This window comes from Catenulispora pinisilvae (genome assembly GCF_015356865.1).
In the GTDB taxonomy this organism is placed as follows: Bacteria; Actinomycetota; Actinomycetes; order Streptomycetales; family Catenulisporaceae; genus Catenulispora; species Catenulispora pinisilvae.
This window is the reverse complement of the sequence record NZ_JAAFZA010000048.1, coordinates 1-55,600: the sequence shown is the minus strand read 5'-3', so window position 1 is coordinate 55,600 and position 55,600 is coordinate 1. Positions and strand designations below refer to the sequence as shown.

The 55,600-nt window shown below is 70.0% G+C and carries 42 protein-coding genes and 1 pseudogene; 21 read left to right on the top strand and 22 right to left on the bottom strand.

Annotated features, from left to right (window positions below; all coding sequences use genetic code 11):
- Window positions 1-52 precede the first annotated feature (52 nt).
- The 3 genes from IZR01_RS52375 to IZR01_RS15885 form a co-directional block, all read right to left on the bottom strand.
- Entirely contained in the window at window positions 53-1,252 is a 1,200-nt protein-coding gene (locus IZR01_RS52375) for a DUF5667 domain-containing protein (protein WP_194924310.1), read from the bottom strand.
- A gap of 252 nt (window positions 1,253-1,504) precedes the next feature.
- A complete protein-coding gene (locus tag IZR01_RS53270; protein WP_438939699.1) occupies window positions 1,505-2,200 on the bottom strand; it encodes an ECF subfamily RNA polymerase sigma factor, BldN family in 696 nt (231 codons plus the stop codon).
- 481 nt (window positions 2,201-2,681) lie between these two features.
- Window positions 2,682-3,479: an HAD family hydrolase gene (locus tag IZR01_RS15885; RefSeq protein ID WP_194892748.1), complete on the bottom strand. Its 798-nt coding sequence runs from the start codon at window positions 3,477-3,479 to the stop codon at window positions 2,682-2,684.
- 70 nt (window positions 3,480-3,549) lie between these two features.
- On the opposite strand from IZR01_RS15885, the gene IZR01_RS15880 reads away from it, so the two are divergent.
- From IZR01_RS15880 to IZR01_RS15805, 16 genes are all read left to right on the top strand, one after another.
- On the top strand, window positions 3,550-3,837 hold the full coding sequence (locus IZR01_RS15880; RefSeq protein ID WP_194892780.1) for a glutaredoxin family protein: 288 nt from the start codon (window positions 3,550-3,552) through the stop codon (window positions 3,835-3,837).
- A 380-nt stretch (window positions 3,838-4,217) separates the two neighbouring features.
- On the top strand, window positions 4,218-4,988 hold the full coding sequence (locus tag IZR01_RS15875) for a redox-sensing transcriptional repressor Rex (RefSeq protein ID WP_194892781.1): 771 nt from the start codon (window positions 4,218-4,220) through the stop codon (window positions 4,986-4,988).
- Window positions 4,985-6,307: a glutamyl-tRNA reductase gene (locus IZR01_RS15870; RefSeq protein ID WP_194892749.1), complete on the top strand. Its 1,323-nt coding sequence runs from the start codon at window positions 4,985-4,987 to the stop codon at window positions 6,305-6,307. The genes IZR01_RS15875 and IZR01_RS15870 overlap by 4 nt, the downstream gene beginning before the upstream one ends.
- A complete protein-coding gene (hemC, locus tag IZR01_RS15865; RefSeq protein ID WP_194892750.1) occupies window positions 6,304-7,293 on the top strand; it encodes a hydroxymethylbilane synthase in 990 nt (329 codons plus the stop codon). The genes IZR01_RS15870 and hemC overlap by 4 nt, the downstream gene beginning before the upstream one ends.
- Window positions 7,290-9,056 (top strand): uroporphyrinogen-III synthase, encoded by a 1,767-nt coding sequence (locus IZR01_RS15860; protein WP_228554154.1) that lies wholly within the window; start codon window positions 7,290-7,292, stop codon window positions 9,054-9,056. The genes hemC and IZR01_RS15860 overlap by 4 nt, the downstream gene beginning before the upstream one ends.
- Window positions 9,057-9,113: 57 nt before the next feature.
- Window positions 9,114-9,572: a DUF5709 domain-containing protein gene (locus IZR01_RS15855; protein ID WP_194892751.1), complete on the top strand. Its 459-nt coding sequence runs from the start codon at window positions 9,114-9,116 to the stop codon at window positions 9,570-9,572.
- Between the two features lie 214 nt (window positions 9,573-9,786).
- Complete coding sequence (gene hemB / locus IZR01_RS15850) at window positions 9,787-10,758, top strand: porphobilinogen synthase (protein WP_194924309.1); 972 nt, start codon at window positions 9,787-9,789, stop codon at window positions 10,756-10,758.
- A gap of 505 nt (window positions 10,759-11,263) precedes the next feature.
- Entirely contained in the window at window positions 11,264-13,213 is a 1,950-nt protein-coding gene (locus IZR01_RS15845; RefSeq protein ID WP_194924308.1) for an ABC transporter substrate-binding protein, read from the top strand.
- A gap of 43 nt (window positions 13,214-13,256) precedes the next feature.
- Window positions 13,257-14,204 carry an ABC transporter permease gene (locus IZR01_RS15840; protein ID WP_194892754.1) on the top strand — a complete coding sequence of 316 codons (948 nt, stop codon included), beginning with the start codon at window positions 13,257-13,259 and terminating at the stop codon, window positions 14,202-14,204.
- Window positions 14,204-15,139 (top strand): ABC transporter permease, encoded by a 936-nt coding sequence (locus IZR01_RS15835; RefSeq protein ID WP_194892755.1) that lies wholly within the window; start codon window positions 14,204-14,206, stop codon window positions 15,137-15,139. The genes IZR01_RS15840 and IZR01_RS15835 overlap by 1 nt, the downstream gene beginning before the upstream one ends.
- 44 nt (window positions 15,140-15,183) lie before the next feature.
- Complete coding sequence (locus tag IZR01_RS15830) at window positions 15,184-17,172, top strand: ABC transporter ATP-binding protein (RefSeq protein ID WP_323747018.1); 1,989 nt, start codon at window positions 15,184-15,186, stop codon at window positions 17,170-17,172.
- A 344-nt stretch (window positions 17,173-17,516) separates the two neighbouring features.
- Window positions 17,517-18,500, top strand: coding sequence for an ABC transporter permease (locus tag IZR01_RS15825; RefSeq protein ID WP_194892757.1), 984 nt, complete (start codon window positions 17,517-17,519; stop codon window positions 18,498-18,500).
- A 52-nt stretch (window positions 18,501-18,552) separates the two neighbouring features.
- A complete protein-coding gene (locus IZR01_RS15820; RefSeq protein WP_194892758.1) occupies window positions 18,553-19,473 on the top strand; it encodes an ABC transporter permease in 921 nt (306 codons plus the stop codon).
- Window positions 19,470-21,605 (top strand): ABC transporter ATP-binding protein, encoded by a 2,136-nt coding sequence (locus IZR01_RS15815; RefSeq protein ID WP_194924307.1) that lies wholly within the window; start codon window positions 19,470-19,472, stop codon window positions 21,603-21,605. Before IZR01_RS15820 ends, IZR01_RS15815 begins: the two co-directional genes overlap by 4 nt.
- Before the next feature lie 93 nt (window positions 21,606-21,698).
- Window positions 21,699-23,426, top strand: coding sequence for an ABC transporter family substrate-binding protein (locus IZR01_RS15810; RefSeq protein ID WP_194924306.1), 1,728 nt, complete (start codon window positions 21,699-21,701; stop codon window positions 23,424-23,426).
- 206 nt (window positions 23,427-23,632) lie between these two features.
- Window positions 23,633-24,244 carry a hypothetical protein gene (locus IZR01_RS15805; protein WP_228559583.1) on the top strand — a complete coding sequence of 204 codons (612 nt, stop codon included), beginning with the start codon at window positions 23,633-23,635 and terminating at the stop codon, window positions 24,242-24,244.
- 18 nt (window positions 24,245-24,262) lie between these two features.
- Here IZR01_RS15805 and IZR01_RS15800 read toward each other — a convergent pair whose 3' ends face one another.
- The 8 genes from IZR01_RS15800 to IZR01_RS15765 form a co-directional block, all read right to left on the bottom strand.
- Window positions 24,263-24,778 (bottom strand): GrpB family protein, encoded by a 516-nt coding sequence (locus IZR01_RS15800; protein WP_194924305.1) that lies wholly within the window; start codon window positions 24,776-24,778, stop codon window positions 24,263-24,265.
- Window positions 24,779-24,816: 38 nt separating this feature from the next.
- Window positions 24,817-25,218, bottom strand: coding sequence for a hypothetical protein (locus IZR01_RS15795; protein ID WP_194892762.1), 402 nt, complete (start codon window positions 25,216-25,218; stop codon window positions 24,817-24,819).
- A 49-nt stretch (window positions 25,219-25,267) separates the two neighbouring features.
- The gene (locus IZR01_RS15790; protein ID WP_194924304.1) at window positions 25,268-27,070 is read right to left on the bottom strand and encodes a choice-of-anchor P family protein; all 1,803 of its coding nucleotides are present in this window, start codon (window positions 27,068-27,070) and stop codon (window positions 25,268-25,270) included.
- Window positions 27,067-27,777 (bottom strand): ABC transporter ATP-binding protein, encoded by a 711-nt coding sequence (locus IZR01_RS15785; RefSeq protein WP_194892764.1) that lies wholly within the window; start codon window positions 27,775-27,777, stop codon window positions 27,067-27,069. The genes IZR01_RS15790 and IZR01_RS15785 overlap by 4 nt, the downstream gene beginning before the upstream one ends.
- Window positions 27,777-28,697: an ABC transporter ATP-binding protein gene (locus IZR01_RS15780; protein ID WP_323747016.1), complete on the bottom strand. Its 921-nt coding sequence runs from the start codon at window positions 28,695-28,697 to the stop codon at window positions 27,777-27,779. Before IZR01_RS15780 ends, IZR01_RS15785 begins: the two co-directional genes overlap by 1 nt.
- On the bottom strand, window positions 28,694-30,643 hold the full coding sequence (locus IZR01_RS15775) for a branched-chain amino acid ABC transporter permease (RefSeq protein WP_194924303.1): 1,950 nt from the start codon (window positions 30,641-30,643) through the stop codon (window positions 28,694-28,696). The genes IZR01_RS15780 and IZR01_RS15775 overlap by 4 nt, the downstream gene beginning before the upstream one ends.
- 16 nt (window positions 30,644-30,659) lie before the next feature.
- The gene (locus tag IZR01_RS15770) at window positions 30,660-32,327 is read right to left on the bottom strand and encodes an ABC transporter substrate-binding protein (protein ID WP_194924302.1); all 1,668 of its coding nucleotides are present in this window, start codon (window positions 32,325-32,327) and stop codon (window positions 30,660-30,662) included.
- 169 nt (window positions 32,328-32,496) lie between these two features.
- A complete protein-coding gene (locus tag IZR01_RS15765) occupies window positions 32,497-33,030 on the bottom strand; it encodes an RNA polymerase sigma factor (protein WP_194892783.1) in 534 nt (177 codons plus the stop codon).
- Window positions 33,031-33,585: 555 nt separating this feature from the next.
- Here IZR01_RS15765 and IZR01_RS15760 point away from each other — a divergent pair.
- Entirely contained in the window at window positions 33,586-33,903 is a 318-nt protein-coding gene (locus tag IZR01_RS15760) for a helix-turn-helix domain-containing protein (RefSeq protein ID WP_194892767.1), read from the top strand.
- Window positions 33,904-33,927: 24 nt separating this feature from the next.
- On the opposite strand, the gene IZR01_RS15755 is transcribed toward IZR01_RS15760, so the two are convergent.
- The 10 genes and pseudogenes from IZR01_RS15755 to IZR01_RS15710 all read right to left on the bottom strand — a co-directional run bounded on the left by IZR01_RS15755 (window position 33,928) and on the right by IZR01_RS15710 (window position 48,097).
- Entirely contained in the window at window positions 33,928-35,499 is a 1,572-nt protein-coding gene (locus tag IZR01_RS15755) for an ATP-binding SpoIIE family protein phosphatase (protein ID WP_228559581.1), read from the bottom strand.
- 292 nt (window positions 35,500-35,791) lie between these two features.
- Window positions 35,792-39,001, bottom strand: coding sequence for a helix-turn-helix transcriptional regulator (locus IZR01_RS53265; RefSeq protein WP_194924301.1), 3,210 nt, complete (start codon window positions 38,999-39,001; stop codon window positions 35,792-35,794).
- 34 nt (window positions 39,002-39,035) lie between these two features.
- Window positions 39,036-39,209: a hypothetical protein gene (locus tag IZR01_RS15745; protein ID WP_194892770.1), complete on the bottom strand. Its 174-nt coding sequence runs from the start codon at window positions 39,207-39,209 to the stop codon at window positions 39,036-39,038.
- Between the two features lie 279 nt (window positions 39,210-39,488).
- Entirely contained in the window at window positions 39,489-40,490 is a 1,002-nt protein-coding gene (locus IZR01_RS15740) for an aldo/keto reductase (protein WP_194924300.1), read from the bottom strand.
- A gap of 410 nt (window positions 40,491-40,900) precedes the next feature.
- Window positions 40,901-41,806, bottom strand: a complete 906-nt coding sequence (locus IZR01_RS15735) for an arginase family protein (protein WP_194924299.1) — start codon at window positions 41,804-41,806, stop codon at window positions 40,901-40,903.
- A 381-nt stretch (window positions 41,807-42,187) separates the two neighbouring features.
- Window positions 42,188-43,579 (bottom strand): annotated as a pseudogene (locus IZR01_RS15730) (ATP-binding protein); the annotation flags it as partial.
- 15 nt (window positions 43,580-43,594) lie between these two features.
- Window positions 43,595-45,124: an SCO6880 family protein gene (locus tag IZR01_RS15725; RefSeq protein WP_194892773.1), complete on the bottom strand. Its 1,530-nt coding sequence runs from the start codon at window positions 45,122-45,124 to the stop codon at window positions 43,595-43,597.
- A gap of 239 nt (window positions 45,125-45,363) precedes the next feature.
- Window positions 45,364-46,719 carry a hypothetical protein gene (locus IZR01_RS15720; protein ID WP_194924298.1) on the bottom strand — a complete coding sequence of 452 codons (1,356 nt, stop codon included), beginning with the start codon at window positions 46,717-46,719 and terminating at the stop codon, window positions 45,364-45,366.
- A complete protein-coding gene (locus IZR01_RS15715; protein ID WP_194924297.1) occupies window positions 46,709-47,611 on the bottom strand; it encodes a DUF8175 domain-containg protein in 903 nt (300 codons plus the stop codon). Before IZR01_RS15715 ends, IZR01_RS15720 begins: the two co-directional genes overlap by 11 nt.
- Before the next feature lie 147 nt (window positions 47,612-47,758).
- Window positions 47,759-48,097, bottom strand: coding sequence for a DUF8827 family protein (locus IZR01_RS15710; RefSeq protein WP_194892784.1), 339 nt, complete (start codon window positions 48,095-48,097; stop codon window positions 47,759-47,761).
- Between the two features lie 250 nt (window positions 48,098-48,347).
- On the opposite strand from IZR01_RS15710, the gene IZR01_RS15705 reads away from it, so the two are divergent.
- Window positions 48,348-49,475 carry a C40 family peptidase gene (locus tag IZR01_RS15705; RefSeq protein WP_194892776.1) on the top strand — a complete coding sequence of 376 codons (1,128 nt, stop codon included), beginning with the start codon at window positions 48,348-48,350 and terminating at the stop codon, window positions 49,473-49,475.
- Window positions 49,476-49,610: 135 nt separating this feature from the next.
- Here the strand turns inward: IZR01_RS15705 and IZR01_RS15700 are convergent, their stop codons facing one another.
- On the bottom strand, window positions 49,611-49,976 hold the full coding sequence (locus tag IZR01_RS15700; protein ID WP_194924296.1) for a nuclear transport factor 2 family protein: 366 nt from the start codon (window positions 49,974-49,976) through the stop codon (window positions 49,611-49,613).
- A gap of 133 nt (window positions 49,977-50,109) precedes the next feature.
- On the opposite strand from IZR01_RS15700, the gene IZR01_RS15695 reads away from it, so the two are divergent.
- The 3 genes from IZR01_RS15695 to IZR01_RS15685 all read left to right on the top strand — a co-directional run bounded on the left by IZR01_RS15695 (window position 50,110) and on the right by IZR01_RS15685 (window position 55,078).
- Complete coding sequence (locus IZR01_RS15695) at window positions 50,110-51,609, top strand: MFS transporter (protein WP_228559577.1); 1,500 nt, start codon at window positions 50,110-50,112, stop codon at window positions 51,607-51,609.
- Window positions 51,610-51,743: 134 nt separating this feature from the next.
- On the top strand, window positions 51,744-52,505 hold the full coding sequence (locus IZR01_RS15690; protein WP_194924295.1) for an ABC transporter ATP-binding protein: 762 nt from the start codon (window positions 51,744-51,746) through the stop codon (window positions 52,503-52,505).
- Window positions 52,506-52,519: 14 nt separating this feature from the next.
- Window positions 52,520-55,078, top strand: coding sequence for an FtsX-like permease family protein (locus IZR01_RS15685; RefSeq protein WP_228559575.1), 2,559 nt, complete (start codon window positions 52,520-52,522; stop codon window positions 55,076-55,078).
- The last annotated feature ends 522 nt before the right edge of the window (window positions 55,079-55,600 follow it).

Here is a 55,600-nt window from a genome sequence, read left to right as displayed (position 1 = left end):
CCCCTACTCGTGCCCCCGTCCGTGCCCCGTCTCCGTTCCGCCCCCGTCCGCCTCAGTTCGGGTTCGGATCCGTGTTAGGCGGCCCGCCAGTCGTCGGCCCAGTGGCCGGCCCCGTGTTGCCGATGGTGATCCCGATCGGCGGCAGGCCGCTGATCAGTGGCGGCACGTTGAGCGTGGTGTCGGAGGAGCCGATCGGGACCGACACGTGCACGCTCGACGGGTCGCTGCTGGGTGTGCCCGTGGGGGTGGCGGTGGGGCCGACGGAGTCGGTGCCGGTCGGGCCGGCTGAGCTCGGCGGGTGCTGGCCGGGGGTCGGGTGTGCCGACGGTGTGCCGGTGGGCAGCGGGGTGCTCGGTAGGGTGCCGCCGTGGTGGGAGGCGGTGTCTGAGCCGCTGGGTCGTTGCTGGGCGGCCTGCTGGCGGTCGATGGTTGCCTGGGCGACGGCCAGGCGGGAGCTGAATCCGTCCATCAGGGCCACCAGGCGGCGGGCCTGGTCCTGGCTGTCCGGGGCCAGCAGGGTTTCCAGGTCCTGGACTTGTGGTTCGTAGATGTCCAGGAAATTCCGGAGGCTGGTCAGGGCCTCGGTGTTGCCGGACTCGGCCAGGGGGGTCAGTAGCTGACCGGCGCTGTCGACGTCCTTGTAGAGGTTGTCCGTGGTCTCGGCCACGAGTTTGCTGGTGTCCGAGCCGTCGACGTTCGAGTCGTGCCGGCCCAGCAGCTTGTGGATCTCCTCCAGCCGGGTCTTGGCCTGGCCCAGGTACTGCTCGCCGCGCTCCAGGTCGGAGCCGGACACCGAGACCCGCATGTTCTCCAGGCTGCGCTTGACCCCGTAGAGCGGGTCGCCTGGCAGTGCGCTGGATGCCGCCCACGCCACTCCGCCCAGGCCCCCGGAGAGGACCCCGACCGCGACGCCGCCGCCGATCAGTCGCCGCCGCCATGGGGTGCGGCCTCGGACCAGCACGTCGCCGTCGCCCGGGCCGCCGTCCACGTCGGAGTTGAACAAGACCAGGAAGTCGCGGTGCAGACGGGCGCCGAGTTGTTCCCGGAAGTCCGGGCGCACCATCGGGGCGTGGAAGCGCCCCTCGTCGATGACGTTCTCGACCACCCGGAGCATCGCCGCGAGTTCGGGGTCGCCCTTTTGGGGCGGGATGAGCGTCGCGACACCCGAGCCGCCGTCCCGCGAGCCGTCGAGGCCGTCGAGCAGCCTGGCGAACTGCTCGGCCCGCTGGCGCTCGCCGAATGCTGCGGCCATGTGTCATCCTTCCTGTCCCGTACGCAGGGAAGCCCCACCCGTCGCCCACCGCCGCCCGTCAAGGTGACGATGCTCGCCGCAGTGTTAGACACCGACAGACGACAAAGGTTGTGCCCCCGGCTCCCACCGGCATGTCTTTCGGTCCCTTATTCACCCGTCAGAGTGAGTTGTTGGACCGCTACTTGGAAAACGACGGCCCCACTTTCGGGGTTACGGCGTGTCCCGCATACGGGTGGTCCTGGTTTAGGAGTATTAGAGGCTCTCGGCCGGCAGAAGTCGCGCAAGCGTACGAACCGCACGGTACTGAAGCGTCTTGATGGCGCCCTCGTTCTTGCCCATGATGTCGGCGGTCTCGGCCACCGACAGGCCCTGCAGGAAGCGGAGAGTGACACACTCCCGTTGCTGGTCGTTGAGCCGGTGCACGGCGTCCAGCAAGGCCTCGTTGGACAGGTGCTCCAGCACCGAGTCCTCCGGGGACGCCTCCACCTCGTTGGAGTCCAGCATCTCGCCGGTGGAGACCTCCATCCGGTGCCGGCTGGACTTGAAGTGGTCGGCGACCAGGTTGCGGGCGATCGTCACCAGCCAGGCCCCGAAGTCGCGGCCCTGCCAGCTGAACGTGGTGATCCGGCGCAGGGCGCGGACGAAGGTCTCGCTGGTGAGGTCTTCGGCCAGGGCCCGGGTGGAGACCCGGTAGTAGATGTACCGGAAGACGGTGTCGCAGTAGATGCGGTAGAGCTCGCCGAAGGCGTCGGCGCTGCCCTCCTGCGCCTGGCGGACCAGGTGCACCATCGCCTCGGACTCGCCGTCGCCGGCGACCGGGCCGCCCGGACGGTCCGTGGTGCCCGAGTCCCCGGCGTGCCGCGCGCCGCCGCCGGAGCGCGATCCGGCCGCGTGCGTGCCGCGGCCGTTGCCGTCCCCGGCCACGACCCGGATGGCCTCGCGCAGCATCAGCAGGCCGCGGTCCTGGCGGTCCAGCAGCGGTCCCGGCGTCGGCATCGGCACGTGCGTGGACAGTACCTGCGCAGACAGCGCGCCGGTGCGGGCGAACGGGTCGCCCCCCACCTTGGCGCTGTAGCCGTTGAGTCCGAAGTCGTCCCGGTACACGTGTCTCCCGTGGCTCGGTTTCTTTAGCCAGCCTGGTAGCTCATTGAGATGTCTCTAGTAGCAGAGTGTTCCGCCTCGATCACCGATCGTAGGGTTCCCCATCGTACGGAATTCGGGTGGACCCGTGCGGGTGATTCCGGCTATTACACCCACAGGAAACACCCTCCTGTACAGGAAGTCCGGTTTAGGTCCGCTCACTGGACCACGTGTGTCCGCAGGACTTTAGAGGACTTCGAGGGGTCCCGTGCAAGGGTTGCGCAGGGGACCTTCGGGAGGTCGGAGCCCATGCGTACCCTGATAGACGGAGGGTGACAGGCCGTCGCTCTCAGTCGCGCTCGCCAGACCAGTGTGCCGCAGCGGCGGCCGCTCCGGCGGCAACCGCGCCGACAGCCGCGGCGGCGCCGGCGACCGGAACCTTCCGGGTGTGCCGCGTGGTCCGGTAATCGACGATCGCCCAGTCGTGATGCCGCGCGTGTCGGCGCAGCGCCCGATCCGGGTTGACCGCGACTGGATGCCCGACAAGGGACAGCAGCGGCAGGTCGTTCGCGGAGTCGCTGTAGGCGTAGCAGTGGGCCAGGTCCAGGCCGCGCTCCCGGGCCAGCTTGGCGACCTGGCGGGCCTTGTCCGGGCCGTGCAGCAGCGGGCCGGAGATGCGGCCGGTGTAGACGCCGTCCACGGACTCCGGCTGGGTGGCCAGCGCGCCGGTCAGCCCGAGCCGGCGGGCGATCACCTGGGCCAGCTCGATCGGCGCGGCCGTGACCAGCCACACCTCTTTGCCGTTGAGCAGGTGCGCCTCACTGAGCGCCCGGGTGCCGGGCCAGATCTTGTCCGAGAGGTAGTCCTCGAAGACCGCCTCGCAGATCTTCTCCATCCGGGCCACCTCGTGGCCCTTGACGAAGTCCAGCGCGTGCTCCTGCACGTCGTCCAGCAGCCCGGACTGCTCGCCGAAGACCCGGAACCGGACCTGGCGCAGCGCGTGGCCGGCGATCTCACGCTTGGTCACCATGCCGTGCGCGGTCAGGCCGCGTGCCAAGTGGAACAGGGAGGCGCCCTGCACCAGCGTGTTGTCCAGGTCGAAGAACGCCGCGGAGTGCACAATGCGCCCAGCAGTCTCGGTGCCCATGAGCACAAGCCTAAGCCCCCTGCGTGACTGTCAGATGTCGCGTGCGTGTTCTCCGTAGGCTCATCCCGTGATGAGACTCTTCCAGCGCTCCGGCGGCGCCCCCGTGACCGTGACCCTCGTCGGCAAGCCGGGCTGTCACCTGTGTGACGACGCGCGTGCGATCGTCGCGGCGGTGGCCGCCGAGACCGGCGCGACGGTCGAGGAGTTGGACATCACCGCCGAGGATTTCGACCCGGCACTGAAAGCGGAGTACTGGGAACAGATCCCCGTCACATTGGTGAACGGCAGGCGACACGACTTCTGGCGGGTGGACCGGGACCGGCTCCGGAAGGCGATCGCCCAGGCCTCGCGGGGCTGAGAACGGCTCCGCCCCGGCTCTGAGAAAGCTCTGGAGCAGAGTGATCCACAGCACTCGGTGCCCGGTTTGGTAACTATTCGGCGCCCAGTTCTGCTGACAAATAGGGCATCCCGTCATCGGGTGCCCGACGAGACTTTGTGCGCGCGTTCACAAACGCCTATCGTGCTTGGCAGGAGGAACAAGCGCACAAGCGCGCCGGCTCCTTCTCAGTCGGGCTGCCAGGGCACCCCTCATCGGGGCCCGAGACCGCCGGGCTGAACGAGATCCACTGCACGACGGCAACGCCGAGCGCGAGCGCGATGAGGAGCAGCGTGGCCAGCACGAGCAGCAACGCGTCGGGCGGCACCGGTTCGGACTCCCGTTCCGGCAGCGGAGCCTCGCTGCGCTCCAACCGGCAGGGCATCCCGGAAGCCACGGTGGCGCGGCTGCCGGTCTACCTGCGAGCCCTGATCAACATGCAGGAGCGCGGCATCATCACCGTCTCCAGCGAAGAGCTGGCGGCCTCCGCGGGGGTCAACTCCGCCAAACTCCGCAAGGATTTCTCTTACCTCGGCAGCTACGGGACCCGCGGGGTCGGGTACGAGGTCTCGTTCCTCGTCTACCAGATCTCCCGCGAACTGGGTCTGACCCAGGACTGGGCCGTGGCCATCATCGGGATCGGCAACCTCGGCCACGCGCTGGCCAACTACGGGGGGTTCGCCTCCCGAGGCTTCCGCGTGGCGGCGCTGTTCGACGCCGACCCCGCGCTCACCGGCACGGTGGTGGCCGGGGTGCGGGTCCGGCATGTGGACGAACTGGAATCGGCGATCCGCGGCCTAGGAATCTCGATCTTCGTGATCTCCACGCCGCCGGGCGCCGCCCAGGCCGTCGCCGACCGGCTGGTCGCGGCCGGGATCACCTCGATCCTGAACTTCGCGCCGGTGGTCTTGAACGTGGCGGAGGGCGTGGACGTGCGCAAGGTGGACCTGTCCATCGAGCTGCAGATCCTCGCCTTCCACGAGCAGCGCAAGGGCGGGCACGCGCTGCCGCAGGCCGGGAACGGGACGGCGGAGTCCGACGGCGGCGGGGAGACCGCCGCCGGACCGGCCGCCTCCGGTCCCCCCGGCCGAGCCCTCGACCCTTCCTTGATCGATACCGGGATCCCCTCGTGAGCCTTCTAGCCGTAGGACTGTCCCACCGGTCCGCCCCCCACGCGCTCCTGGAGCGCGCGGCCCTGAGTACCGAGCGCACCGGCAAACTGCTGGCCGACCTCGCCGCGTCCCAGAACGTGCACGAGGCCGCGGCCCTGGCCACCTGCAACCGCATCGAGGTCTACGCCGGCGTCGAGAAGTTCCACGCCGCCGTGACCGAGATCACCGAACTGCTGTCGGTGCACACCGGCGTCGAGCCGGCCGAGCTGACCCAGCACTTGTACGTGCACTACGACGGCCGCGCGGTGCAGCACCTGTTCACCGTGGCCTGCGGCCTGGACTCGATGGTGGTCGGCGAGCCGCAGATCCTCGGCCAGATCCGCACCGCCCTGGCCGCCGCGCAGGAGCACGGCACCGCCGGGCGAGCGCTGAACGACGCGATGCAGCAGGCGCTGCGGGTCGGCAAGCGCGCGCACAGCGAGACCGGCCTGGACCGGGCCGGGCAGTCGGTGGTGTCGGTCGCGCTGGACGCGGCCTACCAGGCGCTCGGCGTCCAGGGCCCGAACGATCTCCGGGTGCTGATCATCGGTGCCGGCTCGATGGCCGCGCTGGCCGCCGCGTCACTGAATCGGGCCGGGGTCCGTCATATGGTCGTGGCGAATCGGACCCAGGAACGCGCTGAGCACTTGGCGACCCAGTACGGCGGGGTCGCGGTGCCCATCTCTGAGATCGTTCCGGCGCTGGGGGAGGCCGACCTCGTGGTCGCCTGCACCGGCGCGCCGGGCTACGTGATCACCGGCGAGATGCTGAACCGGGCCGCGCACAGCCACCCGATCGCTCTGGTCGACCTGGCGCTGCCGCGCGACGTCGACCCGGCGGTCCGGGAACTGGCCGGCGTGCACGTCGTGGACCTGGAACGGGTCGCCGAGGACGGCAGCGCGCAGGCCGCCGGCGCCGCACAGGAGATAGCTGCGGTCCGTGACCTGGTGCTCGGCGAGGTCGAGGCCTACGCCGCCGCGCAGCGCGCGGAGGCCGTCGCACCGACCGTCGCCGCGCTGCGGGTGATGGCCGCCGACGTGGTCCGGGCCGAACTGGACCGGCTGCGGGGCAAGACCCCCGGGCTTAGCGACAAGGACCGCGCCGAGGTCGAGCAGACCGTGCGCCGCGTGGTCGACAAGCTTCTTCACGTGCCCACGGTGCGCGTGAAACAACTCGCCGGCGCTCCCGGCGGGTCCTCCTACGCCGAGGCGCTGCGTGAGCTCTTCGGCCTCGATCCGGCCTCGGTGGAGGCCGTCAGCGCGGCCAACGCCGCGGGCACGACGAATGAGGTGTCAGCATGAGCGCTCCTCCGGAGGATTCCGGACCGCCTGCGCCAGGCCCGGAACGGGCTTTACGGCTGGGCACCCGGGCCAGCGCTCTGGCCCTGGCCCAGTCCGGGATGATGGCCAGAGCCCTGACCGCGGCCACCGGCCGGCCCGTGGAACTCGTCCACGTCACCACGTACGGCGACACCTCCCGTGAGTCGCTGTCGGTGATCGGCGGCACCGGGGTGTTCGTCAACGCCCTGCGGGACGCGCTGTACGCCGGTGAGATCGACTTCGCGGTGCACTCGTTGAAGGACCTGCCGACCGCGGCGCCGGAGGGCCTGCACCTGGCGGCGGTGAGCGAGCGCGCGGCGGTGAACGACGCGCTGGTGGCCCGGGACGGCCTGAAACTGGCCGATCTGCCGGCCGGCGCGCGGGTCGGCACCGGTGCGGCGCGCCGGATGGCGTTGCTGAAGATGATCCGGCCGGACCTGGAGGTCGTGCCGATCCGCGGCAACGTCGACACCCGGGTGAACTTCGTGCGCTCGGGCCGGCTGGACGCGGTGCTGGTGGCGTTCGCCGGATTGCAGCGGCTGGGCCGCGACGAGGAGGCGACCGAGGTCCTGGACCCGGAGATCATGCTGCCCTCGCCGGGGCAGGGCGCCCTGGCGGTGGAGTGCCGCGACGCCGACCTGGTCGGCCTGCTGGCCGTCCTGGACCACCGGCTCACCCGGGCCGCGGTGGTCGCCGAGCGCACCATGCTGGCGGTCCTGGAAGCCGGGTGTTCGGCTCCGGTGGGTGGCCACGCGGTCGCCTTGGATGACAACGTTTTGTCGTTGACCGGGGTGGTTGCTACCGTCACGGGGTCCCGCGGCCTGCGGCTTTCCGCGACCGGTACGGTCGGCGACGCCGAAGGGCTCGGACGGCGGGTGGCCGAAGGACTGCTCGCCGAGGGCGCGGCCGAGATTATGGCGTCGGCACAGATTATGGCGTCGGCACAGATCGTGGAGGCCGGGCAATGACGGAGATCTTGACGGGGCTGGAACTGCTGGAGGGCGCCGGAGGCGGCGCCCGGACGACGGACGGTGGGGGTGAGGCAGGCATGGTGACGACTACTCAGCGAGGTTCGGCCTCTGCGCTCGATTCCTGTGCGACGACGGCGTTGCTGGCCTTCGTCGGCGCCGGCCCCGGTGATCCGGAGCTGCTGACCGTGCGCGCGGTCGCCTTGTTGCAGGGTGCTGACGTGGTCGCCGCCGAGGCCGGGCTGCTGGAGCGGCTGGGCCAGCACCTCAACCCGGACGCCACGTTGGTGTCGGTGGTGGAGAGCGAGCGCGGGGAGCTGGGAGAACTGGGCGACGCGACCGTCTCCCTGACCCCGGCCTCGCGGATGAAGAACCTGCTGGCCGAGGTCGCGGCCGGGCGCCGCGTGGTGCGGCTGACCTCCGGCGACCCGGGCCTGTCCGGCGTGGTCGCGGCCGAGGCCGCGCTGTGCGCCAAGGCCGGTGTGGTCTACGAGATCGTCCCCGGCGTCGCGGTCTCGACCGCGGTGCCGCTGTACGCGGGCATCCCGCTGGGCCGCTCGTCGGGGCAGGGCGGGGTGCGCATCCGCTCCCTGGCCGACGTCGCCGACTCCGCCGGCAAGCCCGGCGCCGGCCCGCTCGGCGCGCACGAGACCCTGGTCATGGTCGGCCCCGCGCACCTGCTGGAGTCGGCCGCGGCCGCGCTGGCGGCCACCGGGCTGGCCAAGGCCACCACCCAGGTCGCGGTGACCGCCGACGGCTCGATGACCACCCAGCGCACCGTGGTCTCCACCCTGGCCCGGGTCGCGATCGAGGCCTCCGCGCTGATCGCGGCCGGCGGCGAGGTGGTCGTGGTGGTCGGCGCCGCGGTGTCCGACCGGGCCTCGCTGTCCTGGTATGAGACCAAGCCGCTGTTCGGCTGGAAGGTCCTGGTGCCGCGCACCAAGGAGCAGGCCGAGGGGCTGTCCGACCGGCTGCGCACCTACGGTGCGGTCTCGCACGAGGTGCCGACCATCGCCGTGGAGCCGCCCCGCACCCCGCAGCAGATGGAGCGCGCGGTCAAGGGACTGGTCACCGGCCGCTACGAGTGGGTGGCCTTCACGTCGCAGAACGCTGTGAAGGCGATCCGCGAGAAGTTCGAGGAGTACGGCCTGGACGCCCGGGCGTTCGCCGGGATAAAGGTCGCGGCGGTCGGCGAGCAGACGGCGGCCGCCCTGGTCGCCTTCGGCGTCCAGCCGGACCTGGTGCCCTCCGGCGAGCAGTCGGCGGCCGGGCTGCTGGAGGACTTCCCGGCCTACGACCCGGTCTTCGACCCGATCGAGCGGGTCTTCCTGCCGCGCGCCGACATCGCCACCGACACCCTGATCGCCGGGCTGATCGAGCTGGGCTGGGAGGTCGACGACGTCACCGCCTACCGGACGGTGCGCGCCGCGCCGCCGCCGGCCGAGGTCCGCGAGGCGATCAAGGGCGGCGGCTTCGACGCGGTCCTGTTCACCTCCTCCTCCACGGTCCGCAATCTGGTCGGCATCGCCGGCAAGCCGCACGCGGCCACGGTGATCGCGTGCATCGGCCCGCAGACCGCCAAGACCGCCGAGGAGCACGGCCTGCGCGTGGACGTCATGGCGCCGTCGGCGTCGGTGACCGCGCTGGCCGACGCGCTCGCGGCGTTCGGCGAGACCCGCCGGGTCTCCGCACTGACCGCCGGGGAGCCGTTGTATCGCCCCTCCGAGCGCCGGCCCGGGGGACGCCGCCGCTCGGCGCGCTGAGGCCGCTGCCGGGGCGATGAGTTGCGCCGCTAGGGCAGAAGTGGTCAGGTAGTCGCTATGAGCAGTGGCTTCGCGGACGACGTCTACCTTCCGCAGCCGGATCCGGATGCCCAGGACCCGCTGGAGCAGTTGGACGGCTCCGACACGCTGGTCTCCGGGCCCGACGACCTGGACACCGGCTACTCGCCGCCGGAGCGGCCGATGGCGCTGCGCGATCCGGAGACCATGGACGAGCGGCTGGCCGAGGAGACGCCGGACGACGACGGCCCGCCGGCGGACTGGGACGGTATCGGCGACCACGCCGGAGCCGACGGCGAGCTGATGGGCGATCAGGTCGGCGGCCGGCGGTCCGGCCGGCTGGTGGCGCCGGACGAGGGCGCGCACTCCGGGGGCAACTCCGATCTGTCAGCGCAGGACGTCGGCATCGACGGCGGTGCGGCCTCGGCCGAGGAGGCCGCCATGCACGTGGTCGACGATGAGGAACTGGACGAGGAATACGACGACGCGATCGACTGATCTCTGATGAGCTGAGCTCTGATGAACTGGGTTCTTATGAGCTGTGGCCGAGCCGATTGAGCGGTGGCAGAGTCGATCTGTGCGGTACCCGCGATGGATGTGGCGCGGTGTATGTGACACATTGAACACCAGCGAAGCCGTGGTCCCGTGATCCGGGACCGGGCCCGTACAGGGCACGTCTCACAGCCCAAAAACCGCGAGTACCCTCAAATGTATGAGCTTTCCGCTGGACCGCCCGCGCCGCCTCCGCACCACGCCGGCCATGCGCCGCCTCGCCGCCGAGACCCGTCTGCACCCCGCTGACTTCGTCCTTCCGCTGTTCGTCAAGGAGACGGTGAGCGATCCGACGCCGATCGCGTCGATGCCCGGCGTCCTGCAGCACACCCTGGGCTCGGTGCGGAAGGCCGCCGCCGAGGCGGTCGCCGAGGGGCTGGGCGGCCTGATGCTCTTCGCCATCCCGGCGGAGAAGGACGCGCGCGGCTCGGCCGGCCTCGCCCCCGACGGGATCCTGCAACGGGTCATCGCCGAAGTCCGCGACGAAGTCGGCGACGACATCGTGATCATGTCGGATCTGTGCCTGGACGAATTCACCGATCACGGGCATTGCGGGGTCATTCGTGACGATGGCACCGTGGACAACGACGCCACTTTGGAACTTTATGCGGAAATGGGCATCCGGCAGGCCGAGGCCGGCGCCCATATGGTCGCCCCGAGCGGGATGATGGACGGACAGGTCGCCGTGATCCGGCGCGCACTGGACGAAGCGGGCCGGCAGGACACCTCGATCCTCGCCTATTCCGCGAAATACGCCAGCGCCTTCTTCGGCCCGTTCCGGGACGCCGTGGAGTCCAGCCTGAAGGGTGATCGGAGCGCGTATCAGGAGAATCCCGCCAATACCCGGGAATCCCTACGCGAAGTGCGCCTCGATGTCGAGGAGGGCGCGGATATGATCATGGTCAAGCCCGCACTGTCCTATCTGGACATCGTCCGTCAGGTGGCGGACATGGTCGAGGTGCCGGTCGTCGCCTACCAGGTGTCCGGCGAGTACGCGATGGTCGAGGCCGCGGCCGCCAACGGCTGGCTGGACCGGGAGCGGACCATCATGGAGACGCTGACCTCGGTGCGCCGGGCGGGTGCCACCTCGGTGCTGACCTACTGGGCCGTGGAAGCTGCGCGCATGCTCTAGACGATTGATTCCTGGGGCGTCAGCTGGTTTGAGCGTCAGCTGGTTTAAATGGGGACGTCCTGCGGGACATCCCCTCCAACGAACCCCCGCATCCCCTTGCCGAACCCTTGCCGGGCCCGGTGCGGGGGTTGCGGGGGTTCGTACGATCTTGCGGCCCGGTTCTCCGCATTGGTAATGGGTGGATATCCAGGGTGTGGCTCACACCGCCGGTTTACCTGCGGCGACAGATAAAAGATCTTGAAATGCCAAGATCGGGAACCGCTCAGTGTCGATCTTGTTAATTCTTCCCGGCGGGCGTCCGTAGCAGGTCTGTAGGTCTTTTGACATCGATTTTGTTGCCGATCCGTGATCGCTTTTCCCCCTTTGTTGGGCCACTGTATGCAGGAGTGGTCGTGAGCCACCCTCGGCGCCACTGCCTGTCTTACGTGCCCCTCGGCTGCGCTCACAACCGCGACCGGCCCGGATCCACACACCGAGCCGGCTCCGTCGAAGGGGAGGGCTCTTGATGGCCGTCAGAAATACCCGAAAAATCGTGGCGATGGCGGGGGTACTCGCCGTCCTCGCGTCGGCCGCGGCATGCGGCAGCTCGAAGAAGAGCGGCGGCAACAACAACGCGACCAACCCGGTCTCGACCGCGAGCAGTTCCTCGGCTCCGGCCAAGCAGGGAGGTACCGCGAACGTCGCCGAGTGGCCGCCCGGGTCGAGCCCGACCGCGATCTGGCCGTTCATGACCAGCGACCAGCTGAGCACCCAGAACGCCGGCCAGTTCCAGTACTACTTCTACCGTCCGCTGTACTTCGTCGGTCTGAACGACAAGCTGGCCGTCAACTACGACATGGGTCCGGCCGACCAGCCGACCTGGAGCTCGGACGGCCTGACCATCACCATCCCCATGAAGTCCACCTGGGGCTGGAGCAACGGTGAGAAGGTCACCGGTCAGGACGTGCAGTTCTGGCTGAACATGCTGAAGTCCGAGGAGGGCAAGCCGGGCCAGGCGGGCGCGTCGGGCTACTACAGCCCGCCGAACCAGGCCGCCGGCGTGAACTACCTGCCGGACAACATCAAGTCGACCACGGCCACCGACTCCAGCATCAGCATCACGTTCGACCAGAAGTACAACCAGGAATACATCGTCGGCAACGCGCTGTCGACGGTCACGCCGATGCCGCTGGCCTGGGACGTCACCGACGCCAAGGGCACCAAGGGCAAGTGCTCGACGGACACCTTGACCTCGCCGACGCTGCAGGCCGACTGTGACGCGGTGTTCAAGTACCTGAACACGGCCGGCAAGGACGTCAAGTCCTTCGCCACCAACCCGTTGTGGCAGATCAGCGACGGCCCGTGGTCCCTGAAGGACTTCAACGCCACCTCCGGCGGCTTCTCCATCACGCCGAACACCAAGTTCACCGGTGAGCACAAGCCGTACCTGGACCAGGTCAACTTCGTCCCGTTCCAGAGCCAGGACGCGGAGTGGACGGCCCTGAAGGCCGGCTCCACCGGGGCCAACGCGCTGCAGATCGGGGTGTTCCCGAACGCCGACACCCCGCCCTACAACGGCAGCGACCTGCAGGCCGGCAACCCGCTGGCCTCGGCCGGGTACAACGTGGAGAAGGGCTCGCTGCTCGACTCGATCGACTACTACCAGGTGAACGACGGCTCCAAGGCCCACGGCAACCTGTTCAAGCAGTCGTACTTCACCAAGGCCCTGCAGGACGAGATGGACCAGCAGAGCGCGATCAACGGTCCGTACAAGGGCTGGGGCTACCCGACGACGGGCATCGTGCCGGGCTACCCGGACGGCAACCCGCTGTCCCCGGCGGCCAAGGCCGCCTCGGCCAAGTACGACCCGGCTGAGGCCAAGACCCTGATGCAGCAGCACGGCTGGGACGTCTCGACCACCCCGGCGACCTGCACGAGCCCGGGTACCGGCGCCAACCAGTGCGGTGCGGGCATCAAGGCCGGCGACAAGGCCGAGTTCACCCTGGAGTACCCGTCGGCGCACCCGGCCATGGACACCATGCTGGCCGCCTACAAGCAGGCCGCGGCCGGTGCCGGTATCGCGGTCAACACGGTGACCAAGACCCAGAACACCCTGTCCGGTGAGCTGGTCGGGTGCTCCCCGAGCGCCCCGGCCGGTTGCAACTGGGACGCGATCCTGTACGGCGGTTGGGTCTTCTCCCTGCTGCCGACCACCGACTCGCTCCTGACCACCGGCGCCGGCTCGAACATCTTCGGGTTCTCCGACCCGACGTTCGACTCCAAGGTGGCCGGCACGATCAAGAGCAGCGACCCGCAGGCCTGGTACGACTACGAGTCCTACGCGGCCGGCATCTCGCTGCCGCTGATCTTCATGATGGACCAGATCTGGCCGTGGGCCGTGGCGAGCAACTTCCACGACTCCGGGCAGGACGCGTTCCAGGGCTTCGAGCCTGAGTTCTGGTACTACACCAAGTGATTCAGCGCACTGACGTCACCGCGACCCCCGGCGGGGGGTCGCGGTGACCACTTACTTGATCCGCCGCTTCTTCCAGTCGATCGTGACACTGTTCATCGTGTCGATCGCCACCTTCGGCATGATGCACCTGATGCCGAACGGCGTCGTGCGAGGGATGCTCGGCCAGCGGGCCACCCCCCAGACCATTGCCGAGCTCACCCACCGACTGGGCCTGGACCAGCCCCTGTACGTGCAGTACTGGCGCTGGCTGGACCGGCTGGTCGTCCACTTCGATCTGGGCACCAGCTATCAGAAGAGCCAGACCGTCAATGCGCTGCTGAAGGAGGACATGGGGCAGTCGATGTACATCGTCGGCCTCGCGCTGTTCTTCACCATCGTCATCTCGGTGCCGGTGGGCGTGCTGCAGGCGACCCGCCGCAACTCGGTCACCGACTACACGATCACCACGTTCTCCTTCATCGGCTACGCGATCCCGGTGTTCTTCCTCGGCGTCGTGCTGCGTGACCTGTTCCAGGTGCAGTTCCACCTGATACCGATCGCGAAGCAGATCGACTCCTTCCACGCCGCGTTCTCCCAGCCGGACCAGATGATCCTGCCGGTGGCCACTCTGGTCATCAGCGGTGTGGCCGGATACAGCCGGTACATGCGCTCCTCGATGCTCGACGAGATCACCCAGGACTACGTCCGCACGGCGATCGCCAAGGGCGCGACCAAGCGCCGCGTGCTGTACCGGCACGTGCTGCGCAACGCGATGATCCCGATGATCACCCTGGTCGGGCTGTCCCTGCCGACCCTGGTGGGCGGCGCGCTGCTGGTGGAGCAGATCTTCAACATCCAGGGCATCGGCGTGCTGACCATCAACGCCGCCTTGTCCAGCGACTTCGTGATCGTCCTGGGCACCACGATGCTGACCGCGATCGTCACGATCCTCGGGTCGCTGGTGGCCGACATCTCTTACGCCGCCCTGGACCCACGAGTAAGGCTCACCTGATGGACGAGATCGTCGTCGAATCCCCCGGACAGGGGGACAACATCCCGCCGACCGAGCAGATGCTGGGCCTGGAGCCGACCGAGAGCGCGCGCTCGATGTTCCGCCGCGGCCTGGAGGTCTTCCTGGAGAACCGGCTGGCCGTGGTCGCCTTCGGCGTGCTGGTCTTCTACGTCCTGATGTGCTTCTTCGGGCCGCTGCTCTACCACGGCAACACCTCGCACGTGCAGATGGACGAGATCACCCTGCCGCCGGGCCCCAGCCATCCGCTGGGCACCGACCAGAACGGCGTGGACGAGCTCGGCAAGTTGATGAAGGCCGGCCAGATCTCGTTGGAGATCGGCATCGCCTCCGGCGTGCTGGCCTCGGTGATCGGCATGCTGTACGGCGCCATCGCCGGCTACGTCGGCGGCTGGGTGGACTCGATCATGATGCGGACCATCGACGCGCTGCTGTCGATCCCGCTCATCTTCGCGCTGATCTACCTGGCCTCCACGCTGGGCCGCACCAAGACGGTGTTCATCATGGTGATCGCGCTCACCAGCTGGTTCAGCCTGACCCGCCTGACCCGCGGCGACACGCTGACCATCAAGGTGCGCGACTACGTGGCGGCCTGCCGGATGATGGGCGGGCGCAGCCCGCGGATCATCTTCCGGCACATCCTGCCGAACACCATCGGCACCACCATCGTGAACACCTCGCTGTCGATCGCCAACTCGGTCTTCGCGCTGTCCGTGCTCAGCTACATCGGGCTGGGACTGCAAGCGCCGAACGACGACTGGGGCGGGATGTTCGCGAACGGATCGAGCTACCTGGACCAGAACTACTGGTGGATGATCTATCCCCCGGGCGTGTCCATCGTGCTGATCATCATCTCCTGCAACTTCATCGGAGACGCCCTGCGCGACGCCTTCGAGACCCGGCTCCAGAAGCGGTGAGGCGGCCATGGCACTTCTAGAGGTCGAAAACCCTCCACACCCAGATCAAGCTGAAGAAGTCGACCGTCCAGGCGGTCGACGGCATCAGCTTCACCGTCGAGGCCGGCGAGACCATCGGCATCGTCGGGGAGTCCGGCTCGGGCAAGACCATGACCGCGATGTCGATCATGCGGCTGCTGCCCAACGGCGGCTCCAGTCCGGAGGGCAGCATCTTCCTGGACGGCCGGGACCTGCTGCAGCTGGACGACGAGCAGATGGCCAAGATCCGCGGCAACGACATCGGCATGATCTTCCAGGACCCGATGACGTCGCTGAACCCGACGATGACCATCGGCAAGCAGATCGCCGAGTCGGTGCGGATCCACCGCGGCGCCAGCAAGGCCGAGGGCCTGGAGCGCGCCATCGAGGTGCTCTCCCTGGTCGGGATGCCCAGCCCGCAGCAGCGGGCCCGGGACTACCCGCACCAACTCTCCGGGGGCATGCGCCAGCGCGCGATGATCGCGATAGCGCTGGCCAACGAGCCCAAGCTGCTGATCGCCGACGAGCCGACCACCGCGCTCGACGTGACGGTGCAGAAGCAGATCCTGGAGCTGATCGACGGCCTGCGCGAGCGGCTCGGCATGGCGGTCATCCTGGTGACGCACGACCTCGGCGTGATCGCCGGGCGCGCGGACCGGGTGAACGTGATGTACGCCGGCCGGATCGTGGAGAACACGACCACCGAGATGCTGTACGCGAACCCGCGGCACCCGTACACCGAGGCGCTGTTCGACTCGCTCCCGGAGCGCGGCGCGGACAGCGGCACCCGGTTGTACTCGATCCCCGGGATGCCGCCGGACCTCACCAAGCCGCCGGCCGCCTGCCGGTTCGCGGCCCGGTGCCGGTACGCGCAGGACGACTGCCGGGCCCAGGACCCGCCGTACCGGGTGGACGAGGTGGGCCACGAGTTCGCGTGCTTCCACCCGGTGGGCGCCGCCCTGCGCTCCGGCGAGGAGGTCGAGGTCACCCTCTCGGAGGTCACCTCGACCGAGGAACTGCCGACCCCGGAGTTGGGCGAGGTGCTGCTGGAGGTCACCGACCTGGTCAAGGACTTCCCGATCACCAAGGGTTTCCTGCGCCGGCAGATCGGCTCGGTCAGCGCGGTCGCCGGGGTGTCGTTCAGCATCCGCAAGGGCGAGACCGTGGGCCTGGTCGGCGAGTCCGGCTGCGGCAAGACCACGGTGGCCAAGCTGATCGTCGGGCTGGAGGAGACCACCGCCGGGTCCATGAGCCTGGAGGGGACGGACCTGGCCACGCTGAAGTCCGGTGAGCGGCGCAAGAAGAGCCGCGACGTCCAGCTGATGTTCCAGGACAGCTACGCCGCGATGGACCCGCGTATGCGGGTGCGCACGGTGGTCCGCGAGCCGCTGGACATCCAGAAGGTGGGCGACAAGGAGAGCCGCGAGGCCCGGATCAAGGAGCTGTTCGAGCAGGTCGGCCTGCCGGCCTCGGCGCTGGAGCGGTACCCCCACGAGTTCTCCGGCGGGCAGCGCCAGCGGGTCGGCTTCGCCCGGGCCCTGGCTCCGGCGCCGAAGCTGATCGTGGCCGACGAGCCGGTCTCGGCGCTGGACGTGTCGATCCAGTCGCAGGTCCTGAACCTGATGAAGGACCTGCAGGCCGAGCACGGACTGTCCTACCTGTTCATCTCGCACGACCTGTCGGTGGTCCGTTACGTCTCCGACCGGATCGGCGTGATGTACCTGGGCAAGCTGGTGGAGATCGGCCCGGCCGAGGCGGTGTACTCCAAGCCCATCCACCACTACACCCGGGGCCTGCTGGACACCATCCCGGTGGCCGACCCGGAGGTGGAGAAGGCCAAGGCCAGCAGCGGTATCGTCGGCGAGCTGCCGAGCGCCATCAACCCGCCCTCGGGCTGCCGGTTCCGGACCCGCTGCCCGGCCGCGCAGGACATCTGCGCGCAGACCGAGCCGCCGCTGGTGCCGTACGGGACCGACGGGCACCTGGCCGCCTGCCACTTCCCGATCTGGGAGTAGCGCCGGTCCTGGCCGCGACGGTAAGGAGTCCACGGCGAGGAGGGCCTGACGCCCTCTCAAATTGTGGACACAAACGAAGATCGCTACGGTGAGGACACCGGGTTCGCGTGAGCATCCGCGCACCCGGTGTCTTTTTTTACCCTTATGCGTGTACTGCCCGTTATAGGTCATTCACCGTATGTATCAGGGTTTATAACTAGAGATCACTTCGTGTCCTTTTCGTGATCGATTTCCCGGAGAACATCCGAGAACCTGTTAACCAACGGGCTCGACACGATCTGTACCACCCCCAAGATCTTCGCCCGCTTCAACGGTTGTGGGCTTAGAGCACGGAGGGTCGAGGCATGGGTGCCTTCATAGTTCGCAGGCTTCTGAACTATGTGGTCTTGGTGTTCGTCGCCACGTCCCTGGCTTACCTGGGGGCGGCCACGGCCTTCCACCCCAAGGACATGTACCTGCAGAAGAACCCGCCGACCCCGGCCGTGGTCATGTACCACGAGCTCAACGAGCGCAACGACAACCCGGACAAGCCGGTGTTGGAGCGGTACGCGCACTGGGTGGACGGCGTCGCGCACGGCGACTTCGGCCAGACCTGGCAGCTGGACTCGGTCAGCAAGCACTTCTCGATCAGCGTGTGGGTCACCGTGCGGCTGGTCACCGTTGCCGCCGTGATCTCGGCGGTGGCGGGCATCCTGATCGGCTCGTTCCAAGCCGTCAGACAGTACAAGTTCAGCGATCACGCGATCACGTTCGGCTCCTACATCATCTTCGCGATGCCGGTCTTCGTGCTGGCCCCGCTGCTGAAGCTGGTCGCGGTCCAGGTGAACAAGGCGGTCGGCGGCAACACCCCGCTGTTGCAGTACCAGGGCGAGATCGACCCGGACGCCACCGGCTTCTGGGGCCAGCTGTTCAGCCGCGCCGACCACCTGCTGCTGCCGACCATCTCGCTGTCGCTGGGCCTGATCGCCTTCTACAGCCGCTACCAGCGCGGGCAGATGCTGGACGTGCTGGGCTCGGACTTCCTGCGCACGGCGCGGGCCAAGGGCCTGAGCAAGACCCGGGCGATCCTGAAACACGGCGTGCGCACCGCGGTCATCCCGGTCATGACGCTGGTGACCTACTCCACGATCCTGACCTTCGCCGGCGCGATCATCACCGAGCGGGTCTTCGGCTGGAACGGCCTGGGCTCCTGGTTCACCGACGCGACCAACCACTCCGACGTGAACTCGGTGGCGGTGATCACCCTGTTCTCCGCGGTGCTGGTGCTGATCGCCGGGATGCTCTCGGACATCATCACCGCCGTGCTCGACCCGAGGGTCCGGCTGTGACGGCGCGCCGCGTCCCCGCCAGTTCCCGCACCAGCCACCGAAGGGCCCTGTGATGACCGCCCCGACCGCCGCGGACACCGAGTCCGTCCAGCCGCTCGCCGCCGTTCCGGCCCGCTCCGGCCGCGCCGGTCTGGTCTGGCGCCGGTTCCGCCGCAACAAGTTCGCGATGGTGGGCCTGGTCGGCCTGGTGCTGCTGTTCCTGTTCGCGTTCCTGGGCCCGCTGCTCACGCACTGGTCGCCGACCGACATCGACCTGGTCAACACCCAGTCCGGGCCGACCGGCGACCACTTGTTCGGCACCGACGACGTCGGCCACGACATGTTCGCCCAGACCGTGAACGGCATGCAGAAGTCGCTGATCATCGGGCTGCTGGTGGCCCTGCTGTCCACCGGGTCCGCGGGCCTGCTGGGCACCGCGGCCGCCTACTTCGGCGGCTGGTGGGAGAAGGTCATCGTCTGGCTGACCGACCTGTTCCTGGTCGTGCCCTCGCTGCTGATGCTGATCATCTTGTCCCCGTACTTCCAGGGCACCAGCTGGCTGGTGCTGGTGCCGATGATCGCGCTGTTCAGCTGGATGATCACCTCGCGGGTGGTGCGCGGCATGACGCTGACCATCCGGGAGCGCGAGTTCGTCCGGGCCGCCCGGTACATGGGCGTGCCGGCCTGGACCATCATCGCCCGGCACATCATCCCCAACATCTCCTCGATCCTGATCGTCGACTTCACGCTGAACGTGGGCGCGGCGATCGTCACCGAATCGTTCCTGTCCTTCCTGGGCTTCGGCATCCGCACCCCGAACGTCTCGCTGGGCACCGTGATCAACGACGGGGCGCAGTTCGCCTCCACCGACCAGTGGTACCTGTTCGTGTTCCCGGCCTCGGTCCTGGTGCTGATCATCCTGTGCGTCAACTTCATCGGGGACGGCCTGCGCGACGCCCTCGACCCCAACTCGACGGGAGCCTCGGCCCGATGAGCCAGAACCTGCTGCTGACCGACGCCGCCGGGCGCCCGAAGAACCCGGCGCCCACCGGCACCCCGCTGCTGTCCGTGCAGGACCTGCACGTCACCTTCAGCTCCGAGGCCGGGGACGTGCGCGCGGTGCGCGGCGTCAGCTACGACCTGCACCCCGGCGAAGTGCTGGGCATCGTGGGCGAGTCCGGCTCGGGCAAGTCGGTGTCCGCGATGGCGATCCTGGGCCTGCTGCCGGACAACGCCCGGATCACCGGCTCCATCAAGCTGGAGGGCCGGGAGCTGCTGGGGCTGGGCGACAAGCAGATGTCGAAGATCCGCGGCAAGGACATCGCGATGGTCTTCCAGGACCCGCTGTCCGCGCTGACCCCGGTGTTCACCGTCGGCGACCAGATCGTCGAGGCGCTGAGCGTGCACCAGAAGCTGTCCCGGGACGCCGCGCGCAAGCGGGCGCTGGAACTGCTCGACGTGGTCGGCATCCCGGACCCCGAGCGCCGCTTCAAGAACTTCCCGCACGAGTTCTCCGGCGGTATGCGCCAGCGCGTGATGATCGCCATGGCGATCGCCAACGACCCCAAGGTCATCCTCTGCGACGAGCCGACCACCGCGCTGGACGTGACCATCCAGGCCCAGATCCTGGAGGCGCTGAAGAACGCGCAGGAGCTCACGGGCGCGGCGATCCTGATGATCACCCACGACCTCGGCGTGGTCGCCGGCTTCGCCGACAAGGTCTCGGTGATGTACGCCGGCCGCCCGGTCGAGCAGGGCGCCGTCGACGAGATCTACTACCGGCCGCGCATGCCCTACACCATCGGCCTGCTGGGCTCGATCCCGCGGCTGGACGTCTCCGGCGAGCACGGCCGGCGCCCGCTGACCCCGATCGAGGGCAACCCGCCGTCGATGGTGGACCTGCCGGACGCCTGCCCGTTCGCCGACCGCTGCCCGATCGTCACCGACATCTGCCGGGACGCCGAGCCCGAACTGCTGCCGGCCGGCCCGGACTCGCACCCCTCGGCCTGCCACCGCCGTGCGGACCTGGAGAGCGGGACGATCCCGATCGACCAGGTGTACCCGGTCCCGCAGATCCCCGAGACGCACCTGGACACCGTGCCGCGCGCGCAGCGCAGCCCGGTGCTGGAGATCAAGGGCCTGCAGAAGCACTTCCCGCTGATGCGCGGCGCGGTGTTCAAGCGGCGGGTCGGCACGGTCAAGGCCGTGGACGGCATCGACTTCGAGATCCGCGAGGGCGAGACCCTGGGCCTGGTCGGGGAGTCCGGCTGCGGCAAGACCACCACGCTGCTGGAGATCCTGGAGCTGGTGGCCCCGCAGGCCGGGTCGATCGCGGTGTTCGGCCGCCAGGCGGCGAAGCTGTCCGGCCGCGAGCGCATGGAGATGCGCAAGGACATCCAGATCGTGTTCCAGGACCCGATGGCCTCGCTGGACCCGCGGATGCCGGTCGGTGAGGCCATCGCCGAGCCGCTGCGCACCCACGGCTGGTCCCAGGACAAGGCCTACGAGCGGGTGGCCGAGCTGCTGGAGCTGGTCGGCCTGGAGCCGTACCACGCCTCGCGCTTCCCCCGGGAGTTCTCCGGCGGCCAGCGGCAGCGCATCTGCGTGGCCCGGGCCCTGGCGCTGAACCCGAAGGTCGTCATCCTGGACGAGCCGGTCTCGGCGCTGGACGTGTCGATCCAGGCCGGGGTCATCAACCTGCTCGACGAGCTGCGGGCCAAGCTGGGCCTGAGCTACCTGTTCGTGGCGCACGACCTGTCGGTGGTGCGGCACATCGCCGACCGGGTGGCCGTGATGTACCTCGGCCGGATCGTCGAGATCGGCGACGTGGCCTCGGTGTTCGAGCTGCCTTCGCACCCCTACACCCAGGCCCTGCTCTCGGCGATCCCGCTGCCGGACCCGCGCAAGGAGCGCGAGCGCTCGCGGATCCTGCTGCCCGGCGACCTGCCCTCGCCGGCCAACGTGCCCTCCGGCTGCCGGTTCCGTGACCGCTGTTTCAAGTACGCGTCGCTGAACGCCGCCGAGCAGATGAAGTGTCGTGACGAGGACCCGGTCATCGTCACGCGCCCCGGCAAGGAGGACCACGCGGCCGCGTGCCACTTCGCTGACGCCCTGGAGGTGGTCTGATCACCGTCCGGGCCTTCCGCCCCACACCACCTCCCAGCAGCTGTGCCGGCTGATCCGGCGCCGCTGGTTCCACCTGTCTCAGGAGAATCACCCATGCGTAGCATCACTAAGAAGTCGCCCGCGATCCTCGCGGTCCTGGCGACCGCCGCGCTCGCGGCGTCGGCCTGTTCCTCCAGCAAGAGCTCGTCCTCGAGCTCCTCGTCCGGCGGCGGCAAGTCGATCCCGGTCGCCACCGCCAACGACATCAACGCCAAGGACGCCTCGACCCTCAAGGGCGGCACCCTGACCCTGGCGATCGACCAGTACTCGTCGCAGTGGAACGGCATGACCAACAACGGCAACGAGCTGGACACCCAGCGGGTGCTGTCCACGATGATGCCGCAGCTGTTCCACTTCGACGCCACCGGCAAGGCCACCCCGAACCCGGACTACCTGGTCTCCGCCGACGAGAGCACGGTCAACGGCAAGCAGACCGTCAGCTACAAGCTGAACCCGAAGGCCAAGTGGTCGGACGGCACCCCGATCACCTACAAGGACTTCGTCGCCACCTGGAAGGGCGAGGAGGGTTCGGCCCAGGGCTTCGACGTGGCCAGCTCCACCGGCTACGACCAGATGGCCTCCGTCGAGCGCGGCAGCGACGACTTCAGCGTCGTGGTCACCTACAAGACCCCGTTCTCGGACTGGAAGAGCATGTTCGACCAGTTCGACGGCGCCGGTCTGTACCCGGCCTCGAAGATCTCCACGGCCGACGGCTGGAACAAGTCCTACATGAACGCGATCCCGGTCACCGCCGGTCCGTTCAAGCTCCAGGGCATGGACCCGACCAACAAGACCGTCACCGTGGTCGCCGACCCCAACTGGTGGGGCACCAAGCCGGTCCTGGACAAGATCGTGTTCCGGGCCATCGAGGACACCTCGGCCCAGGCCGACGCCTACAACAACCACGAGATCGACGCCTTCGAGGTCGGCCCGCAGTCGGCGCTGTACGCGAAGATCAAGGACACCACCGACAGCACCGTGCACTACGCCGGCGGTCCGGACTGGCGCCACATCTCGATGAACACCCAGAGCCCGGCGCTGAAGGACGACGCCGTCCGCAAGGCCATCTACCAGGCCGTGGACCGCCAGCAGATCGCGGACGTGGACCTGAAGAACCTGGGCACCTGGAAGCCCACCGTCCTGAACAACCGGTTCTTCGTCAACAACCAGACCGGTTACCAGGACAACGGCGCCGACGTCGCCTTCAACCCGACCGCCGCCAACGCCGCGCTGGACGCGGCCGGCTGGGTCAAGGGCGGCGACGGCATCCGCGCCAAGGGCGGCGTCAAGCTGAACCTGAAGTGGATCGAGCCGCAGGGTGTGAAGACCACCTCCAACGAGGCCCAGATGGTCAAGGCCGACCTGGCCAAGATCGGCATCGGCCTGGTGGAGACCCCGGTCAACAGCGATGACTTCTTCGACAAGTACATCAACACCGGCAACTTCGACATCACGGCCTTCGCCTACACCGGCAACCCGTTCCCGATCAGCAGCGGCGCGCCGCAGATCCAGTCGGTGACCGACCCGAAGAACATCCACAACAACCCGCGTCTGGACAACAACCCGGCGATCGACCAGGCCCTGACCAAGGCCCTGGAGGACACCGACCCGACCCAGGCGATCGCGGACGCCAACGCCGCGGACAAGCTGGCCACCGACCAGGCCAGCCTGATCCCGCTGTACCAGCGCCCGCAGATCTGGGCCACCAAGGCGACGCTGGCCAACTTCGGCGCCTTCGGCTTCCAGGACTACGACTGGACCAAGGTCGGCTTCAGCAGCTGACGCGCACCAGAGGAATCCCCGTGGGGCCCCGTTCTTTGAACGGGGCCCCACGGGCGTTGCGCACCGGTCCCGCCCGAGCGAACTCAGTGCCCTGAATCAAACCGGTGGAGCCCGGCACTCCACCCTGGGGTGCAAGCCCGGACTCCACCGGCGACCCACCTCCGGGTGGAAGCCGCGATACGGCCCTGGCCTGCATAGTCGTACTCATGAACACAACGGACTGGATCGTCGACATCGCCCTCCTGCTGATCGTCTTCCGTCAGCTGCGCGAGGAGCGGATCTCCAAGGCCACGTTCATCATCCCGATCGCGATGATCACCTGGGCCGCGAGCAAGTACCTGCACGGCATCCCGACCGCCGGGAACGACCTGGCGCTGGTGGCGCTGTTCACCGGTATCGGCGCCGTCTTCGGTCTGTTCGGCGGCCTGCTCACCCGGGTGCGGACCCGCGAGGGCCACGTCACCATCAAGGCCAGTGCCGGTGCCGCCGTCCTGTGGGTGATCAGCATGGGCTTCCGGCTCGGCTTCGCCGTCTGGTCCAGCCACGCCTCCGGCGCCGCCCACCTGACCAGCTTCTCCGTCGCCCACGACATCACCAGCGGCCAGGCCTGGGTCACCGCCCTGATCCTGATGGCGCTCGGCGAGGTCGTCGTCCGCCTCGGCACCATCGCCGTCCGTGCCTGGACGCTTTCCTCCCACGGCACTCGGACCCAGAGCCCGACGCTGGCCCAGAGCCGGACGCTGGCCCAGAGCCGGACGCTGGCCCAGCGGCAGGCTGAGGACCGCGAGTTCGCGATGGAGATGGCGAGCCGCGTGTGAAAGACCGGCTCAGCGAAGTCACCGCCCGATGAGGCCCGGCACCGAGGTGCCGGGCCTCGGCCGTTGTCCGGCCTCAGCCATGAGCTCTGCGACGATCGCCGCTTTCAGCTCCGAGTAGGCCGTCAGCATCCCGGTCGCCTCAGCCGCCTGTTGCTTGGCGAGCGCGTAGCGAGCCGCAGCGTCCGGATTCTTCCGCAAGTGGTCGCGGAACATGATGTTGGCCGTCCAGATCCGGCCCTGGCGCTCGACGACCGCGACGTTGGCGGGCACCCCGCTCCGGCGCCGCAAGTACTCTCTTCCGGGTCCGCCGGTCTGCCCCAGGTGCTCGAATCCGAGCTCGCGTAAGCGCTCCACGACTCGGCCGGTGTCACCGGCCGCGCAGCCGGCTTGCACATCGATGACCGGCTTGGCGGCCAATCCCGGCACCGATGTGGAGCCGATGTGCGCGACGTCGGCGGGCAGGCCGCTCAGCGCGCGCTCGACCCGCGCCACGAGCCCGCGCCCCAGATCCAGCCAGGCCGGATCGTGGGGCACGACCTCGATCGGCTCATCTATCCCATCTGTGCCCGGTTTCAGTCTCCGCTCTCCAATGTCAGGATCGCGTCGGCCAGTCGGGCGATCTCCGCGGCCAACAACTCCGTCTGCTGCCGCTGCTGGTGCGCGATCCGGGCCAGCCACGACCCGAAGAACAGGAACCCGCCGAGCGTGGTCAGTGCCAGTCCGCCGATCCCGCCCGAGACCAGGTACGACACCTGCTCGAACGTGTAGGGCGTGTGGGCCGCGCCGTACCAGCCGAGCCCGATCGCCAGCAGGCCCAGCGGCATCAGCAGGCTGCCGGCCAGCGACAGCCCTTGCTGCATCAGCCTTTCGGACTCGCTCGTCCGGGTCTTCGGGCGGGCCGTCACATTCGCCGCGGCGGTGGTGTGCGGCCGGCCGTTGACGGCGCGGCCCGCCCAGGTCTTCGCAGTGCTCATCGATCACCCTCCAGTGCGGTTCGCGCCGTCGCCGGCCGGGCCGTGGCCCTCATTCCTCGAACTCCCGCAGATCCGGCACCCCGGTGGAGTGCCCGGCCTCGCAGCCCGCACCGCCGAACAGCAGGTTGCTGTACTTCTTCAGCCCCCAGGCGGCCAAGCACGCCACCACGGCCGCCCCGAGCATCAGCTGCCCGGGCAGACCGCCGAACGCGGCCGGCGACACCTTCGCCGCGGTGTTCTGCATCGGCGGGCTCGGAGCCATGCTTCCCGTCGTCCCGCCCGCCGATCCGCCGGTCGTGCCGCCTCCGGTGGTCCCGCCGACGGTGCCGCCACCGGTCCCGCCGCCGACGCTCCCGCCGCCCACCGAGCCGCCGCCGGTGCCGCCGCTGAGGTCGGAGCCGCCGGTGGTCGAGCCGCCCGTGGACGATCCGCCGCTGGTGCCGGCGGACGAGGACGAGCTGCTGCCGCCGCTGGACGGCTGGGTGGTCGGCCCGCCGGTGGTTCCGCCGGACAGGTCGATTGCCTGGGAAGCGTCCGCCTGCGACTTGGCCGACCCGATGGTCAGCACGATCTTCGGCGCCAGCTGCGGCAGCGTCGGGATGATGGTGCTCAACGGGGCCGGCAGCTGCGCCAGGAGCTGCGGCGGGATCTGCGCGAACAGCTGGGTCAGCACCGGCGTGAGCGGCAGCATCGCCTTCAGCTTCGCGGTGTCGATCGTCACCTGGAGCCCGTGGCTGAACATCTGGCCGGCGGTGTCCTTCGACACGTCGCTGGCCGCCGGCAGCGCGATCGAGATCCCCAGCGGCGCCAGCAGCTGGTTCACCGTGTCCGGCAGCTGGGGCAGCGCGATCAGCCCGGCCGGGGTCTGGATCCCGTTCGCGGTGATCCCGAACGTCACCCCGGCCACCGACATCGAGCCGTAGTCGACGTTCCCGGTCGAGGTCCCCTTGACGCCGTCCGACGTGCTCTGCGAGGTGACCTTCAGGCCGTCGAACTCGATCAGCCCGCCGAGCAGCAACAGCTTGCCGGCGTCGGACTCCGCGGTGGCGACGGCCTTGCCGTTGGTCACCGTCGCCGAGGTCTGCGACCGCTCGCCCTGGATGTCCACCAGCGCCGACTGCCCGGTGAGGAACTGGATGAGCGTCCCCAGATCCGGCAGCTGGAGCGGCGGCAGCCCGCCGCCGAGCAGCCCGCCGAGCAGGCCGGGCGGGGCCGACGACGGCGCCGCCGACGGGGCGCTGGTCGGCGCGGACCCCGGCAGCGAGGGCCCGGTCCCCGGCAACGGCAGTCCGAAGGTCGACACCGACGTCGATCCGTTGGCGTCGGTGTGCGACTGCATGTAGGAGCCCGGGATCGGCTGCATCGTCGCGTCCGGGGTGGCGCCCGGGAACTGCACGTTCGTCAGGATCGGGTACTTCACGTTGGGGCTGTTGAACAGCTGCCCCAGGCCGAACGCGATCGCGTCCCCGGGCCACAGCCAGCTGGCCGTGGCGGCCCCGGTCGGCCCGGATCCGTAGCTCGCCCGGGTGTAGGAGAGGTCGAATTCGAGGTTCGGCTGCCCGGGCTGGGCCGGGATCGGGATCTTCGGATCGTAGATCTCCATGGTGATCGGCGCGGCCGAGGCCGATATCGTCCAGCCGCCCAGTCCCGGCGCCGCGCCGCCGTCCGCCGGGCTGGGCGCCGGTGTCGTCGGGGACGGTGCCGTGCTCGCCCACACCCCCGGCGTGGCCAGCACCCCGATCGTCATCGCCGCGACGGCCGCCCCGCCGCGCCGGGCCGCTCGCCGTCGCCCCTCGCGCCGCCGCCGGTCCCGTCCGGGATCCCCTGTGCTCTTCGGACTCCCTGCACTCATGCCGCCGCACCTCCCAAATACAGCGCGGCCAGATCGCGCCGGATGACCTCCGGCTCGTCGAAGGCCACGATCCTGCCGTGCGTCATCACGGCCGCGAAGTCCGCGACCCGCAACGCCATGTCAGCGAACTGCTCCACCGCGACCACGGTCACGCCCTGGTCCGCGATCTGTCCGAGCACGTCGTACAACTGCCGCACGATCAGCGGCGCCAGGCCCATCGACAGCTCGTCGACCAGCAGCACCGCCGGGTTGGTGACCAGGGCCCGGGCCATGGCGAGCATCTGCTGCTCGCCGCCGGACATCGAGCCGGCCAACTGGTCGTAGCGCTCGGCCAGGCGGGGGAACCGGGTGAACGCCGTCTCGTAGATCTGCGCCGCCGACGCCTGCCCGACCAGCCCCGACAGCCGCAGGTTCTCCGCGACGGTGAGGTTCGGGAAGATGCCGCGGCCTTCGGGGATCGTGCACAGCCCGGCCCGGGCCAGCGCGTCCGGCGCGGCCCCGTTCACGTGCGACCCGCCGAGGTGGACGTGTCCGGACGTGGCCCGCAGCCGGCCCGAGCACACCTTCATCAGGGTCGTCTTCCCGGCGCCGTTCGGGCCGAGCAGGGCCACGACCGCGCCGCGCGGCACCGCCAGATCGACGCCGTGCAGCACTTCGATCCGGCCGTAGGCCGCGTGCACGCCTTCCAGTTCGAGGATCGGGGCCATCAGAACCAGCCTCCTGACGCCGGTTCGCCGCTTTGCGGACCGGGGCCTTTCGGCAGCGGCGGTATCGGCGATGCCGGCGGTGTCGGCTGCGTTGGCCGTGTCGGCCTTGTCGGCGGCACGGCCGCGGTGTCGTCGTCGGGATCGGCGGCCGACAGGACGAGCGTGTGACCGTCGTCGTCCTCGGGCCCTTCGTCGTCCTCCGGCTCGTCCTCTTCGCCGAGATACGCCTTGCGCACCAACGGATCCGCCTGCACCTCGGCCGGCGTTCCGGAGGCGATCAGCCGGCCCCGGTCCAGCACGTGGATGACGTCCGAGACCCGCATGATGAGCCCCATGTCGTGCTCCACGATCAGCACGGCCCGGCCCTGCGAGGCCAGATCCCGCAACAGCTCGCCGAAGGATTCGGTCTCCGCCTCCGACAGTCCCGAGGACGGTTCGTCCAGCAGCAGCAGCTCCGGATCGATCGCCAGCGCCCGGGCCAGTTCCACGAGTCGCGCGACGCCGGTCGGCACCGCGTCGGCGCGGGCGTCGGCATAGCGCTCCAGCCCGATCCGCTTGATCAGCCCGCGGGTCACCTGCGCCGGCTTGGCGTTCTTCGCCCGCACCGCGTCGGCGGCGACCCGGATGTTCTCCTCGACGGTCAGCGAGCCGAACGCCTCCAGCCGCTGGAAGGTCCGCGCGATCCCGTGCCGGGCCCGGCGGTGCGTGGGGGTGTGGGTGATGTCCTTCCCGTCCAGGAAGACCCGGCCGCCGGTAGGTTTCTGTAGGCCGGTGACCACGTTGAACAGCGTGGTCTTCCCGGCCCCGTTCGGTCCGATCAGCGCGGTCACCTGTCCGCCCTCGGCCGAGATCGTGGCCTGGTCCACGGCCGTGACGCCGCCGAAGCGGACCGTCACCTCCTTCACGTCCAACCGGGTCACGCCTCGACCTCCGCGTTCTCCCCGACCGACACCGATCCGTCGATCGCAGAACTCTTATCCGCCACGGACCGGGTGGCTATGCCGCGGGCGATCCCCGCCGATCCGAGCCCGAGCCGCGCGCCCAACGGGTTGTCCCGCAAGGAGAACAGCCATCCGGTGATCCCGTTCGGCTGCTTCCCGAGGCCGACCGCGGCGACCGCCAGGATCAGGAACAAGTAGGCCTGGGTGCTCGGATAGCTGTTCAGAGCCATCAGCAGTATTCCGCCGAGCAGCGCGCCGCTCACCGACGTCACGCCGGCGCAGACCACGATCAGCAACAGCGGCAGGCTGTTGAAGAACTGGAAGTTGGTGCTGCCGACCTGGTTCTGTAGTCCGGCGTAGAGCCCGCCGCCGAGTCCGGCGACGGCGGCCGACCCCGCGAACACCGCGACCCGGGCCAGCCGCGGGTTCAGCCCCAGCGTGGCGCAGGCCGCCGGCGAGTCCCGCAGCGCGATCAGGACCCTGCCATAGCGGCCCTTCCGCAGCAGGATCACTCCGGCCCCGAGGACGCAGAACACCGCCGCGGCCAAGATGGCGTAGGCCTTGTCCGACGTGAAGCGGTAGCCGAACATGTCCAGGCGTTTGGTGGTCAGCGAGCCGCCGAAGCCGCCGAGCGAGGGGTTCTGGAACACCATCGTGTCCATGATCTGCGCGAAGGCGATCGTGGACAGCGCCAGATACAAGCCCTGCAAACGTAATGACGGCAAGGCCACGAGGATCCCGGCCACTGCCGCGAGTAACGCTCCGGCCAGTACCGCGGTGGGTGCCGAGGAGTGCATCTTCGCTACGGTCAGCGCGCCGACCCCGAAGAAGCTGAACTGCGCCAGCGAGACGTAGCCGCTGAACCCGGTCAGCGGCACCAGGGACAGCGCGAGGATCGCGAAGCACAGCCCCAGCGCCATCCGGTTTACGTTCACTTCGCTGAACACCGAGTTGCCGAGGACGACCGCGAGCAGCAGCAGCGCCGAGGCCAGTCCGACCCGCCGCATCTCCGGTGTGCGCACTCCCGCCACCCCGGCCAGCCGGCCGACGCGGAGTCGCGCCTGCGGCATCAACAACAGCATCAACAGCAGGAAGATGGCCGGGATCGCCTCGCGGAAGCCGGTCCAGCCGGGGCCGGTCCACAGGTATCCGGACGCGTACGCGTTCAGCAGCCCCAACACCAGCGCGCCGATGAAGGTCCGGGGCAGGCTGGTCAGCCGGCCGGCCATCGCCGCGGCGTAGGAGTTCACGACCAGGAGCGTCAGGGATATGTAGTTCAGCTCGCTGGGTTGCGAGGACACCAGCAGGATCCCGGCCAGCGCGGCCAGTGCCGAGCCCATGGCCCAGGCGATCGAGGACATCAGGTGCGGCCGGCCGCCGTGCAGCGCCAGCAGTTCCTTGTCGTCCACCGCCGCGCGCATCGCGACGCCGAGCCGGGTGAATTTCAGGAACGCCCAAAGCACGGCCCCGACGACCACTGCCAGGGCGACGGTCAGCAGATCGTTCCCGGTGATCCGGACCATCCCGACGGTCAGGCCGTGCCCGGCGAAGAACTGCTGTACCTGGTGCACGCCCGGCGGCCAGATCTTCTCCGCGGCGCCGATCAGCCCGACCAGGACCGCGCAGGTCACCACGAGGGTGACGCCGACTCCGGAGTCCGCGACCCGGCGGATGACCCAGCGTTCCAGCAGCGCGCCGAACAGCGGCGCCACCCCGAACACCACGATCAGGACCGAGAGCCAGTTGGAAAGGCCCTGGTTGTAGGCCAGTTCCCAGTAGACGAACGCCATGACCATCGCGGTCGCGCCGTGCGCGACGTTGAAGATCCGGGTGGTCGCGTAGGTCAGGACCAGCCCGGACGCGGCGATCGCGTACGAGGCGCCGATGACCAGGCCCAGGACGGTGTACGTGAGGAAGACGTTCATCTCACGCAGCCCGCTCTCAGCTGACGCCGGAGTTGATGAGGTTCCCGCATGTCCAGCCGGAGCCGGGGGAGACCCGTTTCCAGCCCGATCCGGTGTACTGCATGAACAGTGCGCACGGTGAGGTGGTCTTGCCGCCGACGTCCTGTGGTGCGAACAGCCCGTTGCCGGTGTAGTTGTGCACCTTGGACAGCGCCTGCACCATCGCCGGCCGGGTCAGGTTCGGCCCGATCTGGTTGGCCAGCCGGGTGAACAGCTCGGCCGAGGACCAGGCGAACATCCCGAAGTAGGTCGGCGTGGCGCCCGGGGCCACCTGGTGCAGCCACTTGGTGTAGAGCTGGAGCTCAGGGTTCGAACCGGCTTCCTCGAACATCGCGGCGTTGCTGAAGACGAAGGCGTTGTTCGCCGCCGAGCCGGCCTGCTGCACGAAGTTCGGGTCGTAGCCGGTCGGGTCCAGGACGAAGACCTTCGGCGTGAACCCCTGCTGCTGCATGGCCTGGGCGAGCGTCGCGGCCTCCTGATACGCGCCGAGGAACTGCACGTACTGGACGCCGGCCTGCTGCATCTTCACGACGTAGGGCGTGTAGTTCGACTCCGAGACGCCGATCGGCTGGTCCAACAGCCAGTTGAAGCCGTCCTTGGCGTACGCCTGCTCCCAGGACTTGGCCTGCTGCGCGGTGGTGCCGGTGTCGACGTACAGGAACGCGGCCTTGGCGCCCGCGCCCGGGAACTGCTTGTTCCAGAAGTCCGGTTGCACCTGGGGGACCAACGGCAATTGTTGCGAGTCTGTTCCAAAGCAGACCGCGCAGGTCTGCCGGGCCCGGGTGGTGCTGACCGCTTGCAGGTCCGGGATGCCGCACTGGGCGTCGGACGCCGCGCCGCCGGAGTCGAAGGCCGAGACCGAGCCGACCAGCGCGAAGTCGGACTGGCAGGCGGTCAGGGTCTGCTGGTTGTCGCCGGCGTCCGAGGTCTGCGAATCGTAGGAGTGCACGGTGAGCTTGCGGCCGCAGATGCCGTTCGGGTGGGTGGCGTTGAAGTAGGCCGCGTATGCCTGGACGGCCTGCGGGGCGGAGCTGAACAGGCCGCCGATCGGTCCGGACAGGTCGCTGGCGTTGCCCAGGCTGATGCTGTTCGCGGTCACGCCGGTGGCCGTCGAGCCGGTCGCGGTGCCGACGCAGTTGTCGGCACCCGGGGCGCCGCTGCCCCCGCCGGTACCGCCCCCGGTTCCGCCGCCACTGGTACCACCGCCGCTGGTGCCGCCACCGGATGTCTTGCCCCCGGTGGTGCCACCAGAGCCCTTGCCTCCGGTGGTTCCGCCGGAACCCTTGCCCCCGGTGGTGCCGCCGGTGGAGGTGCCGCCGACCGCGCCGCCGCTGGTCCCACCGACCGCACCCCCGGTGGTGCCGCCGGAGCCGCCCCCGGTGGTGCCTGTGCTTCCGGTGCCGCCGGTCGTCCCGCCGGTGCCGTTTCCGGAGCTCTGGGAGCCGTCAGCACTCTGCGAGCCGTTGCCGTTCGCGCCTTGGCCGTACGCGATGGCGGCGGCCTTCTGGTCGGCGGACAGCCGGGCGCCGCAGGCACCCAGGGACAGCGAGAGGGCCGCGATGGCGATCGCGGTGGTCGCGGTGGCTATTCGGTGGTGACGGCGGTTGTGGCGGTTACGGGATCGCGGTGAGCGCGCGGAGGTCATCGAGTGCTACCACCTGACGGGTCGTCAGAAACTTCGGGTGTAGCAAGGCAGCGTGCTCTAATTCAACACAGAACTCAATAGAGTTTCGAGAGTCTCACGGCAGAATTTGGCAAACCGTGATACTGATTCACCCCGTCGGGTGATGGGTGACCGGGTATGTCGGGGGGTGTCAGCCCTTGAGCAGTTTGCCGAGAGCTTCCAGCCCGCGGCTCGCCGTCGACTTCACGGTGCCCCGGCTGATGCCCAGCGCGTCGGCGATGTCCGCCTCGGACAGATCGGACCAGTAGCGCAGCACCAGCACCTCGCGCTGGCGCGGCGGCAGCTTCTGGATGGCCTCCAGCACCTCGCGGTGCTCCTCGGAGAGCAGGGCCACGGACTCGGCGCTGGCGGCGTCCGGGATGTGCGGCGGGGTGTAGCCGCGGGCGGTCTTGCGGCGGCGCAGTACCGAGCGCGCGTTGTTCACCACGGCGGTGCGCAGGTAGCCGACCGGGTTCTCCATGCCGGTGAGGTCGTCACCGTAGCGGCGCCACAGGCCGGTGAAGGAGTCCTGCACCACGTCCTCGGCCGAAGCCTGGTCGTCCACCAGCAGGATGGCCAGCCGCACCAGCGACAGGCGGTGCGCGTAGTACAGGTCGGCCAGCGACGGACCCGCGCCGGGCTGCAACGCCCGGTGGCCGCGCGGCGCGGTGCTCCCGCCGATCATCGCCAGCGGATGGTTCCCGCTCGCGGACAGATCGCCCTCGGCGTCCTCGGTCGGCGTGTTCAGCGCCTCCCGCAGCGCCGCCACGACGGCGGCGACCCCGAGCCCGACCTGGCGCGCGCGGGCACCCGCGACGGCCGCACGATGCCGCCGCGGCCACCATATGGTGCGCGCCGGCCAGGCGACAGCGCCCGCCACACTCATCCGTCAGCTCCTGAAATCGATGTCCCCCCGCCGGCCGCGTGATGGCCGGCGACCGACAACCCGAGTCCCCATGCTATCGCCCGACCGGCCTTCGGCGGCAGGGCGTCTTGAGGGGTTGGCTGCGGCTCCTCCGCAATATACGGGCCGGTGGGGAGCGCCGTCGATGTGACCGGTCAGCGCGGGGCGGTGCTGGGGGTTTTCGCGACTACAGCGGGTTAGTTGTAAGGGGTGCTGTGGCGCTGATCGTTTACGCCGGGAGGGAGCGTGGGTTTAGTGAATGCTATACTCCGAGACGCCGATCACACGGGTCGTCGAGGCGTTAGACGCACTCGACACGCTTGCAGAGGACTGACGATGACCGGTTATGTGAAGTGGAGCGATATTCGCGCCGAGTTCATCGAGCGTGCCGGCGGCGAGGAGGTCGCCGCCGAGCGCCGGGCCAAGCTCCGCGCCGAGATGATGGGATACCGGTTGGCGGAGCTCCGGAAGGCCCGTGGCCTGACCCAGCAGCAGGTGGCTGACAGCATGGGTGTCACCAAAGGCCGCATCTCGCAGATAGAGCAAGGCAATGTCTCCGGCCAGGAAGTGCTTGCCCGCTATGCGAGGGCCCTGGGCGGCCAGCTGCACCAGGCCATCTACTTCGACGACGGCGACATCGCCGCCATCGCCTGATGCCTCACCGCGAGTTGTGTCCTCTCAGAACTCGAACTCGCACCACACCGACTTGCCCTCCGGCAGCGGCCGCGCGCCCCAGGCCGCCGCGACCGCGGCGATGATGCTGATCCCGCGGCCGTCCTCGTCGGTCTCGCGGGCCAGGCGGCGGCGGGGGAGGTGGTCGGACTGGTCGGCGACGTCGATGATCAGGCGGCGGTCGGTGCGGCGCAGGCGGAGCACGACCGGGGCGGCGCCGTGGGTGACGGCGTTGGCGACCAGTTCGCTGACCGCCAGGACCGCGGTGTCGGTCAGGTCGTCGGCGACGCCCCAGGTGGTCAGGACGCCGGCGGTGTAGCTGCGGGCGTGCGCGGCGATCTCGGGCCCGCCGACCAGCTCCACCGACGCCGAGCGGAACAGCGCCGCGTGCGCGCCGGTCCAGGCCGGGACGTGCGCCACCAGCAGCGCCACGTCGTCGGTGCGCACCGCGCCGGCGGGGTCCAGGTTGCCGCTGGACACCGAGAGCGGGTCGATGGAGGCCAGGATGTGGTCCCGCACCAGGTCCACCGGGCCGGCGCCGGGCCGGGGCGGCTCCTCCTCCGGCGCCCGGGCGAACACCCGCCGCAGATCGCCGGTCCCGCGCTCCAGCAGGCCCTGTGTGTAGAAGGCCAGATACGACCCCGGCGGCACCGCCACCGCGGCCTCCTGCCAGGTCCAGTCCCCGCTGCCCAGCGAGGGCCCCGAAGCGCCGTCCAGCACCGCCACGTAGCCGTCCGGCAGGCGTAACAGCGGGGGTAAGTGCCCGGCGTTGGCGTACGTCAGCGAGCCGTTGTCCGCGTCGTGCACCGCGTACACCAGCGTCGCCACCGGCGCGCCGGTGCGCTCGCCGTCGAAGTCCAGCGCGTGCCGGTCCAGGTGGTACATCACCTCGCCGGGCGGCAGGTTCTGCGAGGCGTAGGCCCGCACCGCCGCGCGCAGCCGCCCCATCACCGCCGCCGCCCGCACCCCGACGCCCCCGGCCTGCGGCGTCACGCCGCCGACCACCAGCGCGGTCCGCCCGGCGCCCAGCGGGATCGCGTCGTACCAGTCCCCGCCGACCTCCAGCACCGGCTCGGCGTCCAGTGAGGCGTCCTCGTACCGCACCAGCGCCGGCAGGTAGCAGGCGGCCAGCCGGATCTCATCGGGCTGCACGATCCGCTGCGGCAGCAACGAGCGCTGGAGCATCACCGCCATGTTCCGGTTGCGGGTCTCCTCCTCCAGCAGCGCCTGGTCCCGCCGCACCCGCTCGGTCTCGTCCCGGCAGAACACGGCCACCCCGCCGCGGGCCGGCACGCACACCAGCGTGTAGTACCGGTCCCCGCCGTGCCGCCGCACCAGCCGGTCGTGCAACAGCACCGGACGCCCGGTGTCGTAGGCCTGGTCCAGCGCCGCGGGCAGACCGGTGGCCGCCAACTCCGGCAGCGCGTCCTCGACCGGCCGGCGCAGCGCCACCGCCCCGAAGTCGGCCTGGCACGCCTCGTTGGCGGCCAGCAGCAGGTGGCCGGGGCCGTCGGCGAGCACCGCCGGCATCGGCGCGGCGTCGAACGCCGCGTGCAGCAGCTCCTCGATCGCGGGCATGACCGGTGACTTCATGGCGGCCTTTCGACGGACGGCACAGCGACGTGAAACTCACGCGAACCATCAGTGTGGACCTCTCCCGGGGCGCCTCACGGGAACGGCGCGGGGCGATCCATCCGAATGAGGGATCGCGGAGCGTCCGCGGCCGATCGCGGGAGGTGACCGCGTATCTTCGGCGGGAATTCAGGGGACGAATATGATTCGGCCGATCGCGATACGCCGGATACCACCGCCGTGGGTCGGCAGTAGTGGGCAGTAGTGGGCAGTAGTCGGGACCAAGCGTCCCGCCGCCCTATGCCTCCTCGAACACCCGCAGCCGGTGCGCCACCGCCGCGGCCTCCCCGCGCCCGGCCACCCCGAGCTTGGCCAGGATGTTGGACACGTGCACGCTCGCCGTCTTCGTCGAGATGAACAGCTGCTCGCCGATCTGCCGGTTGGACAGGCCCTGCGCGACCAGCGCCAGGACCTCCAGCTCGCGTGCGGTCAGGCCGAGCGGGGTGCTGGAGTCCGTGCCTCGGCCGCCGGGGGCCGGGGCCGCGGGCATGCAGTCGCTGATGTCCAGGCGCGCGCGGCGGGCCAGGGCCTGCACCTCCTGGCACAGTGGGCCGGCCGGCAGGGTCGCCACCGCCCGGACTGCGCGCCGCAGCAGTTCGGCGGCCTGCTCGCGGTCGCCGTTGGCGGCGCTGGCCTCGGAGGCGCGGAAGTGGATGTACGCGGCCTGATGTGCGTGCACGCCTTCGCGGGCGGCCAGTTCGCTGGCGACCGCCCACTCCGCGGCGCCCGCGACGCCGCGCCAGCGCGCCAGTTCCGCCGCCACCTGTGCGGCGGCCGCGGCCTGGCTCGGGGTCAGGGCGGGGAGCCGGCCGGCCCGCTGGGCCAGTGCGGCCACCGTCGCGGCGCTGGCGGTGTCGGCCGGGGCCAGGCCGGAGCGGGACGCGGCGCGGGTGGGCTGTAGATGCCGTTGAACCTCTGCGTGGTCGGCCTCGGCCATCGCCATCGCGGTCAGGACCCGCCAGGCGTAGCGCTCATCGCCCAGGAACTGCGGCTTGTCCAGGAACGCCTGGAACGCGGTGCGGGCCTCGGTGACCGAGCGGGTCAGCCAGACCGCCTTCTCGATCTCGCGCCGGATGCCCGGCAGCGCGTATTGGTGCTCGAAGTTGCGGCTCGGGATGCGCGCGCCGAGCGTCAACTCGCCGCGGGCGTGCTCGCCCCGGCCGGCCAGCAGCGCCAGATCGGCCAGGTACTCGTGGGTGGTGGCGCCGTGGATGCCCGGCGGGTCCAGGTCCAGGCTGGAGTTCAGGGCGGCCAGCGCCTCGTCCCAGTCGCCGAGCGCGATCAGCGACTCGGCCATGTTCAGCCACAGCATGCTCTCGGCCACCCGCAGCCGGACGCCGCGCCGCTTGAGCTCGGTCAGGCCCGCCCGGGCCACCTGCACGGCCTCCTGGTGCCGGTCCAGCGTCTCCAGCGCGCTGCACAGGTTGATGTAGCCGCGGCCGATGATGCCGGGATCGCCGTAGCCCAGGGCGTCGATGATGGCCTGCCGCAGGATCGCCAGGCCCTCCTCGTGGGTGCCGAGGGAGACCTGCCCGGCCAACACCGTGCCCTTGGTGATGGCCGCCGCGATCCGGTACAGATCGGAGTCGATCTTCTCGGCCAGCAGCGCGGTCTCCTCGGCGAAGCGCAGCGCGGCGTCGATGTCGTCGGATGTCAGCATCTTGATGAAGGAGGCGCTGTTGGTGATCTGCACCCGCACCTGCGGACAGGACTCGCCGTCCACCAGGTCCAGCGCGGCCCAGATGTCGGCCATCCCGTCGCCCCGGCCCAGGATGTGGTGGTCCCGGCTGCGCAGGTGGTGCAACAGCGCCGCCAGCTCCGGGTCCTGGTCCGCGTCGACCCGCTTCAGGGCCTTGTCGGTGAGGAACAGCGCCCGATGCGGGTCGCCGGCCAGATGCGCGGCGCAGGCGGCCTTGTAGAGCAGCCGCGCGTAGGCCAGACCAGGTTCCGGCACCTGATCCCACAGGTCCAGCGCGCGTTCCAGCATCTGGTGTTCTTCGACGTATGCGTACCGCGCGTCCGCGGCCTCGGCGGCCCGCAACGCGGCGTCATAGGCCCGCGGATAGTCCCGCGCCGAATACCAGTGGTGCGCCAGCTCGACTTCCCGCGCCTCGGCCGCCACCAGCGAGGGCTCGTCCTCCAGCAGTTCGGCGTACTTGCGGTGCAGGGCCGAGTGCTCGCCGGGCAGCAGTTCGTTGTGCACGGCCTCCCGCAGCAGCGCGTGCCGGAACCGGTAGCTGGTCGGCGTCTCGCCGGGGACCAGGATGTGGGCCTGGAACGCCGGGCGCAGCTGTTCGTTCAACTCGTCGTCGGTGGCCCCGGTGACCAGCAACAGGAACCGGTGGTCGACCGGCGGCAGGGCGGCCGACAGCAGCCGCAGTACCCGTTGCGTGGGCTCGGGAAGCTGCTCCACCTTGATCAGTAACAGGTCCCGCAGGGTGTCCGAGAGCGAGAAGCCGCCGACGTCCGAGGGCATCAGGTTCGACCCGTCCGAGGCCACGCACGCCAACTCCTCGGTGAAGAACGGGTTCCCCTCGGCGCGCGCGAACACCTCCTCGGCGAACCCCGGCGGCAGATCCCGGCCGGTCTTGCCGTAGATGGCCGCCAACTGCTCCGCGGTCTCGCCGGTGGTCAGCGGTCCCAGATCGATGCGCCGCGCGCCCCGGATCCGGTCCAGCTCCGCCAGGAACGGCCGCAGCGGATGGCCGCGGTGCAGGTCGTCGGTGCGGTAGGTGCCGACGATCAGGACCCGCGAGTCGCGCAGCGACCGGGACAGGAAGCCCAGCAGGTCGCGGGTCGACCGATCGGCCCAGTGCAGGTCCTCCAGGACCAGCAGCAGCGTCTCGGCCGATCCCAGGTCCTCCAGGAGCCCCAGGACGGCGTCGAAGAGGTGCCCGCGGACGGATTGCTCACCGGCGCGCGTTACGGCCGGGAGCGCGTCGCTGTGCCGTTCCATGCCGGCCGGACGCATCATCGGGCCGCGCGGGGAGTCGTCGCCGGACAGGCCCTCCGCCAGCTCCGGCAACAGCCAGGCCAGCTCCCGGCGCCGGACCCCGTCGCCGTCGCCGAACGCGCCGGGCCAGTCCCGCAACAGCTGGCGCAGCGCGGCGACGAAGGGGGCGTAAGCCACTCCCTCGTCGCCGAGTTCCGCGCAGCCGCCGATGAGGACCCGCATGTCGGTGGCGGGGCTCTGGCCGGTCCGGTTCGCCGGATTCGTTTGGTTCGCCTTGGTGCTGCCCGCGGTCGCGCTCGCCGGCGCGCTGGGGGCGGCCGGATCGGCGTCGAGCAGCGGCCGGACGAACTCCTCGATCAGCCGGGACTTGCCGATCCCGGCGTCCCCGCCGACCACCACCACCGCGGGTTCGCCCCCGGACGCGCTGGCCAGCAGCGACCGGAGCTTGGACAGCTCCGGCCCGCGGCCGACGAAGACGGGGCTCACCTGGCGCATCGACACATGGTCGAGCATCGCACAGGGGTCCGGCTCAGGTCACCGACCTTTCACCGGAACGTGATACGGCGTGCACGGTATGCACCTTGTCCGGGCAATTGTCCATGGCCCGGCGGGCGCGCTTGGCCAGCCCGTGGCGGCGAGCCTGCTCGATCAGCTGGGCCCGGCGGGCGTTGGCGATCTCAAGGGTGTAGACGGTGTTGTTCATGGTTTCGGTTGCGGCCTTTCGTGCGATCCCACTTCGGTGACGTGTACTAGTCTCCAGCGGGAGGCACCCCCTACACATGAGGCAACAGGCCAGTCCTTGGCCCCTGAGGTACCTTAGGTACGACCCTCAGGTACCTCAGGGGGCCTTACTGCACAGCCGATGGGGTTTGTCGAAGCCTTATCGGGCTTGGGCTGCTGGGCCCGGCAACCGCTTAGTGCCTGCTCAGCGCTTGCTCGGCACCGGTTCTGCTGCTGTTCGCTTGCTGTTCGGCGGGACTTCTCAGCGGGACTCCATCCGCTGCGCGGCAGCCGGCGAATAACGCTCCCCGGAGGCCGCACCGTGCGGCACCGCGGCCTCGATCCGCGCCAGCTGCTCGGCGGTCAGCTCGATGTCCGCCGCGGCCGAGTTCTCGTCCAGGTACTTGACCCGCTTGGTGCCCGGGATCGGCACCAGGTCCGGCCCCTGGGCCAGCAGCCAGGCCAGGGCCAGTTGGACCGGGGTGTGCCCGGTCTGCTCGGCGACCGCGCGCAGCTCCGCGACCAGCTTCAGGTTCGCTTCCAGGTTGCCGTCGGCGAAGCGGGGGTTGGCACGCCGGAAGTCGTCGGCGGCCAGGCCCTCCACCGAGGTGATGGCACCGGTCAGCAGCCCGCGCCCGACCGGGGAGTAGGGCACCACGCCGATCCCGAGTTCCCGTGCCGTCGGCAGCACTTCGGCCTCGATGTCCCGGGTGAACAGCGAGTACTCGCTTTGCAGGGCGGTGATCGGGTGCACGGCGTGCGCGGCGCGCAGCGTCTCGGCGTTCACTTCGGACAGGCCCAGGTAGCGCACCTTGCCGGCCCGCACCAGCTCGGCCATCGCCCCGACCGACTCCTCGACCGGGACGTCGGGGTTGCGCCGGTGCATGTAGTAGAGGTCGATGTGGTCGACGCCGAGCCGGCCCAGCGAGGCGTCGACGGCGGTGCGGATGTACTCGGGGTCGTTCCGCACGTCGCGCTCTTCGGTCTCCGGATCGCGCTGGATGCCGAACTTCGTCGCCAGCACCACCTTGTCCCGGCGGCCGCCGGTCAGCGCCCGCCCGACCAGCTTCTCGTTCTCGCCCCTGCCATACATGTCGGCGGTGTCCAATAGCGTCACCCCGAGATCGTCGATCGCCCGGTGCAGCACCGAGATCGACTCGGCTTCGGACTCCGGTGTGACGCTGTAGAACTCGGACATACCCATGCACCCGAGTCCCAAAGCCGAAACCCGCGGACCGTCACTCCCAAGGATGCGGTACTTCATGCAGCAACTCCCGTCTCAGAAATCACCCGTCACCCGCGCGGCTCGCCGTCGTTCTACACCGTGTCTGGAAGACGGTGTCGCTCGACGTCGCGGAGACTGGAGGACATACATGAGTGTCGCAAGTCTTGACGGTCACGTCTCCCCGGATTACCGGAACTGGGTGGGGGTGCTGTTCGCGGTGCATCACAAGGTCGAGGTGCGGGGGATGGACGGGGAAGCCGGGCCGCGGTTCTGCACGTGCGGGGATGTCTGGCCGTGCCGGAGTGAGGAGCAGGCGGCCCGATTACTGGACTTCCCTTTACCAGGGACCTGATGTCAGGCGGTCCGCGACGTCGGTCGCGGACCGCCCTGCGTTCGCAGGGGATCGCTATATCAGGATCCTGTTGAAAGATCCCGCTGTGTGAGAACCCTTAGTGCCGGCGGCCCTGCCCGAGGTGGCCGAACCCCTCGGTGACCACGTCGACCAGCAGCCGCGCGTAGCGGCCGTCCGGGTCATGATCGGGGTCGAAGACGCCGACGTCCCCGCCGACCGCGCCGGGGGCGAGGGCGGCGATCAGTCCGGTCAACTGGTCGGCGGACAGGCCGCCGGGATCGGGGCTGTCGACCGCGGGCATCACGGCCCCGTCGAGGATGTCCACGTCGACGTGCAGCCAGTAACCGTGGAGTTCCGCGCGGTCCAGCTGTGCGCGGATGCGGGCGGCGGTGGCGGCGACGCCGTCCTGGAGGATCTCCGCGGCGCGGATCGTGAGGCTGATGGCGTCCTGGACCTCGGCCATTTCCTGGTCGTCCTCGCGACAGCCGGCGTGCACGGTGTCCGCCGGATCGAAGTACGGTCCGAGCCCGTCGATGTCGGCGATCGCCGGCCAGTGCCGGCCGATGAGCGCGGCCAGGTCCTCGCCCGCCAGCGCGGCGCAGGCGTCCGAGTTCCCGGGGTTGCGGAAGTCGGTGTGGCCGTCGAGGTGCACCAGGCCGTAGCGGCCGGTCGGACGCAGGGCCAGGCCGCAGCCGATCAGCAGGCTGCAATCGCCGCCGATGACCAGGGGCGCGTCGCCCTCGGCGCGGATCTTGCCGATGCGCTGCGCCAGCCGCCGGGAGTGGTCGATGATCGCGTCCTGATTGCGCAGGCGTCCGGGGCGCGCGTCGTCCTCGTAGCGGCCGGGGAGCACCACGCCGGCGTCCCGGGCGCCGAGCTCGGCGAAGCGGGCGTGCAAACCGGCCTCGCGCAACGCCTCCGGGGCCTTGGCGGTGCCGGGGACGGTGGTCGGGCGCAGGGGTCGCAGGCCGAGGTTGGTCGGTGCGGACAGCAAGGCGATCATGCGGCCATGCTAGGCGGCGGCCGTTCGCCGGGCTATCGAGAATCCGGTGGAATGCCGGTAGCCCGCCACGGCCTGACCGGCTGATCGCCGGTAGTCCGGATATTTACCGGCAATCCGGTTGATTGCCGGTAAAGCGGGCGGGCGCTATCGGTCCCAGACCTCCGGCGGCTCACCGGCCGTGTGATATGGCAGCTCGGCCTTCTTCCCGAACAGCGTCCCGGCAATGGCCGTCAGCTCGTCGTCCCCGTCGTCGGTGATCGGCTGCACCTCCCACCGCTCCTCGCGGCGCGGCAGCGGATGCTGGTTGCCCGCGGCGATCGCGCGTACCGGCGTGGCCGGCGCCGGCAACGCGGCCAACCGCTCTGCTTCGGCCGCTTCCAGCGCCGCCGCTTGTTCCTCGGCGGTCCCGGGCGGCAGGGCGGCGGCGGTCGCACGGGCGAGGATCGCCGCGGCCTCCGCGGAGGTCTCCGTCATGGCGCGGTCGGTGAACACCAATGGACGCTCGTGCTCGGTGACGATGTGCTTCACCACCTGCACGTCGCCGTTCACGTCCCAGACCGCGATGCCCGGTGTCAGCGATGGGATGATCTCCACCGCCCAGCGTGGTAAGCCCAGCACCTTGCCGGTGGTGCGCGCTTCATCAGCCTTCTGCATGTACACGGTGCGGGTCGACGCCATCTTCAGGATCGCCGCCGCCTCGCGGGCCGCGGCGCCGTCCACGACGTCCGACAGGTGGTGCACGACCGCGACGAAGGACAGGCCCAGGCGCCGGCCGAACTTCAGCAGCCGCTGGAACAGCTGCGCCACGAAGGGCGAGTTGATGATGTGCCAGGCCTCTTCGACCAGCAGGATGCGCTTCACCCGGTCCGGCCGCAGCCAGGTGTGCTCCAGCCAGACGCCGACGATGGCCATCAGGATCGGCATGCCGATCGAGTTGCGGTCGATGGCCGACAGGTCGAAGACGATCAGCGGCGAGTCCAGGTCGATGCCCTGCGTCGTGGGCCCGTCGAACATGCCCGCCAGGTCGCCGTCCACCAGCCGGTCCAGGACCAGCGCGACGTCCAGGCCCCAGGCCTGCACGTCCTCTATGGTGACGTTCATGTCCTCGGCGGCGCTGTTCAGCGGCGTGCGCAGGGCCTCGACCACGTCCGAGAGGATCGGCTGGCGGCCGTACTTCAGCGCCGCCTCGCCGACCCGCAGGTGCGCGGCCTTCAACGCGTAGCCGGCCCGCTCGTCCAGCGGCCGGCCCTGGGCCACCTCGACTATGGTCCGCAGCAGCGCGAGCTGGCCGGTGGTGGCGATCGCGGGGTCCAGCGGATTGAGGCAGATGCTGTCGCCGTGCACGCCGTGCGGGTCCAGGCGGACCGGGGTGACGCCCAGCGACTCGGCGATCAGGTGCCACTCGCCGACGCCGTCCTCGCCCTGCGCGTCCAGCACCACCACCTGGCGGTCCTTGAAGCGCAGCTGGCGCAGCACGTACGTCTTCTCCAGCGCCGACTTGCCGTTGCCGGACTCGCCGAGCACCAGCCAGTGCGGGGCCGGCAGCTGCTGGCCGTACAGCTGGAAGGGGTCGTAGACGTAGCCCTTGCCGGAGTAGACCTCGCGGCCGATGATGACGCCGGAGTCGCCCAGGCCCGGCGCCGCGGTCGGCAGGTATACGGCCTGCGCCTGCGAGGACGAGGTGCGCACCGGCGGGCGGGCGGTCTCGACCTTGCCGAAAACCAGCGCGGCGAAGCCTTCGGTCAGGGAGTCCATGATCGAGCGTCCGGCCATGACGTATCAGTCTCCTTACTTCCGCAGCCCGGTCGCGAACGGCAGGGTGTTGGTGAACGCCCTGTGGTGTTCGCGGTCGCACCACTCCAGCTTCAGGAACGACTTGCCCGCCGAGGCCCGGATCGTGCGCTTGTCCCGGTTCAACGGGTCCGGACCGCGGGAGGAAACGGTGATGTAGCCGACCAGGTTCACCCCGGCGGCGCCGGAGGCCAGGTCCTCGCCGCGCTGGTCCACGCGCCCGGCGTGGGCCCGCTCGCGCGGGTCGTCGACCCGGCCCAGCTTGGCCTGCCGGGAGGCCTCGGCATCGGTGTTGATCTTCTCGGTGAGCATCCGCTCGATGGCCACGTCGGTGGGTTCCAGGTCCATCGTCACCGCGACCGTGCGGATCACGTCCGGGGTGTGGACCAGCAGCGGGGCCAGGAAGTTCACGCCGACCGGGGTCAGCGGCCACTCCTTGATCCAGGCGGTGGCGTGGCACCAGGGCTCGGCGGTGGTCGACTCCCGGGTCTTGGCCATCAGGAACCGCGGGTGGGTGGCGTCCAGCTCGGCCGGCCAGGCGTTGCGCCGCGACATCGCGTGCAGGTGGTCGATCGGGTGGTCGGGGTCGTACATGGAGTGGATCAGCGAGGACAGGGCGACCGGCCCGAGCGGCTGGCGCACCTTGATGTCGGCGTCGGCCAGCCGGGCGCAGATGTCGGCCAGCTCGCGGGCCATGATGATGCCCAGGCCCACGTCCACGGCGCCGCGGCCGATGACGTAGGCCTCCGAGGCCAGGTCCTTGGTGTAGGGCATGCAGGCGACCAGATAGGCCCGGTGCTGCTCGGAGGAGGTCGAGACCATCGACAGCAGGTGCTCGTAGGACTCCTGGAGCCAGGGCGGGGAGTTCTCGTCGCCGCGGCGGGCCACGTCCTTGGCGTGCGCGTCCGGGTCGGCCGGCAGCGTGCGGGCCAGTATCTGCAACCGGGTCACGAAGCCGTCGCCGTTGGCCACGTGCCGCAGCAGCGTCCCGAACCGGTCGACCAGGGCCTCCTGGTCCTCGGAGTCGCGCGACCCGACGCCGGGGCCCTCGATCTCCAGCGTGGCGGTCACGGTCCGGCGGTCCAGGTGCATCAGGACCGCGATCTCGTCCGGCCCGAACTGCGCGCGCAGCCAGCGCAGCCGGCCCACGCCCGGCGGCGGGCCGATCTCGACCTCGGCGCCGTCGATCCGGGTGCCGGCCTCCATGGCGCGGGAGCGCCAGGTGGCCTGCGGGGAGCGCAGGAGCCGCTTGTAGGAGCGGTTGATCTCGAACCACTTGTAGATGGTGCGGCCGTTGTAGGGCATGAAGACGACGACCAGGGCCAGCGCCGGGCCGGCCAGGATGCCCAGGACCTTCAGGAACGTGGTGGGCACGAAGAAGCCGGACAGCAGCGAGATGCCGCAGCAGATGACGATGACGCCGATCTCGCCGGTCTCGCGGTTGCGGCCGATCAGCGCGCTCGGCTTGGCCTTGCCGAGCAGGTAGGCGCGGCGGTACTGGGGGGGCTCCTGCTGGGCGGTGCTCACGGCCGGGCCCCCCGTCGGCCCCCGGTCACGGAACCGGCCGCCGCGAGGCGGTCGTCACTGCTTGGCGTGGTGCTCACGGCGGTGCCTTCCAGCGGAGGTACAGGTGATCGTGGTGCGCGGCCGGGTTCTCTACTCGACGCTACCTGGGAAAAGCGGAAAGCGGGATCGCAGAACACGAATTCTTCGGTGTTCGAGCCCGCGTGCTCGCTCATCTGGTCCTGCCTCCTCACCGGGCTCGGTCACGAACCGCCGCGCGGCGGCGGCGGGGTCTTGGGCACGACCGGGGCGTGCGCGGCCTGCAGGCGCGAGGCGGAGGTCGCCGAACCGCCGCTGCCGCCACTGGTGTTGCCGCCGCCACCGGCGCTCCCGGCGTTGCCGCCGGCGCCGCCGCCGCCCTGGCCGCCGTCCGCCCCGGGCCGCACCGTCAGGGCCCTGCCGGTGTGCGCCGCGATCCCGGCCGCCGCACTGGCCCCACCGGCCAGCGCACCGACCGACATCCCGGTGATCGCACTACCCATGTTCCCGCCGCCACCGCCGGCGAAAGCCCCGCCCATCCGGTTGCCGTGCGCGGCCATCCCGTTGCGCATCGTCCCGGCCGGCGAGGTGAACGCGGCGCTGGTGATGGCCGCCTTCCCGATCTTCGCCGCCCGCTCCTTCTGGAGCGTCAGCATGTCGTCGCCGAACGCCGGCACGAACCGGTAGACCAGCCCCGAGGCGAAGATCGACAGAATCATGATGGCCAGCCCGCTCAACACGGCGCTGAACGAGTCCTGCGGCCCGGAGGACACAGCGGTGGCCAACGACAACACGATCACGATGATCGGCTTCACCAGGTCGATGGAGATCATCAACCCGACCCACCGCCGGATGTGCCCCCACATGGCCCGGTCGACGAACCCGGCGTACACCGCGGTCGCCAACGCGGCGCCGACGTACAGCATCGCGGCCCGGATGATGAGCTCCAGCCACAGCAGAGCCGAGGCGACCATCGACATCACGGACACGAAGATCAGCATGATCGGCCCGCCACCCAACCCGGAATTCGGGTCCAGCGCATGCGAAAACGACGCCAGGAACCCGTTCCGATCCGCGGTGGACCCGTTCCCGATGGCGTCGGAGACACTGTCGGTGATCTTCACCATCCCGGCCAGGATCACCGGCGTGAAGGCCGAGGCCAACACGGCCATCCACAGAAAGCCCGTCGCCTCACCTATCGCGGTGACGATGGAATCGCCCCGCACCGCCCGCTTCACAACGGAGCTGAGCCACAGGAGCACGGTCAGGATCGCCGACGCGGCGAAGACGATCGCGTACTGCTTCAGGAAGCCCAGGTTGGTGAAGTTGACCGTCGCGGTCTTGGAGATGGCGTCCGACAGATTGTTGATGACCCACTGCGCCGCCTCCGCACAGCCCCGCGCGATGGAGCCGAGCGGGTCGGTGATGGCGTCGGCGGAGGAGACGCCGCTGTTCTGGCCGCCGGGCGGGGAGGGGGTGCTGCCGCCCACCATCTGCTGGGTGTTCTCGCAGGCGTCCTTGAGCTTGCCCGTGAGCAGCGCGCACGGATCGGCTGGTGCGGTGAGCCAATCATGGGGCATAGCGGAGCCTCGCGAACTGCTGGACGGCCTTCTGGAGGTCGCTAGACGAGGACACCTGCTGTCCGGCCGGGACCGGCGTGGGGCCATCCGCCTGAGTGAAGCTACTCCACTTCCAGTCTCCGTTTACCCAAGTTAGGTTCAGCGTGACCGTGCTCCAGGTTTCGGATACGGGATGCGTCGAACCCTGGCCCGCCGTTCCGGAGATCATGTTGATCCACACGGCGACCGTCGCCTTCGCCGCGCTGTAGTTCGCGACCGTGGTCCCGAACGGGACCGCCCGGCTCACAAAGCTCTGACCCGTCGGCGCGTTGCCGTTCTTGTCCAGCCCGAAGCCCTGTGCGGCCAGCGTGAAAGCCTGGTCCAGTTGCTGTTGCAGGGTGGTCACTATGGCCGGGTCGGCGATCTCCTGCACCAGCTTGTGGCGGGAATCCGCCGTCATCATCGCCTCGGAGCCGTAGGCGGCGACGAAGTTGGCCGCGGCGGCCGTGGCGCCGTCCTGCGTATCCGGATAGCCGGTCAGGACATCACCGTTCTGCGAGGGGAACGCAGGGCTCGAAGGCGCACTCGCCGGAGCGCTCTGCCCCACCGTGGCCGTCGCCGGCGGCACCCCGCCCCCGACGCCCGTACTCGCACCCTGACTGGCCGCGCCGTTGTTGTGCTTGCTGCTGCTGATCGCGATGATGACGGAGACCACCACGACCAGTGCGGCCAGTGCCAGGACGCCGCGGCCGCGGCGTCCTCGGGGGGCCTTGAACTCGCCTTCGTAGGGGTCCTTGGGGAGGCGGATGACGGTTTGCGGCTGCTCGATGCGCGGTGCGCGTCCGGGCCGGCCGCGGCGCGGGGCGCCGTCGCCTGGGCGGCCCGGACCGCCGCTACCGCCGTCGATAACCATGTTCAAGTCTCCCCACCCCGGACGTCCCGGTCGTGTTACATCGTCGTCGTGTCGGGCCACCAGTTCCTAACAAATACCCGGATGGCTTCTTCGGGGTTTGCCGGGCGGCGCGTGGTGGCAGTGCCTCCGGTCGGCCGCGGCGGTGGGTCAGATCGCCATGCCGTAGACGATGGTGAACAGGGTTCCGAGGGATCCGATGATGAACACACCGGTCAGGCCGGCCACGATCAGGCCCTTGCCCTGCTCGGCGGAGAAGGTGTCGCGCAGCGCCGTGGCGCCGATGCGCTGTTTGGCCGCGCCCCAGACCGCGATGCCCAGGCAGATGATGATCGCCGTGGCCATGATGACCTCGATCATCACCCGGGCCTCGTTGCCGACCTTGCCGAAGGGTCCCCAGTTCGGGGCGATCCCGCCGATGATCGTGTTGATGTCGTTGCCGCCGGACGGGGGCGCCGGCGTCGGGGTGTCGGTGAGGAACGTGGCCACGGTGTGCGCCGCGCCATGCAGAGCTTGCAGTGCAGACACGATGACCGCCTGCCTCCAGTCCTGTGGTTATAACGGTGGTGTTCGTCGTACTCACGATGTGGTGTCACTGCCGGTAGCGTAGGGAACTCAGTCTACGAGGATGACGCGGACGGCAGATACCTTGTCTATGGTGTCGTTTTCCTCTATCCGTCCGGGGCACACCTTGGTTATCGGTTGATCCGATGATCAACTGAAGGGAGGAAGAGGCCTGATGAAGACATCCATCGTCGTCGGCGCGTCATTGGTGGCCACCCCCTTTCTTCTGGTAGGCGCGATCGTCGTCGGAACCATGAGCGTGGCCGCCGGCAGCTCCACCGTGAGCCCCGTCGGCCGGATCGCCGACGGCACCGTCCCGACCGCCGACGCCGCGCTGATGGAACAGTACGGGCACATGTGTCCCACCCTGACCCCTTCGCTGCTGGCCGCGCAGCTGTATCAGGAATCAGGCTTCGACCCGACCATCGTCTCCTCGGCCGGAGCCATAGGGATCGCCCAGTTCATGCCCGGGACGTGGCCCAACTGGTCTTCCCCCAAGGACGGCGACGGTAAGCAGGATCCGCGCAATCCGGCCGACGCGATCCCGGCCGCCGCGCGCTACGACTGCGCCATCTCCCACCAGCTCTCCGGCATCGGCGGCGACGCGGTGGGCCTGATGCTGGCCGGTTACAACGCCGGCCCCGGCGCCGTCGAGCAGTACCAGGGCATCCCGCCCTACTCCCAGACCCAGGACTACGTGAAGAACATCGAGGCGCTGGAGCAGGCCTTCCGCGCCCCGGACCCGGTCATGGCGCCGTCCGACCTGGCCGTGCGCGCGATCGCCTACGCCTACAACCGCCTCGGCACCCCCTACGAGTGGGGCGGCGACGGCACCGACGGCAAGTTCGACTGCTCCGGCCTGGTCCAGGCCGCCTACACCTCGGTCGGCATCCAGATGCCGCGCACCGCCTCCGAGCAGTGGTACACCGGCCCGCACATCCCCACCAGCCAGCTCCAGCCCGGCGACCTGGTCTTCTACGCCACCGACCTGTCCAACCCCGGCAGCATCCACCACATCGGCATCTACGTCGGCGGCGGCGTGATGATCGACGCCCCGCACACCGGCGCCTTCATCCGCTTCGACCCGATCGGCGCCGCGGACTACCTGGGCGCCACCCGGCCGCAGGCACTGGTGGTCGGGGCCGCGCTGGACGCCGCGACGCCGCAGGCCAAGCGGACGGGGACACCGCCGGGAACGCAAACGCCGCAGAACCCTGCGAACCCGGCGCCCGGGACGCCCACGCCGACCGGGGCGCAGGTCCCGGCGCTCGCGCCGAAGACGGCGATTACCTCAAAGCACTGAGGTGATCGCCCACTGAGGCGGCCGACTGAGGAACTACCTGAAGCAAGCGGCCCGGCCGCACGCCCCCGAAAACCCCGAGGGCGGCGGCCGGAGCCGAAGCTCCCGACCAGCCGCCCTTGAAGTGCCCAGATCGGTTCACATCGCGGGAACCTTGTCCAGGAACCCGGCCACCGCCCCGATCCGCCCGTCCGGCGCGATCAGCGCCACGTCGAACCCGACCACCAGCGCCTCGCCGGCTCCCGGCGCCAGCTCCCACGTGAAGCGCACCACGTCGTGGTGCGCGTCCGGCTCGCCGGCCAGCCGGAACGTCAGCCCGGCGAACTGGGCCTGCGCCCCGCCGATCAGGGTGCTGAGTTCGTCGTGGCCGTGCACCGACGCCAGCGGGTCCGTGTACTCGATCTGCTCGACGAAGACCTCCGCGACCTTCGCGGCCCGGGCGGCCTCGTCGGTCTCGTTCCATGCGGCGATGTAACCGTCGATGAGGTTCTTGATCTCGGTCATGGCTGTGCCTTCCGTTCCGGCCCCCGGTCTGCCCGGCGGCTTCTGCCCTCAACAATGCGGTCGGGCCCCATGACCTCGCGATTACCTGCCAGGTAATCGTCTCCATGACCCCCGCGAAGCCATCGTTGACCCCATGACCACCACAGAGATCTTGAAGACGACACAGATCCGGCCGGCGACACCGGCAAGTGCCGCTTCCGCGGCCAGCGCGGCGCAGCAGGCGTCCGCATCCGGCACCAGCCGCGAAACAGCCCGAGCCCAGAACCTGACCCTTCTGGTCCTGCTCGCCGGCATCTTCATGACCACCCTCGACATCTTCATCGTCAACGTCGCCATCCCGGCCACCCAGCGCGATCTGCACGCCTCCCCGGCCGCGATCCAGTGGATCGTCGCCGGCTACGGCCTCACCGTGGCGGCCGGCGTGATCACCGCCGGCCGGCTGGGCGACATGTTCGGCCGCCGCCGGATGTACGCGCTCGGCATGGCGTTGTTCACCGCCGCCTCGGCCGCCTGCGGGATGGCGCCGACCCCGGACGTCCTGATCGCCTCGCGCATCGTGCAGGGCGTCGGTGCGGCTCTGCTGAGCCCGCAGACGCTGGCCATCATCGGCACCGCCTTCGAGGGCGCCAAGCGGGTCCGCGCCTTCACCGCCTACGCCCTGGCGATGGGCCTGGCCGCGGTGTTCGGCCAGCTGATCGGCGGCGTGCTGATCGACATGAACTTCGCCGGTCTAGGCTGGCGCAGCTGCTTCCTGATCAACGTCCCGGTCGGCGCGCTGGCGCTGACGCTGGTGCCGCGGGCCGTGCCGGAGTCCAAGGCCGAAGCCCGGACCCGGCTGGACCTTCCCGGTGTCGCGTTGGTCAGTTCCGCGCTGGTCGCCACCGTCCTGCCGCTGATCCAGGGGCAGAGCCAGGGCTGGCCGCTGTGGACCTGGCTGAGCTTCGGCGCCGCGCTGGTGCTGTTCGGGGTCTTCGGCTGGCACCAGGGCCGGCTCGCCGCCGCCCAGAAGTCGCCGCTGGTCGACCCGGCGCTGTTCCGCACCAAGGGCTTCACCCGCGGCATCATCGCCCAGATCGTGTTCTGGATGGGTCAGGGCTCGTTCTTCCTGGTCTTCGCGCTCTACCTGCAACTCGGCCGGGGCCTGGACGCCCTGCACGCCGGACTGGTCTTCACCGCGATCGGCCTGGGCTACCTGCTCACCTCGATGGTCGCGCAGAAACTGGCCGCGCGGCTGGGCCGGCAGACCGCGGCCGTGGGCACCGCGCTGATGGCCGTCAGCCTGCTCGACCTGATCGTCACCATCCACCTCACCGGCACCCACGGCTCGCTGCTGTGGATGCTCCCGGCGCTGGCCGCCGACGGCGCGGGCATGGGCCTGGCGATCGGCCCGCTGGCCGCCGGGGCCATGGGCCGGGTCGCCCCGCACCACACCGGCGCCGCCTCGGGCGTGGTGTCCACGGTGATGCAGGTCGGCGGGGCGGTCGGGGTCGCGGTGATCGGGATCGTCTTCTACTCCGCGCTCGGCTCCTCGCCGACGCCGGCCGCCTACACCCACGCCTTCACCTCCGGGCTGGAGCTGCTGGTCGGCGTGGCGGTCGCGGTGACTGTCCTGCTTCAATTCGATAAGGACTAGTGCCAGGCATGAGACGGCGCGATCACCCGGCGCGGGCCGGGGGTCGCGCCGTTCGGCTGTCTCCGGAAGAAGTAGCCCAGAAGCCTCCCGTCGTAGGACTACACCGCAGCCGTGCCGAAGGTGGAATCGACGGTATGACCACCACGACCAGTTCCAGCTCCAGCACCACCACGGTGCCCGCCGCCCGCGCGGTGGCGGCGGTCAAGCAGTACGGCGGCGGCGACGCGGCCGTCCGGGCCCTCGACGGGGTCACGGTCGCGCTGCCGGCCGGCCGGTTCACCGCGATCATGGGCCCTTCCGGATCCGGCAAGTCGACGCTCATGCACTGCCTGGCCGGGCTGGACCGGCTCACCTCCGGCGAGGTGTACGTCGGCGACGTCGAACTCGGCGCCGCCTCCGACAAGCAGTTGACGTTGCTGCGCCGGGAGAAGCTCGGCTTCGTCTTCCAGTCCTTCAACCTGCTGCCCACGCTCTCGGCCGCGGAGAACATCACCCTCCCGCTGGATCTGGCGGGCCGCGCCCCGGACCGGGAATGGCTGGACACCGTGGTCGGCACCGTCGGCCTCGCCGACCGCCTGAAGCACCGCCCCGCCGAGCTCTCCGGCGGGCAGCAGCAGCGGGTGGCCGTCGCCCGGGCCCTGGTCTCGCGCCCCGAGGTGGTGTTCGCCGACGAGCCCACGGGCAATCTCGATTCCCGGTCCGCGGCCGAGGTTCTGGGCCTGCTGCGCACCATGGTCACCGAGCTCGGCCAGACGCTGGTGCTGGTCACCCACGACCCGTCGGCCGCCGCCTACGCCGACGAGGTCCTGTTCCTGGCCGACGGCCGCCTCGTGGACCGGCTGGAGCTGCCCACCCGGGACGCGGTCCTGGCCCGCATGCAGCGGTTCGGCGAGTAAGGGGGCTGACGGACATGCTCACCATCGCCCTGCGCAACCTCACCGCCCGCCGCCGCCGGCTGATCGGCACCTTCCTCGCGGTGTTCCTCGGCGTCGCCTTCCTGGCCGGCACCCTCACGTTGAACGCCACTCTCTCCCGAAACTTCTCCAACCTCTTCGCGACCGCAGACACCGGGGTCTCCGCGGTCGTCCAGTCGGACACCCTGATCTCCACCAGCGGAGGCGCGGCCTTCGGCGGCCTGCGGGCTCCGGTGTCGTCACAGCTCGCTGACACGATCCGTAAAGTGCCGGGCGTGGCCGACGCCCAGCCCGAGATCGTCGGCTACGGCCAACTGCTCGGCGCCGACGGCAAGGCGGTCGGCGGGAACGGGCCGCCGCGCACGGCCGGCAACTGGATCCCGTCCGCCGCCCTGAACCCGTACCGCCTGCTGGACGGGCGCGCGCCGCGCGACGTGCCGGCCGGGCAGCCGGTCGAGGCCGTGATCAACCGGGGCGCGGCGGAGTCCGGGCAGCTGAAGATCGGGGACACCACGATCGTGCAGACCCCGTTGCCGGTGCGGATCACGATCGTCGGGATCGCCGGATTCGGGACGCAGAACGGGATCGGCGAGGTGACGTACGCCGGGTTCACGCAGGCGGTCGCGCAGAAGTACATCGCGCGGCCCGGGCAGGCCTCGGAGATCCTGATCGCCGCCCAGCCCGGCGTTTCGCAGGGCTCTGTCGTCGCCGCGGTGTCGAAGACGCTGCCGCCGGGGCTCTCGGCGATCAGCGGCGCGCAATACACGAAGGCGACGACTGCCGCGATCGGGACGGCTTTCCTGACGTTCTTCAAGGGCTTCCTGCTGGTGTTCGCTGCGGTGGCGTTGCTGGTGGCGGCGTTCTCGATCCACAACACCTACACGATCCTCATCGCGCAGCGGACGCGGGAGAACGCGCTGCTGCGGGCGTTGGGGGCGTCGCGGGGGCAGGTCCTGGGGTCGTCGCTGGCCGAGGCGGCCGCGCTGGGGCAGGCCGCCTCGGCGGTCGGCGTCGTCGGCGGGCTGGGGATCGCGCAGGCGCTGAAGGCGTTGTTCGACGTGGCCGGATTCGCTTTGCCCGCCGGGGGATTGGCGGTGACGCGGACCACGATCGCGCTGGCGTTGGTGGTCGGCGTCGGGGTGACCGCCTTGGCCGCGCTGTCGCCGGCCGTGCGGGCCTCGCGGGTGGCGCCGCTGGCGGCGCTGCGGGAGGCGTCGGTGGGCGAGACGCGGTCCGGGTTCAGCCGGGTGCGGAGCCCGATCGGCGGGGTGCTGCTGGCCGGCGGCGTGGTGTCGGCGATCGCCGGCGGGTCGCTGGCGGTGGTCGGCGCCGGGGCCGCGGCCACGACGGTCGGTGTGCTGATGCTCGGGCCGGTCGCGGCGCGTGGGGCGGTGCGGGTGCTGGGGTCGGTGGTCACGGTCGGTGGGCGGTTGGCGGGGACCACCGGGGTTCTGGCGCGCCGCAACGCCGCCCGGGATCCGCGGCGGACGTCGGCGACGGCCACCGCGCTGATGGTCGGGGTGGCGGTGGTGACGTTGCTGACGGTGTTCGCCACGTCGGTGAAGGCGTCGCTGAAGTCTGATGTGGACCGGTCGTTCGTCGGGGACCTCGCGGTGTCCGCTCCGGCCTTCGGCGGCGGCGGGCTCAGCCCGCAGCTGGCCGTCGATCTGCAGAAGGTGCCCGGTGTGCAGGCCGCGGTGGGGATCGGCCAGGGGACGGCTTCGGTGGCCGGGTCCGCGACGAATCTGACGTTCGCCGACACCGGGAAGCTGAACGAGACGATGTCGCTGGACGTGCGGGGCGGGTCGGTGGCGACATTGGCCGGGGGCCGCGCGATCGGGGTCTCGGCGTCGGAGGCGAAGAAGCATCCGCTGGGGAGCGCGGTCCCGGTGGTCTTCCCCGACGGCACGACCAGCACGATCCCGGTGGGGTTCGTCTACGGGCCGCGCGGCTCTTTCGACGGGTATCTGATCGACGCCGCGGCGTGGTCGGCGCACGCGAATCAGGTCACTGACAGTTCGGTGATCATGAAGCTGGCGCCGGGGACCTCGGTCGCGGCGGCGCGTCCGGCGGTGACGGCGGCGATGGTGCCCTACGGGAGCCCAGACGTGCAGGACCGGCAGCAGTACGCGGATTCGCAGGCGTCCGGGGTGGACGTGGTGCTCACGATCTCGTACGTGTTGCTGGTGCTCGCGATCGTGATCGCGTTGGCGGGGATCGCGAACACGCTGGCGCTGTCGGTGCACGAGCGGACGCGCGAACTCGGCTTGCTGCGCGCGGTGGGGCTGACGCGGAGGCAGACCAGGGCGCTGGTGCGGTGGGAGTCGTTGTTGGTGGCGCTGTTCGGGACGCTGGGCGGCGTGGCCCTCGGCACGTTCCTGGCCTGGGCCTTGGTGCGCGCCGCCGGGAGTTCGACGGCGATCGGCTTCGCGGTCTCGCCCGGGGCGCTGGCGCTGATCCTGGGCGCCGGGGCGGTCGCGGGGGTCGCCGCCGCGACTCGGCCGGCGAGCCGGGCGGCGCGGTTGGACCTGCTGGGGGCTATCGCGACGGAGTGAGTCGTGGGGTCGGGCGCTGAGTGCGGCGGTCTTTGGCGGCATCGGCGGTGCGCGGTGCGCGGTGCGCGGTGCAGGAAGTCTTGCGCCTGGGGTGGTTCGGGGTTCGGGCCTTCTGCGGGGGTTGGAGTTTGGGGGCTGGGTTGCGGTTGGGGTGTGGGTTTCAAGGCTTTTTACGGCCTTCGGTTATGGTTGTGCCGGTTCGGGGTTCGGGGCGGCGGGTATGTGTGTCAGCTGCCGGTTTCCGCGTTCACAACCCCGCCGCAACTCAGGCCTCTTCAACTCCGGCAAGTCCGGGCAAGGGCACAGGCCGGATCAAGCGCAAGATCAAGCGCAAGATCAAGGGCCACAAGCGAGATCAAGCGCGAGATCAAGGGCCACAAGCAAGATCAAGCGCGAGATCAAGGGCCACAAGCAAGATCAAGAGCTGAAGATCAAGGTCAAGGTCAAGAGCTGTGATGAAGGGCCGGGCCTCCGGCGGGCCTCGGCAACCTCAGGGAAACTAGCGCGGTTCCCTCGGGTGGC

Excerpts from the sequence above, each read along its gene's own strand:
- IZR01_RS52375 (WP_194924310.1), bottom strand. The coding sequence starts at position 1,252 with ATGGCCGCAGCATTCGGCGAGCGCCAGCGGGCCGAGCAGTTCGCCAGG.
- IZR01_RS53270 (WP_438939699.1), bottom strand. The coding sequence starts at position 2,200 with ATGCTGCGCGAGGCCATCCGGGTCGTGGCCGGGGACGGCAACGGCCGC.
- IZR01_RS15885 (WP_194892748.1), bottom strand. The coding sequence starts at position 3,479 with ATGGGCACCGAGACTGCTGGGCGCATTGTGCACTCCGCGGCGTTCTTC.
- IZR01_RS15880 (WP_194892780.1), top strand. The coding sequence starts at position 3,550 with ATGAGACTCTTCCAGCGCTCCGGCGGCGCCCCCGTGACCGTGACCCTC.
- hemC (WP_194892750.1), top strand. The coding sequence starts at position 6,304 with ATGAGCGCTCCTCCGGAGGATTCCGGACCGCCTGCGCCAGGCCCGGAA.
- IZR01_RS15860 (WP_228554154.1), top strand. The coding sequence starts at position 7,290 with ATGACGGAGATCTTGACGGGGCTGGAACTGCTGGAGGGCGCCGGAGGC.
- IZR01_RS15855 (WP_194892751.1), top strand. The coding sequence starts at position 9,114 with ATGAGCAGTGGCTTCGCGGACGACGTCTACCTTCCGCAGCCGGATCCG.
- hemB (WP_194924309.1), top strand. The coding sequence starts at position 9,787 with ATGAGCTTTCCGCTGGACCGCCCGCGCCGCCTCCGCACCACGCCGGCC.
- IZR01_RS15845 (WP_194924308.1), top strand. The coding sequence starts at position 11,264 with ATGGCCGTCAGAAATACCCGAAAAATCGTGGCGATGGCGGGGGTACTC.
- IZR01_RS15835 (WP_194892755.1), top strand. The coding sequence starts at position 14,204 with ATGGACGAGATCGTCGTCGAATCCCCCGGACAGGGGGACAACATCCCG.
- IZR01_RS15825 (WP_194892757.1), top strand. The coding sequence starts at position 17,517 with ATGGGTGCCTTCATAGTTCGCAGGCTTCTGAACTATGTGGTCTTGGTG.
- IZR01_RS15820 (WP_194892758.1), top strand. The coding sequence starts at position 18,553 with ATGACCGCCCCGACCGCCGCGGACACCGAGTCCGTCCAGCCGCTCGCC.
- IZR01_RS15815 (WP_194924307.1), top strand. The coding sequence starts at position 19,470 with ATGAGCCAGAACCTGCTGCTGACCGACGCCGCCGGGCGCCCGAAGAAC.
- IZR01_RS15810 (WP_194924306.1), top strand. The coding sequence starts at position 21,699 with ATGCGTAGCATCACTAAGAAGTCGCCCGCGATCCTCGCGGTCCTGGCG.
- IZR01_RS15805 (WP_228559583.1), top strand. The coding sequence starts at position 23,633 with ATGAACACAACGGACTGGATCGTCGACATCGCCCTCCTGCTGATCGTC.
- IZR01_RS15795 (WP_194892762.1), bottom strand. The coding sequence starts at position 25,218 with ATGAGCACTGCGAAGACCTGGGCGGGCCGCGCCGTCAACGGCCGGCCG.
- IZR01_RS15790 (WP_194924304.1), bottom strand. The coding sequence starts at position 27,070 with ATGAGTGCAGGGAGTCCGAAGAGCACAGGGGATCCCGGACGGGACCGG.
- IZR01_RS15785 (WP_194892764.1), bottom strand. The coding sequence starts at position 27,777 with ATGGCCCCGATCCTCGAACTGGAAGGCGTGCACGCGGCCTACGGCCGG.
- IZR01_RS15775 (WP_194924303.1), bottom strand. The coding sequence starts at position 30,643 with ATGAACGTCTTCCTCACGTACACCGTCCTGGGCCTGGTCATCGGCGCC.
- IZR01_RS15770 (WP_194924302.1), bottom strand. The coding sequence starts at position 32,327 with ATGACCTCCGCGCGCTCACCGCGATCCCGTAACCGCCACAACCGCCGT.
- IZR01_RS15765 (WP_194892783.1), bottom strand. The coding sequence starts at position 33,030 with ATGATCGGCGGGAGCACCGCGCCGCGCGGCCACCGGGCGTTGCAGCCC.
- IZR01_RS15760 (WP_194892767.1), top strand. The coding sequence starts at position 33,586 with ATGACCGGTTATGTGAAGTGGAGCGATATTCGCGCCGAGTTCATCGAG.
- IZR01_RS15755 (WP_228559581.1), bottom strand. The coding sequence starts at position 35,499 with ATGCCCGCGATCGAGGAGCTGCTGCACGCGGCGTTCGACGCCGCGCCG.
- IZR01_RS53265 (WP_194924301.1), bottom strand. The coding sequence starts at position 39,001 with ATGCGCCAGGTGAGCCCCGTCTTCGTCGGCCGCGGGCCGGAGCTGTCC.
- IZR01_RS15745 (WP_194892770.1), bottom strand. The coding sequence starts at position 39,209 with ATGAACAACACCGTCTACACCCTTGAGATCGCCAACGCCCGCCGGGCC.
- IZR01_RS15740 (WP_194924300.1), bottom strand. The coding sequence starts at position 40,490 with ATGAAGTACCGCATCCTTGGGAGTGACGGTCCGCGGGTTTCGGCTTTG.
- IZR01_RS15735 (WP_194924299.1), bottom strand. The coding sequence starts at position 41,806 with ATGATCGCCTTGCTGTCCGCACCGACCAACCTCGGCCTGCGACCCCTG.
- IZR01_RS15720 (WP_194924298.1), bottom strand. The coding sequence starts at position 46,719 with ATGCCCCATGATTGGCTCACCGCACCAGCCGATCCGTGCGCGCTGCTC.
- IZR01_RS15715 (WP_194924297.1), bottom strand. The coding sequence starts at position 47,611 with ATGGTTATCGACGGCGGTAGCGGCGGTCCGGGCCGCCCAGGCGACGGC.
- IZR01_RS15705 (WP_194892776.1), top strand. The coding sequence starts at position 48,348 with ATGAAGACATCCATCGTCGTCGGCGCGTCATTGGTGGCCACCCCCTTT.
- IZR01_RS15700 (WP_194924296.1), bottom strand. The coding sequence starts at position 49,976 with ATGACCGAGATCAAGAACCTCATCGACGGTTACATCGCCGCATGGAAC.
- IZR01_RS15695 (WP_228559577.1), top strand. The coding sequence starts at position 50,110 with ATGACCACCACAGAGATCTTGAAGACGACACAGATCCGGCCGGCGACA.
- IZR01_RS15690 (WP_194924295.1), top strand. The coding sequence starts at position 51,744 with ATGACCACCACGACCAGTTCCAGCTCCAGCACCACCACGGTGCCCGCC.
- IZR01_RS15685 (WP_228559575.1), top strand. The coding sequence starts at position 52,520 with ATGCTCACCATCGCCCTGCGCAACCTCACCGCCCGCCGCCGCCGGCTG.